At 36.6% G+C, this 57,671-nt stretch carries 56 protein-coding genes and 1 pseudogene (1 of these 57 running past the window's edge); 14 read left to right on the top strand and 43 right to left on the bottom strand.

The genetic code is table 11. From position 1 onward, the window contains the following. From ACQKN4_RS13550 to ACQKN4_RS13535, 4 genes are all read right to left on the bottom strand, one after another. On the bottom strand, positions 1-368 hold the 5' portion of the coding sequence (locus ACQKN4_RS13550) for an N-acetyltransferase family protein (RefSeq protein WP_427483974.1). The gene continues 178 nt to the left of window position 1, outside the view; 368 of the gene's 546 nt are visible here — the first part of the coding sequence; its start codon is at positions 366-368; the stop codon falls past the left edge of the window. 14 nt (positions 369-382) lie between these two features. Further along, entirely contained in the window at positions 383-916 is a 534-nt protein-coding gene (locus ACQKN4_RS13545) for a cysteine hydrolase family protein (RefSeq protein WP_427483918.1), read from the bottom strand. A gap of 233 nt (positions 917-1,149) precedes the next feature. Then, a complete protein-coding gene (locus tag ACQKN4_RS13540) occupies positions 1,150-2,082 on the bottom strand; it encodes a stalk domain-containing protein (protein WP_079560257.1) in 933 nt (310 codons plus the stop codon). Positions 2,083-2,860: 778 nt separating this feature from the next. Then, on the bottom strand, positions 2,861-4,633 hold the full coding sequence (locus ACQKN4_RS13535; protein ID WP_427483917.1) for a glycerophosphoryl diester phosphodiesterase membrane domain-containing protein: 1,773 nt from the start codon (positions 4,631-4,633) through the stop codon (positions 2,861-2,863). Positions 4,634-4,891: 258 nt separating this feature from the next. Between ACQKN4_RS13535 and ACQKN4_RS13530 the strand changes: the two genes are divergently transcribed. After that, on the top strand, positions 4,892-5,110 hold the full coding sequence (locus ACQKN4_RS13530; RefSeq protein WP_079560255.1) for a hypothetical protein: 219 nt from the start codon (positions 4,892-4,894) through the stop codon (positions 5,108-5,110). Positions 5,111-5,152: 42 nt separating this feature from the next. Here the strand turns inward: ACQKN4_RS13530 and ACQKN4_RS13525 are convergent, their stop codons facing one another. Both ACQKN4_RS13525 and ACQKN4_RS13520 read right to left on the bottom strand, forming a co-directional pair. After that, positions 5,153-6,727, bottom strand: coding sequence for an amidohydrolase (locus ACQKN4_RS13525; RefSeq protein WP_427483916.1), 1,575 nt, complete (start codon positions 6,725-6,727; stop codon positions 5,153-5,155). A gap of 150 nt (positions 6,728-6,877) precedes the next feature. Further along, positions 6,878-7,462, bottom strand: a complete 585-nt coding sequence (locus ACQKN4_RS13520; RefSeq protein WP_427483915.1) for a biotin transporter BioY — start codon at positions 7,460-7,462, stop codon at positions 6,878-6,880. Between the two features lie 504 nt (positions 7,463-7,966). Between ACQKN4_RS13520 and ACQKN4_RS13515 the strand changes: the two genes are divergently transcribed. Next, complete coding sequence (locus ACQKN4_RS13515; RefSeq protein ID WP_079560252.1) at positions 7,967-8,176, top strand: hypothetical protein; 210 nt, start codon at positions 7,967-7,969, stop codon at positions 8,174-8,176. Positions 8,177-8,205: 29 nt separating this feature from the next. Continuing rightward, positions 8,206-9,174 carry a DUF2167 domain-containing protein gene (locus ACQKN4_RS13510; RefSeq protein ID WP_427483914.1) on the top strand — a complete coding sequence of 323 codons (969 nt, stop codon included), beginning with the start codon at positions 8,206-8,208 and terminating at the stop codon, positions 9,172-9,174. Positions 9,175-9,412: 238 nt separating this feature from the next. Here ACQKN4_RS13510 and ACQKN4_RS13505 read toward each other — a convergent pair whose 3' ends face one another. The 5 genes from ACQKN4_RS13505 to ACQKN4_RS13485 all read right to left on the bottom strand — a co-directional run bounded on the left by ACQKN4_RS13505 (position 9,413) and on the right by ACQKN4_RS13485 (position 14,562). Continuing rightward, complete coding sequence (locus tag ACQKN4_RS13505) at positions 9,413-10,075, bottom strand: TIGR04104 family putative zinc finger protein (protein WP_079560251.1); 663 nt, start codon at positions 10,073-10,075, stop codon at positions 9,413-9,415. Next, positions 10,062-10,577 carry a sigma-70 family RNA polymerase sigma factor gene (locus ACQKN4_RS13500; RefSeq protein WP_079560250.1) on the bottom strand — a complete coding sequence of 172 codons (516 nt, stop codon included), beginning with the start codon at positions 10,575-10,577 and terminating at the stop codon, positions 10,062-10,064. The genes ACQKN4_RS13505 and ACQKN4_RS13500 overlap by 14 nt, the downstream gene beginning before the upstream one ends. 188 nt (positions 10,578-10,765) lie before the next feature. Beyond that, positions 10,766-12,214, bottom strand: coding sequence for a tetratricopeptide repeat-containing diguanylate cyclase (locus ACQKN4_RS13495; RefSeq protein ID WP_427483913.1), 1,449 nt, complete (start codon positions 12,212-12,214; stop codon positions 10,766-10,768). A gap of 664 nt (positions 12,215-12,878) precedes the next feature. Continuing rightward, positions 12,879-14,087, bottom strand: coding sequence for a hypothetical protein (locus ACQKN4_RS13490; RefSeq protein ID WP_427483912.1), 1,209 nt, complete (start codon positions 14,085-14,087; stop codon positions 12,879-12,881). Further along, complete coding sequence (locus tag ACQKN4_RS13485) at positions 14,080-14,562, bottom strand: sigma-70 family RNA polymerase sigma factor (protein WP_427483911.1); 483 nt, start codon at positions 14,560-14,562, stop codon at positions 14,080-14,082. Before ACQKN4_RS13485 ends, ACQKN4_RS13490 begins: the two co-directional genes overlap by 8 nt. A gap of 149 nt (positions 14,563-14,711) precedes the next feature. Between ACQKN4_RS13485 and ACQKN4_RS13480 the strand changes: the two genes are divergently transcribed. The 3 genes from ACQKN4_RS13480 to ACQKN4_RS13470 all read left to right on the top strand — a co-directional run bounded on the left by ACQKN4_RS13480 (position 14,712) and on the right by ACQKN4_RS13470 (position 15,908). Next, entirely contained in the window at positions 14,712-15,152 is a 441-nt protein-coding gene (locus ACQKN4_RS13480) for a MerR family transcriptional regulator (RefSeq protein ID WP_079560246.1), read from the top strand. Continuing rightward, positions 15,139-15,492, top strand: a complete 354-nt coding sequence (locus ACQKN4_RS13475; RefSeq protein WP_079560245.1) for a DUF4260 domain-containing protein — start codon at positions 15,139-15,141, stop codon at positions 15,490-15,492. Before ACQKN4_RS13480 ends, ACQKN4_RS13475 begins: the two co-directional genes overlap by 14 nt. An 86-nt stretch (positions 15,493-15,578) precedes the next feature. Next, complete coding sequence (locus ACQKN4_RS13470; protein ID WP_079560244.1) at positions 15,579-15,908, top strand: YrdB family protein; 330 nt, start codon at positions 15,579-15,581, stop codon at positions 15,906-15,908. A 28-nt stretch (positions 15,909-15,936) separates the two neighbouring features. On the opposite strand, the gene ACQKN4_RS13465 is transcribed toward ACQKN4_RS13470, so the two are convergent. From ACQKN4_RS13465 to ACQKN4_RS13435, 7 genes are all read right to left on the bottom strand, one after another. Continuing rightward, positions 15,937-16,884 (bottom strand): MBL fold metallo-hydrolase, encoded by a 948-nt coding sequence (locus tag ACQKN4_RS13465; protein WP_427483910.1) that lies wholly within the window; start codon positions 16,882-16,884, stop codon positions 15,937-15,939. 105 nt (positions 16,885-16,989) lie between these two features. Then, positions 16,990-17,211 (bottom strand): hypothetical protein, encoded by a 222-nt coding sequence (locus ACQKN4_RS13460; protein ID WP_079560242.1) that lies wholly within the window; start codon positions 17,209-17,211, stop codon positions 16,990-16,992. An 11-nt stretch (positions 17,212-17,222) separates the two neighbouring features. Continuing rightward, complete coding sequence (locus ACQKN4_RS13455) at positions 17,223-18,293, bottom strand: LolA family protein (RefSeq protein ID WP_427483909.1); 1,071 nt, start codon at positions 18,291-18,293, stop codon at positions 17,223-17,225. Next, positions 18,293-19,738: a HAMP domain-containing sensor histidine kinase gene (locus ACQKN4_RS13450; RefSeq protein ID WP_427483908.1), complete on the bottom strand. Its 1,446-nt coding sequence runs from the start codon at positions 19,736-19,738 to the stop codon at positions 18,293-18,295. The genes ACQKN4_RS13455 and ACQKN4_RS13450 overlap by 1 nt, the downstream gene beginning before the upstream one ends. After that, entirely contained in the window at positions 19,735-20,433 is a 699-nt protein-coding gene (locus tag ACQKN4_RS13445; protein WP_079560240.1) for a response regulator transcription factor, read from the bottom strand. Before ACQKN4_RS13445 ends, ACQKN4_RS13450 begins: the two co-directional genes overlap by 4 nt. Positions 20,434-20,694: 261 nt before the next feature. Further along, entirely contained in the window at positions 20,695-21,711 is a 1,017-nt protein-coding gene (locus ACQKN4_RS13440; RefSeq protein WP_427483907.1) for an inorganic phosphate transporter, read from the bottom strand. Positions 21,712-21,726: 15 nt separating this feature from the next. Next, positions 21,727-22,347: a DUF47 domain-containing protein gene (locus tag ACQKN4_RS13435; protein ID WP_079560238.1), complete on the bottom strand. Its 621-nt coding sequence runs from the start codon at positions 22,345-22,347 to the stop codon at positions 21,727-21,729. A gap of 411 nt (positions 22,348-22,758) precedes the next feature. On the opposite strand from ACQKN4_RS13435, the gene ACQKN4_RS13430 reads away from it, so the two are divergent. Together ACQKN4_RS13430 and nhaC are read left to right on the top strand one after the other, a co-directional pair. Next, entirely contained in the window at positions 22,759-23,526 is a 768-nt protein-coding gene (locus ACQKN4_RS13430; protein ID WP_427483906.1) for a sulfite exporter TauE/SafE family protein, read from the top strand. Between the two features lie 116 nt (positions 23,527-23,642). Further along, positions 23,643-25,025, top strand: coding sequence for a Na+/H+ antiporter NhaC (nhaC, locus tag ACQKN4_RS13425; protein WP_427483905.1), 1,383 nt, complete (start codon positions 23,643-23,645; stop codon positions 25,023-25,025). A gap of 203 nt (positions 25,026-25,228) precedes the next feature. On the opposite strand, the gene ACQKN4_RS13420 is transcribed toward nhaC, so the two are convergent. After that, positions 25,229-26,071, bottom strand: a complete 843-nt coding sequence (locus tag ACQKN4_RS13420) for an LCP family protein (protein ID WP_427483973.1) — start codon at positions 26,069-26,071, stop codon at positions 25,229-25,231. Between the two features lie 141 nt (positions 26,072-26,212). Next, entirely contained in the window at positions 26,213-26,857 is a 645-nt protein-coding gene (locus ACQKN4_RS13415; protein ID WP_427483904.1) for a helix-turn-helix domain-containing protein, read from the bottom strand. A gap of 742 nt (positions 26,858-27,599) precedes the next feature. Between ACQKN4_RS13415 and ACQKN4_RS13410 the strand changes: the two genes are divergently transcribed. Next, the gene (locus tag ACQKN4_RS13410; RefSeq protein WP_427483903.1) at positions 27,600-29,066 is read left to right on the top strand and encodes a copper amine oxidase N-terminal domain-containing protein; all 1,467 of its coding nucleotides are present in this window, start codon (positions 27,600-27,602) and stop codon (positions 29,064-29,066) included. A gap of 66 nt (positions 29,067-29,132) precedes the next feature. On the opposite strand, the gene ACQKN4_RS13405 is transcribed toward ACQKN4_RS13410, so the two are convergent. Continuing rightward, positions 29,133-29,483, bottom strand: coding sequence for a hypothetical protein (locus ACQKN4_RS13405; protein WP_079560232.1), 351 nt, complete (start codon positions 29,481-29,483; stop codon positions 29,133-29,135). A 383-nt stretch (positions 29,484-29,866) separates the two neighbouring features. After that, positions 29,867-30,817, bottom strand: a complete 951-nt coding sequence (locus ACQKN4_RS13400) for a sensor domain-containing diguanylate cyclase (RefSeq protein ID WP_427483902.1) — start codon at positions 30,815-30,817, stop codon at positions 29,867-29,869. 361 nt (positions 30,818-31,178) lie between these two features. On the opposite strand from ACQKN4_RS13400, the gene ACQKN4_RS13395 reads away from it, so the two are divergent. Beyond that, a complete protein-coding gene (locus ACQKN4_RS13395; protein WP_427483901.1) occupies positions 31,179-31,937 on the top strand; it encodes a class I SAM-dependent methyltransferase in 759 nt (252 codons plus the stop codon). A 92-nt stretch (positions 31,938-32,029) separates the two neighbouring features. Here the strand turns inward: ACQKN4_RS13395 and ACQKN4_RS13390 are convergent, their stop codons facing one another. The 17 genes from ACQKN4_RS13390 to ACQKN4_RS13310 all read right to left on the bottom strand — a co-directional run bounded on the left by ACQKN4_RS13390 (position 32,030) and on the right by ACQKN4_RS13310 (position 49,806). Then, complete coding sequence (locus ACQKN4_RS13390; protein WP_427483972.1) at positions 32,030-32,443, bottom strand: GNAT family N-acetyltransferase; 414 nt, start codon at positions 32,441-32,443, stop codon at positions 32,030-32,032. Between the two features lie 213 nt (positions 32,444-32,656). Next, complete coding sequence (locus tag ACQKN4_RS13385; protein ID WP_079560229.1) at positions 32,657-32,980, bottom strand: YnfA family protein; 324 nt, start codon at positions 32,978-32,980, stop codon at positions 32,657-32,659. Positions 32,981-33,201: 221 nt separating this feature from the next. Continuing rightward, positions 33,202-33,939: a sulfite exporter TauE/SafE family protein gene (locus ACQKN4_RS13380; RefSeq protein ID WP_427483900.1), complete on the bottom strand. Its 738-nt coding sequence runs from the start codon at positions 33,937-33,939 to the stop codon at positions 33,202-33,204. A 485-nt stretch (positions 33,940-34,424) separates the two neighbouring features. After that, positions 34,425-36,140 (bottom strand): phosphoenolpyruvate--protein phosphotransferase, encoded by a 1,716-nt coding sequence (gene ptsP / locus ACQKN4_RS13375; RefSeq protein WP_427483899.1) that lies wholly within the window; start codon positions 36,138-36,140, stop codon positions 34,425-34,427. Then, complete coding sequence (locus tag ACQKN4_RS13370) at positions 36,137-36,403, bottom strand: HPr family phosphocarrier protein (protein WP_079560226.1); 267 nt, start codon at positions 36,401-36,403, stop codon at positions 36,137-36,139. The genes ptsP and ACQKN4_RS13370 overlap by 4 nt, the downstream gene beginning before the upstream one ends. Then, positions 36,400-37,104 (bottom strand): glucosamine-6-phosphate deaminase, encoded by a 705-nt coding sequence (locus ACQKN4_RS13365; protein ID WP_427483898.1) that lies wholly within the window; start codon positions 37,102-37,104, stop codon positions 36,400-36,402. The genes ACQKN4_RS13370 and ACQKN4_RS13365 overlap by 4 nt, the downstream gene beginning before the upstream one ends. Before the next feature lie 45 nt (positions 37,105-37,149). Further along, entirely contained in the window at positions 37,150-38,295 is a 1,146-nt protein-coding gene (gene nagA, locus ACQKN4_RS13360) for an N-acetylglucosamine-6-phosphate deacetylase (RefSeq protein ID WP_427483897.1), read from the bottom strand. Positions 38,296-38,495: 200 nt separating this feature from the next. After that, positions 38,496-40,442 (bottom strand): N-acetylglucosamine-specific PTS transporter subunit IIBC, encoded by a 1,947-nt coding sequence (gene nagE, locus ACQKN4_RS13355; protein WP_079560224.1) that lies wholly within the window; start codon positions 40,440-40,442, stop codon positions 38,496-38,498. A gap of 240 nt (positions 40,443-40,682) precedes the next feature. Beyond that, the gene (locus ACQKN4_RS13350; RefSeq protein WP_240518207.1) at positions 40,683-41,636 is read right to left on the bottom strand and encodes an ABC transporter permease; all 954 of its coding nucleotides are present in this window, start codon (positions 41,634-41,636) and stop codon (positions 40,683-40,685) included. Then, entirely contained in the window at positions 41,605-42,528 is a 924-nt protein-coding gene (locus tag ACQKN4_RS13345; protein ID WP_079560222.1) for an ABC transporter ATP-binding protein, read from the bottom strand. The genes ACQKN4_RS13350 and ACQKN4_RS13345 overlap by 32 nt, the downstream gene beginning before the upstream one ends. A gap of 5 nt (positions 42,529-42,533) precedes the next feature. Further along, complete coding sequence (locus ACQKN4_RS13340) at positions 42,534-43,229, bottom strand: ATP-binding cassette domain-containing protein (RefSeq protein WP_427483896.1); 696 nt, start codon at positions 43,227-43,229, stop codon at positions 42,534-42,536. 10 nt (positions 43,230-43,239) lie between these two features. Continuing rightward, on the bottom strand, positions 43,240-43,596 hold the full coding sequence (locus ACQKN4_RS13335; protein WP_079560220.1) for a GntR family transcriptional regulator: 357 nt from the start codon (positions 43,594-43,596) through the stop codon (positions 43,240-43,242). Beyond that, positions 43,593-44,366 carry a hypothetical protein gene (locus ACQKN4_RS13330; RefSeq protein WP_240518206.1) on the bottom strand — a complete coding sequence of 258 codons (774 nt, stop codon included), beginning with the start codon at positions 44,364-44,366 and terminating at the stop codon, positions 43,593-43,595. Before ACQKN4_RS13330 ends, ACQKN4_RS13335 begins: the two co-directional genes overlap by 4 nt. Before the next feature lie 433 nt (positions 44,367-44,799). Beyond that, a complete protein-coding gene (locus ACQKN4_RS13325) occupies positions 44,800-45,558 on the bottom strand; it encodes an ABC transporter ATP-binding protein (RefSeq protein WP_079560218.1) in 759 nt (252 codons plus the stop codon). Positions 45,559-45,561: 3 nt separating this feature from the next. Beyond that, on the bottom strand, positions 45,562-47,880 hold the full coding sequence (locus tag ACQKN4_RS13320; protein ID WP_427483895.1) for an ABC transporter permease: 2,319 nt from the start codon (positions 47,878-47,880) through the stop codon (positions 45,562-45,564). Further along, positions 47,865-49,175 (bottom strand): MFS transporter, encoded by a 1,311-nt coding sequence (locus ACQKN4_RS13315; protein WP_427483894.1) that lies wholly within the window; start codon positions 49,173-49,175, stop codon positions 47,865-47,867. The genes ACQKN4_RS13320 and ACQKN4_RS13315 overlap by 16 nt, the downstream gene beginning before the upstream one ends. Beyond that, positions 49,156-49,806, bottom strand: a complete 651-nt coding sequence (locus ACQKN4_RS13310; protein WP_427483893.1) for a TetR/AcrR family transcriptional regulator — start codon at positions 49,804-49,806, stop codon at positions 49,156-49,158. Before ACQKN4_RS13310 ends, ACQKN4_RS13315 begins: the two co-directional genes overlap by 20 nt. Positions 49,807-50,068: 262 nt before the next feature. On the opposite strand from ACQKN4_RS13310, the gene ACQKN4_RS13305 reads away from it, so the two are divergent. Beyond that, positions 50,069-50,932 (top strand): pentapeptide repeat-containing protein, encoded by an 864-nt coding sequence (locus tag ACQKN4_RS13305; protein ID WP_427483892.1) that lies wholly within the window; start codon positions 50,069-50,071, stop codon positions 50,930-50,932. A 295-nt stretch (positions 50,933-51,227) separates the two neighbouring features. Here ACQKN4_RS13305 and ACQKN4_RS13300 read toward each other — a convergent pair whose 3' ends face one another. The 4 genes and pseudogenes from ACQKN4_RS13300 to ACQKN4_RS13285 all read right to left on the bottom strand — a co-directional run. Next, the gene (locus tag ACQKN4_RS13300) at positions 51,228-51,455 is read right to left on the bottom strand and encodes a GrpB family protein (RefSeq protein ID WP_427483971.1); all 228 of its coding nucleotides are present in this window, start codon (positions 51,453-51,455) and stop codon (positions 51,228-51,230) included. A gap of 248 nt (positions 51,456-51,703) precedes the next feature. Continuing rightward, positions 51,704-52,957 carry an MFS transporter gene (locus ACQKN4_RS13295; protein ID WP_427483891.1) on the bottom strand — a complete coding sequence of 418 codons (1,254 nt, stop codon included), beginning with the start codon at positions 52,955-52,957 and terminating at the stop codon, positions 51,704-51,706. A 389-nt stretch (positions 52,958-53,346) separates the two neighbouring features. Further along, positions 53,347-53,628 (bottom strand): hypothetical protein, encoded by a 282-nt coding sequence (locus ACQKN4_RS13290; RefSeq protein WP_427483890.1) that lies wholly within the window; start codon positions 53,626-53,628, stop codon positions 53,347-53,349. A gap of 41 nt (positions 53,629-53,669) precedes the next feature. Continuing rightward, a pseudogene (locus ACQKN4_RS13285) lies at positions 53,670-54,217 on the bottom strand (IS66 family transposase); the annotation flags it as partial. Between the two features lie 156 nt (positions 54,218-54,373). On the opposite strand from ACQKN4_RS13285, the gene ACQKN4_RS13280 reads away from it, so the two are divergent. From ACQKN4_RS13280 to ACQKN4_RS13270, 3 genes are all read left to right on the top strand, one after another. Beyond that, on the top strand, positions 54,374-55,270 hold the full coding sequence (locus tag ACQKN4_RS13280) for a DegV family protein (RefSeq protein WP_079560212.1): 897 nt from the start codon (positions 54,374-54,376) through the stop codon (positions 55,268-55,270). A 541-nt stretch (positions 55,271-55,811) separates the two neighbouring features. Beyond that, positions 55,812-56,345, top strand: coding sequence for a sigma-70 family RNA polymerase sigma factor (locus tag ACQKN4_RS13275; RefSeq protein ID WP_427483889.1), 534 nt, complete (start codon positions 55,812-55,814; stop codon positions 56,343-56,345). After that, on the top strand, positions 56,338-57,363 hold the full coding sequence (locus ACQKN4_RS13270) for a DUF4179 domain-containing protein (RefSeq protein WP_427483888.1): 1,026 nt from the start codon (positions 56,338-56,340) through the stop codon (positions 57,361-57,363). Before ACQKN4_RS13275 ends, ACQKN4_RS13270 begins: the two co-directional genes overlap by 8 nt. The last annotated feature ends 308 nt before the right edge of the window (positions 57,364-57,671 follow it).

Raw genomic sequence — 57,671 nt, 5'->3', positions numbered from 1 at the left:
TCTATCGAAGTATTTAAAAAATTTTTGCCTATTCCATAGCGCCAAAACTCCTTCAATACACCTACACCAAATTCTACTTTATGAGCAATTCTTTTTAATGGTGATCCCGCACATCTTGAAAATCCGACAATGCGATTATCGACTACTGCCACTAAACACAAATTTCTTGGACTTTCAGTGTCTTCCTTAATAATCGCTTCAAAACCTATCGTATCGATAAAGCCTTCCCCTTGTTCTCTATCGAAGTTTTCCGTTTCTCCATCAAGTTGTAGCCTTAAAGCTGATAATGCTTGGGCATCTTCGAGATTGGCAGATCTAATAATATAATGAAGTTCATTGACAATAAATTTTTGACTGTTTATGAGCATTATTGAAACCTCTTTTACGTAGTTTTTAAAAAAGTAATTGGCTGAATTTTCACGAATCGATTGTGCCATACGGACTCGTGGTGCTTAATAATTTGCTCTGCATTTAATACACGACTATGTAGTGTGGTATGTGCACCTTCAACTAAAATATTATGATGGTATCCATGGCTGTAAGCATTGCGAATGGTCGTATCAAGGCAAAATTCTGTTTGAGCACCAGCGAAAATAAGCTGCTCAATTTGTTGTTCTTGTAAGTATTGCGCTAATTCCGTTTGATAGAATGCATCCCAAGTTGTTTTTTGAATCACTTTATCTTCAGTTTGTCGCAGAAGTCCATGATATAGATCCCAGCCTGGCTTACCAAATGCAAATTCGTCATCCTTATTTGAATCCGTATGTTGGATGAAAATAATAGGAACTTCACTATTACGTCCCCAAGTTATTAACATATTAATATTATCTAACACTTTTTCATAATCAAATAAATAGTTTTCACTATCCAAAAAGAATGCTTCCTGCATATCCACGATAATTAATGCCTGCTTCATATAGTGCTCCTTTAGAATCTGACTTTAATTATCTAATTGTACATAAATTTATTTTCCATTTAAAGAGAATTATGAGGGATGAATAGCGCATCACCATAGCGTGTGGCTGATTTCCGTTCCGACTATATACTTTCTTGAGAGCGTCTGATGAGCCGCATCCTTTCTAAAGCATATACTAAGTTAAAATAAAACCCCCTCCACAGCACGATGCCATGAAGGGGTAATACAACATTTTATTCCATTAATTCTTCGACAAATTCAACTGGTACATATGTTTTCGCTGGTTCTAATAAAGCTGGTGCTACTTTAAAATAACGAAGTGCTTTATTATAGCCATATTCTTTTTGACCACGTGTAATTGTATAAGATACTGCGCCTTTAGAGATAATAGCGCCTTTTCCTGTTGATTCTACTTTAAAGCCTAACTCTTCGGCAATTAAACGTAATGGTACCATTTTAGTACCTTCAACCTCATAAAAGTCATTGTTAATAATTTCTTGTACAGCAGCTTTTGACGGATCTACTTCACCTTGTTCCTGTGCAATCGTATCTAAAACGACAACTTTTGAAGGTGGAGTTTGTGCTGGAATACTCATTGTTGTAATTGTGTAGAACACTAGTAAATGTTGCTCTGCTAAATCTTTAGCTTTTACTTTTTTACCAGATAGGCTAAGTAATTCTGTTTCTTTGCCAACATTTAGCTTTAACGTGTTATCAGTATTCACCAACTCTTTATTGAAATAATCTACTTCTACAATTCCCATTTCTTTTGTTTCAACAATAATTACTTCTGGGTTATATTGTGGAGGATAGATCATAAGCATTGGCTTATTTGCATACGTGTAAGCTGTTACTTGATCACCCTTTTGTAGTTTAACTTCTTTACCTATATTATCGAAAACTAGTGTCTCGTCATTTACGACAAAAACATTTGTATTTTCGTTCTCTTTCACAGTGTAATAGGTTGCATCCTCACGCTTTTCAACACTCTCAATTGTTCCAGCTATTTTAATAAAAGTTGGTTGAACTTCTGGATTTTGCTCCTTATTATCAGTAGCATTCGTCACAACTGCTTCTCCTTCGTTTGCTGATGCGGTTGGAGCTACTACAGCGCCCCCGATTAATAATGCTGACATGGCAAATGGTACGACTTTCTTCATTTTCATAAAAAAGCATCTCCTTCATTTCACGAATTCATAGAAGTAGTCGATTATAAAAGAAAAAGGTTACAGCCTTGCCAACTTTTTTAGAGGAATGCTAAAAAAGCCGAGATTCTTATACAACGAAGAATCTCGGCTTTTACTTATATTGTTTGTATTAATTTGCGGATATTTCCTTCCCTTCCGCGGGTTTTTGCTCTTCTTCCGCAGGTATTTCCCCCTCGCGCGGGTATTCGCCTTTCTTCCGCGGGTATTCACCTTCCTTCCGCGGGTATTTCCTTCCCTTCCGCGGATATTCGCTCCCCTTCCGCGGGTATTTGCCTTCCCCCGCGCGGGTATTCGCTTTCCTTCCGCGGGTATTCGCCTTCCTTCCGCGGATATTCTTCCCTCGCGCGGGTATTTGCCTTCCCTCGCGCGGGTATTCGCCTTCCTTCCGCGGGTATTCGCTTCCCTTCCGCGGGTATTCTTCCCTCGCGCGGGTATTCGCTCCCCTTCCGCGGGTATTCACCTTCCTTCCGCGGATATTCTTCCCTCGCGCGGGTATTCGCTTTCCTTCCGCGGGTATTTGCCTTCCCTCGCGCGGGTATTCGCTTTCCTTCCGCGGGTATTTCCCCTCGCGCGGGTATTCGCCTTCCTTCCGCGGGTATTCGCTTTCCTTCCGCGGGTATTTCCCCCACGCGCGGGTATTTGCCTTCCTTTCGCGGTATTCTTCCCCCGCGCGGGTATTCACCCTCCCTCCGCGGGTATTTCTTTTAATCTAGTATTACACGCATTCCATACAGATTTAATACATGAATTGAAGTAGGTTGAGTATTCGCTGTAAAAAGTATTCACGTTCATTTTGCTTTGTTCGTATATCCAAAGCCATATCGGGGAGATCGGTTATGACTCCATTGACATTTTTCCGAATAAAATCATGTAATGACCGATTATTATTCAATGTCCATACGAACAAGTCAATTTTTTGCTGCTTCATCTCTGAGATTAGCTGGTCTGTTACCCATGCTTCCTCTAGTGAAATGAAATCAACGGTTTCATCCATCGGCCCGATATTTAATGCATAGACAACTCCAACACGTAAGTTCGGTGCCAATTTTTTTATTTGTGACATCATTTGTGGATCTGAAGATTGCACATAATACTTATCAAGGACTTTGTAAGCTTTTAGTTTTTTTACTAACTTGGGCAATACGTCTTCTGTTTCTTTACCATGTACTTTTAGTTCAATTAGTAAGGATACATTTAGGGCTTTTGCTATTTCAATAAAATCATCCAATGAAGAAATTTTGTCGTTAAAGCCATTAGCATGAATTGTTAACGTCTTCAATTCACCGAGCGTCATATTGGCGATAACACCATTTTTACCTGTGAGTCTTCTTAATGTTTGATCATGAAATACTACGAATTGTCCATCAACGGTTTGTTGAATATCGATCTCGATTAAATCTGCACCCGAACTTGCTGCACTGACAAGTCCGCTGATTGTATTTTCCACATTTCCCTTCGTGTAGCCCCGATGTGCAATAATTTTTGTATCTTGTGCATAGACACTTTTCTCTAATGAAATACCATTCATCACACTTAATGCGATGAAAACAACCAAAATGATGAAAGTTAACGGTTTATAGTTTCTTTTTCTAAATTTCGGTGTAAATCGCGATCTGCCTAAAATAGGCGTTTTATAGGTAATCGCCACCATTACTTGTGAAATCATTGCTTGCAGTAAACTAAATAACATTCCAAACACCATTTCTAAAAAAGCAAGAGTAATCGCTGCTGTTACAAGTGCGGTGCTCGGAATCAAACGCTCCAACAAATATAATGGAAAAGTACTTATTATCGTAATGCCAAGCATCACAAGTAAATGAACTATAATAAGCGTGAATATTAATCCAAGGAGGCCCAACAAGCCGCGCTTTGAAAAGCGCCAGCTTTGTATGAATGATCGAAGTAATGATATTTTTGGCTGGATTGTAAAAATCGGCATTGTCAAAATGCTACGTATCCCTACTATAACTAAAAGTATTGTTATAGCCGCATAGAGTAAACGACCAGAACGACTGCTCATGATATCATCTGTCAAAATATGTGGAAGGGAAAAGGTTTGTGTGAATGTTAGCGGAAGTATCAATGAAGTTAATGGCAATAAAAGTGCAATATAAATAATTAAAAAAATGACTTGAATACTAAAAAAGGAAAGCATCTTACGATTGAGTTGCTGCCATATGTGTTGAAATCGATAGCGAGTACCTCTTTGTTGATGAAAGGCCATTATAAAAAGAAAGCCCATTTCATAATAAATAAATAGCAAAATGAGCATTATCAAAAGAATGATCATCAAGATGACAAAGGGATGCCCCACAAAACTTTGAATATTTTGCTCAGTTATTTGTGTGTACCCGGTAACTCGTAGCATTAGCTTAAATACGATAGCTGTTACTGGAACAATTAATAAAAACTGAAATAATTTAATCAGTGCGAAAACTTGTATATAATCAAAGCGATACTTATAAATATTGTAGACGGCTTGGCGCATCACTTGTCCTGTTTTGTGCATTTACTCACCCCAGTCATACCTATCGTATCCCCTATCTTAAGCATCTTTACGATTTTTATAAACTCTTCCTTACAGGATATGTAAAGCCATTTATGTTAAATTACTTGAGCTCTTAAAATACAATTTGTCCCATATAATATGCGAGTAAAAATGATAAGATTTCTGTATTTATAGTAGTGTCTAAAAATTTTTTTGAAACTTTTTTGTATGTCACTCAGTAAATAATAAAATCGATACAATTTAAGGGGGCTAATAATTATGATACATACGATTTTTAACTTTAGAGATCTTATTAGTACAACTGTACTTCTTGTATGTTTCCTCGCCATATTTTTCGTGATGATTAATATGATTAAAAAAATGAAATCGACAGCTCCTCTACCTCCTGAAGAAACTCTTCAACAAAAAGTAGACGATTTAACAACACGGGTGAAAGCGTTAGAGCATCGAGTGGAAAACTTATCAGAAAAACAATAGCGCTTAAAAAAATATTTGTTAAATGAAAAAACGCTGTAAAGTTTATCCTTTACAGCGTTTTTCATAAACGATACGGCCATCCACAACCGTATATGCCACTTTTACTTGTGGAATATTTTCAATAGCTATCGTAAAAAGATCCTCTTCTAATATAGTGAAATCTGCTGTATAGCCTTTTTCAATCTTACCTCGAATATCGTCTTGGGCTATTATTTGTGCAGCTCCTACAGTATAGAGTTGTACTGCCTCAAAACGTGATATTTTCTCCTCTGGTCCGTAGCCGTTATGAGATTCTCCAAAATTCCGTCTTGTGACTGCCGCGTATATTCCGTGTAAGGGGTTTGGTACTTCAATCGGGGCATCACTGCCACCTGCAACAACTAATCCGCTAGCAAGTAGTGATTTTAATGGGTGCAAGCCTTTTGTTCGTTCCTCCCCTAGCCTAGCTAGTTCTGCCGTATACTCGCCCTGCACAAATTGCGGCTGCATATCCACAGCGACTGGCAACGCAGCAAGTTTTTCTACTATCCCTTCGTCCACTAAGCTACAATGAATAACACGATCTAATTGACCTTCTTGGGGCGGATAGGTAGCAAATACGTTTAAAATTGTTTCGATGGCTAAATCCCCAATGGCATGCACGGCCACTGTTTGTCCATGCTGTCGTGCAAGTTGAACATATTGCTCTAATTGTTCTGTTGAATGGACAAGCATACCGTAATTGCCTGGCTCATCACAGTATGGTTCTCGTAAGGCTGCAGTACGTCCTCCAAAGGCACCATCGATAAAGATCTTCATTGCACCAAACTCTAAATACGGAGAAGATGTTTCTTCCATCTTAGTTACTTCCTTAAATACTGTGTGGTGCTGTAATAAATGAACTTTAAACGATTGCCTTGCCTCGACAATCTTTCGAAAAGCATTTATTGGTTGAATCGGTGGCCCGTAATAGCTTAAATCTTCAGAATGACCACCCACTAAGCCATATGATTGCAAGGATATTACCGCCTTCTCAAGCGCATCCTCGATATATTCGGGCGTAATATGAGGCATATGGTTAACAATCATATACAATGCTGCATCCTTTAAGACGCCTGTTAGCTGACCATCTACTTTTTCAATGACGCCACCTTCTGGTGATGGTGTATCGTTTGTTATTCCTGCAAATGCCATTGCCTTGGAATTTGCCAAAATTAAATGATGGCAACTACGCTTAATTATTAAATGTGCTTCCCCTAAAGCATCGAGTTCCGATAATGTTGGGAAAATAGGAACTTTAAACTGTGTCTCATTAAGTCCTATCGCAATTACCCATTGATCTGCGGGAACTTCCAGCATCCTTTCACGAATAATGGCCAGTAGCTCATCCTTACTTCTGACGTTCGATACATCAATATGCTTTAATTTTTCCCCGTATCCAATAATATGTAAATGACTATCGACAAAGCCTGGATACATCACATTCCCTTGTAAATGTTTAATAGAAGTAGCTTGTGGCGACAAGCTCTCTACTGAGCCTGTCGCCACAATTTTTCCTTCTTTAACTAGGACTGCTTCAACTGTTTCGCCAACTTGTGCCATCGTGTAAATTTTTCCACCTGTCCATAACGTTGCCAAAACAATTCCTCCTATGCAATCAGTTCTAATCAATTATGCTTCGGTATAATTGCGACCGAAGGCATTGGGCCAACGTGATGTTGGTCACTCAGTCGTGTGTCGCTGTCGCTTCGCTTTCACACAGATAAATTGCCACAGGACGTGGCGTTCTTAGACTGAGTTCCTCTGTTCAGCACGAGTTTGGACCACGTTAAAAGAAATTAAATGTGCTCGCTCTAGACGACTACGAACAATTACGCCAAACCATCCTGCCATAACGGCTTTCACAATACCTACTATAATAAACGGTGCCGCACCACCCATAAATGCAGCTGTCCAAGTTAAATCTCCAACGATTTTTAACCAAGTCGTTCCAAATGCCAATGTCACAACCATCCCAATGATGTTCGAAGTAATAGCATGGAAAATTGTAACTCCGAATTTATCTAAATATAAGCCCATAATGATTGCTGTGACAAGGAATCCGACAATATAGCCACCTGTAGGGCCAACTAAAATCGCAAATCCTCCTGACATACCACTAAATACTGGAATACCTGCCGCTCCAAGCAAAATATATATCAATACTGACAACGTTCCAAGTTTTGTCCCTAAAATCGTTACGACTAATCCTACTGCTAATGTTTGTCCTGTTATTGGAATAAGTGGTAACGGTATCGTTACTTGTGCAAGAACAGCAATAATCGCTGCACCAAATGCCGCTAACACATAATTATATGTACTACTCTTTTTCAAACTAAATTTCCTCCCCTTGTGCGTTAACTATAGATGAAAATAAGTTAACACAAACATAAAGCAAATGAAAACTGTTGTCAATCTATTTCGAAAAATTGCTATAAAAAAAGAAATTACTATAGTAAACTAGCAATTTCTTATCATATGTCTTCATGTAATTTAAATAAATCAGGAACTATTTGATAAGAATATCACACCAACTAAAATCAAAATCCAAAAATGCTTATTAAAAAATGTGTAAATATAATTAGTCACATATATTATTGAATGTACGATTCGTTAACATTCTACAATTAATATTGGTTTTTTGACTATAATTAGTCAATTCGGATAAAAATCATTCGGAAAAAGACCCGTATTTTGAAAATGAAGGATAGGTATCTCAGTCTCCAATCGTGTGCAAGCAAGTGCCAGCATACTTATAGTTGGAAGAATGCGCATTGTAACATTTTGGTTTATATGGTAACATACTTAAGTATTTTTCCATTATTAAGGAGGCAAGTTATGTTACGCACTGGAATCATTCTTTTAATTTTAGGTTTAGGGGCATTTATTCTGCCGCAATTCGGTCTACAATTCAAATTATTTACAGTTTTTAACGACATTTTTGGCGGAGGCGAAACCTATGTCGAAATTGCTCTTGCAGGTATAGGCGCCGTCCTAGTATGCATTCATTTATTTAAAGGAAAGAAGGACAAGTCGTCCGCAGCATAAGAACATGTGATTTTTGGGAGGAAGATATTTTGAAATCGTTAATTGCAAGACTATTAAAATCAGTAACTGCTATGACTTTAATTATGATGGTGTGTGCGGTTCCCGCATTCGCCGAAGAAGAGCTAAATTGGGTCGAAGGTGGACAGAAAGTTGACGTGGGGACAAATTTAGCGGAACTGGAGTTAGACAGTGATTTTATTTTTCTGAATGCCGAAGATACGAAAAAGTACCTAACGCAGGGCGGAATGGAGCCGAGCGGGTCAGAAATCGGCGTGGTTTTTCCAAAGGATGAAACTCAGACTTGGGCCGTTTATTTCGAATATGACGAATCTGGATATATAGAAGACGACGAAAAAGCGGAAATCGATGCTGATGCCTTGTTGGAAAGCTACAAAGAAGGTACTGAAGAAATGAATAAGGAGTTAAGCCCTGAAAATCAGTTATTCGTTGACAAATGGGATGTTGCTCCATTCTACGACAACCAATTACATAGTTTGTCGTGGTCTTTATTAGCCCATGATAATCAGAACAATGGTGTTATTAACTACAATGTGCGAATTCTATCCCGTGAAGGCTATATCTCGGCGATACTAGTCTCAGATCCGGCAAATTTGCAGGCAGATCGTATAGTGTTTAACAACAAGATCCTGTCGCAGTTTAACTTAAAGAAGGGTCAGCGCTATGAGGATTTTGACAAAAAAACCGATAAGGTAGCTGATTTCGGCTTAACAGGATTAATTCTTGGAGGTGCGGGTCTAGCAGTTGCCAAAAAAGCGGGCTTTTTTGCTGTACTCCTCCCTCTATTGAAGAAGTTCGGGATCATAATTGTGCTGGCTGTCGGTGCGATTTGGGGCTTTATTCGTAAAAGAATGGGATTGAAGAAAGAGCAACCGGAGCAACCTGAACATTCGGAAGAACTACCGACACAAGTAGAGCAATCGGAGCAACCTGCTCAGGACCAGGACAAGGACCAAGAGATTGACAAGCAGAAAGTTTAATTTGCATGAGAAATAACCGCTAAACGTTTCGCGAATGTGGTTAAAAATAGGAATAATTAAAGCCCCTCCTAATCACTCGTTAGCCGAGTGATATAGGAGGGGCTTTTCATATCGGTATTCATTTAAAGAAGTGCCTTATAGCCAAAACCGTAGCGAATATTGTATCCTCTCACCCGTTGTCAATCTAATCTAATAAAAAAGAAATTGCTATAGTGAACTAGCAATTTCTCTATACAAATTACCAAAGCGGATCGTTGATAGGATCATCTTCTTGTAAATCAAATACATATGGTGCTAGTAGTCGATAATAAATAAGAACACCCGCCATAAAGAAAATAGTCCCAATAGAAATATTATTAAAAATCATATGCATAAATACCATAAGTGGAATCGGGAACGTTAAAATACCACCCATTTTCATTGATTTTTTTGTGCGATATTGTTTTTTCCCACAATAAGGACATTCGATTTGTCCATTTTTCCGGTACATTTTTCGAGCTTGCTTCTCTGACCAAGTTTCCCCACACTCAATGCACACCGGTAGGCCATAGCCTTTCTTGATTAACACACCTTTCACAATCAAAGCAATCCCTATCAAGAAGCTAAAAAGCAATATACCTTTTACAAATTCGTTTTGTAAAATTGTCCATAGGCTCCATGTATCCGCTTCTTGCTGTACACTAGCTGCCTGATGACTACTTGAATGTTTATTCTGCGATAATAAATAACTAAAACCAATGGCCAACATCGTAAACGTCGCAAGCACCACACGATATTGCCACGGACTGCTTCTTCTTTGTTTCGTTTTACTACGTGCTTTCTGAGCAATAGCCTGTTTTTTTTCATCTGTAAGCTTTACTTCATGAAGCTCTTTTAGCATATCTTCTTTAAATTGATTCATGGCGTAACACCTCCCAATCATAATCACCGATTGCTGTTGCAAGTTGCTTTCTAGCACGCTGTAATCTTGTACGTATTGTTGCTTCTGGACAACATACGAGCTGTGCAATTTCAACTGTCGTCATATCCTCAAAATAATAGAGAATCAATACTTCCCTATAGGCCACAGATAATGTAAACAAAGCTTCTACTAGCTCTCGTTTTGTGGATTTAGCAAGATATTCTTTTTCAGGCGTGACTGCTGTCGTACGTCCTGTTATTTTTTCAAAGAGTGTCAATCGTTTACTTTTCCAGCTGCGCAAATAATCATGGCTTCGATTGACCGTCATTTTCACTAAATATGTACGTAATGATGCTTCTTGACGAAATTGCTCCTGCTTTTGATAAAAGGCGATAAACACGTCTTGCACAATGTCCTCAGCTGTTGCTTCATTTTTCACATATAAATAAGCAACCTTTAGTAAATAATCACCGTGCTCTGCAATAATATTTTCGATATCCATCGTTGTCCTCACCTTCTTTCTAAACTACTGACGGACGCCGCTTCATTTCCGATTCACTTTTTTTAAAAATTTTTTCAAAAGAAAAGAATCTGCGAAACTCCAACGACTATACGTTGGAATGAAGCAGATCCTTTTTGATTGATACTAAATATTTGCACTTACACGCCAGTACCCATCATCTAACTTGTTTAATTACGATTCCCCGCACCACTATATTGATTAAAAACAGTGCTTTGGTTACGACCATTGCGCTTTGACGTATATAGTGCTTTGTCCGCATTATGGATCAGCTCCTCAACAGTGGCAATCTGACCTTGTTTATTCGTACTGACGCCAATACTAAATTCCAACTGAACGGTCTCATCATTAATTGTTAAGGACATAGAGTTTAATGTTTGATAGAGATTTTCCGTTATCGTTTGAATAGATTCACCCTCCGGTAATTGACTAAGAACAATAAACTCATCTCCGCCAAAGCGAGCAACAATCGACTCAAATGATTGAAAATAATCCTTTAATGTAGTTGCAGTAATCGTTAAAGCATCATCACCAAATAAATGACCATTAGCATCATTAATTTCTTTAAAATGGTCTAAATCAATCATCATTAATGCTAATTGCTGATTTTCTACCGAAGCTTTCTCCAGCATTTTTTCTGCATTCTCATCAAAATAACGTCGATTATAAATATTCGTTAATGGATCAACGTAAGAAGTTTTTTCAAAACGTTTTTTCTGGTCATTATACTCCATCTCAAATAACAAATGAGTATAATTTTCCCTTTGCATTTCCAATAGAATGTTAATATATTCCTTTTGTATCGAGCACAATACAAGCTTATTACCTTGTTCTTCTATTAGCTTCACTAAAGAATTATAAATAGTTTGAAGCATAGACAAATCATTATTTTGTAAGGCATAGTGCTTCGACTTTTGATACAAATCAATGGCCTCGCCAATGCGCCCCTGTTTTTCACAGAGCAATGCATAGGCATTCATAACCTCCAATTGTAACTTGGAGTAAGGTGGTTTCTTAATCGTCACTAGCAATTCTTGCAATAATTCATCTGCTTCATCAAATTCCTCCAAGCAAATTTGTGCAACAGCTAAGTTTATTTTTGAATAAATAATCCCTGAATAAGGATTTTCATGCTTTGTTTCAAAATAATTGGCATAGTATAAGCTCTTTAATGCAAAATCCTTCGCTTTTTGAGAGTTCCCTAAAGAGTTTTCTAAGTCGCTTAAATTATTATAAATTTTCCCTATGCTATCTGTATGTTGAATACGTTCAGCAATCTCTAGTCCCTTGATCATAAACTCTTTCGATTTCTTTATATGGCCGAATGTCCCCCAATAAATGGATGCTAAAATATAATGATGGATTAAATCGATATCATCGCCATATTGGAAGGTTAATTCTCGATATTGCTCTAGCACACTAATGGATACTTGCAAATCACCTGTTTGAAAATAGCTTGCACAGCTATAGCGTAATAACAGGATTGCTTTTTTATACATACCAAGCTCAATAGCACTTTCAATTGCGGCACTACTTAATTCTATATATTCTATAAAGCGATTCGCTTCATACAATTCATTGAGCGTAATCCATAATTCTTCAAACTCCTGTGTGTTCATACCGCCCCTCCTTAAAGTAACCCTACTTCTTTAATACTATCTTTATGTGCCAAATATTACAATTCCTCAGACTCATTTATTTTCAAATTTATGAGTAAAATTAACCTCAAAATCCCATTCAGTGATTCATTTATCCTAAAAAGTTGTGATTCCTTTTGTAAAATGACTCTTTTTATAGGGGGAATATTAAAGATACCATAATTTTCCGTTAAATAAAAAAAACAGCCTCTTCTCGAAAGAGACTTGAAGAAGGTGTGGATGGCTAGATATGTGTGGATCATCATCATAATATGTGGTTGATTTCCATTCCGGCTAGCTACTTTCCTGGGAGCTTCGGGGCAACAGATGTTTTTTTGTGCGAAAGCGTAGCGGCAGCAACATGAGAGTTAGTCACCAAGCTGCAATCACAGGACTTGATATCTTTAGCCTTCGTTCCTCTCCCCGCTTCGCTTGCGCTCCAAATACTCATCTGTGACACTAATATTCCCACCGGGTCGCCCAGCCTCCAATCAAAATACTCAGGACGTAAACAAATGTTAAACTAATCGCAAAAATCAATTATTCTTCATCACAAAAAGATTTCAAAGAAATCAAACCTCGTCATAAAGAAAGCGCTCCCAAAAAGTCCAAATGGTAAGGTCCGCCGATTATATTATCATAACGTTTAATGTAAAGATTCTTCAATACTTAAAAGCTTCTTTAACTCTACTGACCTTTCATTATTTAGATGTACCATACCATAACCTACTTTATACAAATCAAGTGATTGACCGGAACTATCCCAGATATCTACACGAACTCCATCTAGTATAAATGAATAATCTGGAGGGTATCCAATATTTTCAACAGGCTGCCACTCTGTTTGTCGAAAGAATTGCATGACTTCCTGTTCGTTTTGAACGTTGAGCATAGTCGTTACTGTTGGTTCAACAATTTCCACATTGTTTAATACGCCGTAATTTGTGACTCTACCATATTCATCAATTGACTCACTCCTATTTGATTCTATACTGACATAATCTCCTTGCTTTACCGGGAAACCATCCAAAACCGGATACCAAGTTGCTTGTGGGTACTTTTTCATAATTTGCTCTTGCGATAATTTTTCTAAGTCCTCAGGAATAGCCTTTTCAACAAATAGAAAGGCATTGGATTCTACTTTTATGACTGTTCCCTCATACTTAATTCCATGTGAATTACTTGAATAATTCTTGATTCCTTTTTGCTCCTTTATCGCTTTTACCTGATCTGCAAAATGCTTATCAAAATAGCGGATAGCATCCTGAGCGGCTATTTCTTGTACTATACCGTTTGGGAGAGTAGGATACTTTCCTCGGTAAAAGGAATCCAGCTTTTTTTGAGCTGTATACATCGGTAACAAAGGCTCCACATATGTTTTAAAGTAGTTCTTGATTCCCTTCTCTTTTAAAAGCTTCGCATATTCAGGTGATTGTTGTAACATAAAAAGCTCGTCATAATGCTCCTTCCTTACCGCCTTTAGTTCTGCGTCAGAATATTGGAGACTAAGTGACTTCGCATAATAATAAGTGGCAACTACCTTCTTGTAGCGCTCTATTGCCTCTTTTGTATAAAATTCCTCGTCTTGTTTGCCCCAATTAATGCGCATTATATTTTCAAAATGGGTAAGCTGTGTATCGTTAAACATAATTGCAGATTGTTTCGTCTCCTTATTCAGTAGCTGCACCATAACAAATCCAACGAAGCAAAACGTGACAATCACTGTTAAAAGCGCGAAACGAATGGGCTTTTTAGCTTTGACATCTCGCTGCTGTAAGACACGATTTTTAACACGCTCTTTACTCTCTACCATATCCCCTGCCACTTTCACCAACTCTTTTTGCCATTCATTCATGTCCAAGCACCTCCCATTCCTCCAGCTTTAATTGAGACTTTAAAGCTTCTCTTGCCCTTTTTAACCTTGTTTTAACAGTGTTTTCTACAATACCTAGAACTTGTGCTATTTCGGCAATCTTCATCTCTTCGAAATAATAAAGGATGATTGGCTCTCTATATTTTAGTGGAAGCTTTAAAATAGCTGCCCCAATTTGGGTCCTTTCCTCCGCTTCAATCAGTGTGTCGCTCTGTATGTTAGCCCTCTCAGGGAATATTTTTTCTTGTAAAATTAATTTCTTAAAATGCCAGCTTTTTAAATAATCTTTGCTTTTATTAATCGTTAACCTTGATAAATAAGCACGTAGCTGTCCACGTTCCTCATAATCATGCTGAGAAAATTTTATAAAAACCTCCTGCACGATATCCTCTGCCGCGTGTCTATTTTTCACGTAAAAATAGGCGAGACGCAATAAATGCTCTGCATGATCATCCATAATTTGTTCAAGTATGCCGTCCACCTCCCCCTCTTACACTATAAACGACTGCCAAGAAATGACCGTTTCACTTAATTTTTAAAAATTTCAATTTTCGTATTGACCTTGGAGCACACTCCAATGTTAGGATAAATTTAGGAGGTGCTCACATGCATATTAAACAGTTTGCAGCAAAGTATAATTTATCTACGGATACCGTACGTTACTATGAAAAAGAAGGATTACTACATCCAAATAAACAGGACAATGGCTATCGCGTTTATGATGTCACGTGTGAACATACAATCAAATTTATTTTAGTCTTAAGGCAGCTTGGCTTCACATTACAAGAAATCAATCAACTCCTTACACTAGAGCAAAAGCCTACTTCAGATTCCTGCAATCAAAAGACCGTACAGCTTTTCTCTGCAAAGATTACTCACATTGAGCAGCAGTTATATTTTTATCAGCAGGCACTACAATCCTTACAGCTCACTCAAACATTAATGGCTGAAGGAAAATATGCAGAAAATAAGTTAGTCATCGGCTCACTTATCGAGGATATGTATAATAAATTACAAGAAGGAAGTGTTCATCATGAAACTACGTAAAATTATCTCATCGGAATATTTAATAGCACTTTTAGTAGCTGTATTTTTCTACTGGCATTTTGAATTTTCGTTCCTATATTTTGTACTACTTTTATTACTACCTGATATAACGATGTTAGGCTACATAGTAAACACTAAAGTTGGCGCGTTATTTTACAATATTGGCCACAGTTTAGTCCTGCCAGGTATTCTCTTAATTATAGGCTTTGTCACTGCATCATCACCGCTACTAATGGCTTCTATAATTTGGTTAGCTCATATATTTTTAGATCGTGCACTAGGCTATGGTTTAAAATATGAAGCAGCTTTCAATAAAACACATTTACAACAAATAGTTTAAGTTAGAAGTTGAGGCTCTATCAGTGAACGGTATTTTATCAGCGATTATGTTTACCCTTTTAAAAAACTATTTTTCGGAGGGATCATATGGTGTTGAATTTAGTTCTTCGCTTTCTATTAGAAATTTGCGTGTTAATGGCTTATGGATATTGGGGTATACAAACTGGGAAAGGCATATTCTTCAAGCTCTTACTTGGGGTTGGAGCACCCGCTTTGTTTGTAGTTCTATGGAGTATGTTTGGTTCTCCCAAAGCAACATTTCCATTGAGTGGGATTTCGCATTTTATGTTTGAATTTGTAATATTCTCGCTAGCCGTCATAGCACTATATGCAACAGGTCAAACAAAATTAGCTTATGTATTTGCTATACTAATCATCATTAATCAGATTTTATTGTCCGTATTTCATCAACGCTAAAAAAATCCACTTTTTCAAAAGTGGATTTTCAGCTTTTTTGAAGGTATGTGTATACCGTTGTAAGGTTAGCTTTAATACCGTTTACGCCCTTCCACTCCCTAAACGTTTTAGGTACATCAAATTCAGAAATAAAATCTTCCAGTGACAACTTTTGTTGAAGGGCCTCTTTTGCTTGTTGAGTCATATAAGATAAATAATCAATTAACGTATCGCATACAGTCAAATCTGCAACATTACCATGACCAGGAACAATTATATTGATATCGATTTGTTTAACTTGCTTTAATATGTTCAAAAATTCTTCTGGGTTATAGATCGGGACATGTAAATCTTCTGTCACTAAATCCCCCATAAAAGCTATTTTTTCTTTAGGTAAGTACATAAATGTATCACTCGGTGAATGTCCCCCACCTAAACAGTATAATTCCACAGTTTTATCGGAACCTGTGATAGTCAGTTTTTCTTCAAACAACATGGATGGTAACACAATTTGTAATTGAGATAAATCATCCAAAACCTTCGACATTTCTTGATATTGGTTGATTAAACTCTTTTTAATAATGATGTCCTCTGTTGAATCAATTTTACTTTTTAGCTGAAGCAGGTATTGATTCATATCCTGCTTTTCCTTCTCGTAGTCTTCAATCTTATTCTTTTCTTTGAACAATTTCTCCGTTACATATGTAGAAATAATTGTTGTATCCGAAAATACTTGATTCCCAAAAACGTGATCCCCGTGATAGTGACTGTTAATCAAATACTTTACTTTCTTACCGGTTAAACTTTCAGCTTGGCGTCTTAACTCTTCCCCCGCTGAAGGAGTACTTAGCGAATCAAAAACTAGAAGTTCGTCACCTAAATCAATGATTCCCGCATTACTCCAAGCACCTTGACCTGGTTTAGCAACCGCAGCATAAACACCGTCACATAAATGATGCAAAGTAAAATAGTTTGTTTCTATAATCTCCCGTCCCATTCATAGTTCCCCTTTGAAGTTTTTACATATTATAGCATTTATACTTGTAAATAAATCAAGATATAAAAGAAAATCCACTCTTTTTCAAAGTGGATTTTCCTCATATTAGATGAGGCGTTTAATTTTCGTTTCATATAGAGCAACTATTAGTAAGCCACCAAGTATAGGGATTAGAGAGCCAAAACTGAAATAAAAACCTTCATCATTGAATTGTCCTAAGAAATGAAATTGCAGCCACGGAACACCGTATGTTTCACCTACACCGTATAAAAAAACTGTGCTAAATAAAAACAACGCAAGACATTTAATAAATTCATTTCTTTTCATTTCAATTCACCTCATTTACCGATGATCATTTGTTCTGCATAGGCTTTAAGGTCTTCGATTGTTCGCTCAGGGTTTTCATTCATAATGCCATATTGATAACCATTTTCCTGCCAGCCAATATAACGGAATTTTTTCTCGTCCATGGCAGTCCCTTTTTGACCTCGGATGTCTATTTCTTTTTCACCTAAAGTAGGATCAACCTCAGGTGCATTACCACTTGCTTTAAAAACTGTTACTGAAATTTCTTTCTGACTGTTCTTTGTATAATTAAAAGTATATTCTGAACGTCCTTCTATCCCTTTATCTAATGAAATATCCTCCAAAATTAAACCATTTTCTTCTGGCACCATTAATAATTCACCAAGCTCTCCTTTCACTGTATCGATTGTTACCGACTCAGTTTCATGCCCGCTAATTTCCTCGACTTTTGCATCCTTTGGAATATCAATTGTAAATTGTGCATCATCAATTTTTGCACTGTCGTCTAGTTTCGTATACTCTGATGTTATTTTATTTCCAGCACTATTCGTTATAGTTTTTAACGTCACCCAAGTTTTTTTATCAATCCATACTTCAATATCACCTACTAAAGTATCGTCTTTTTTGGCTTTCGCTACAATTTTATACGTATCTCTTCCAGCAACCTTCTCCTCCCCTCCCATTTTCACATCATGTGTATCCTTTACTAAATTAAATAATGCTTCTGCCTGATCTCTTGGTGATTGAAATACAACCGGACCACCTTCATCTATATCCATTTTATGAACAGTGTTTTTTACAACATCATATAAAGTGACTTGTGAGCCATTATTGACTGTGATGACATGCTCACCATTTTCAGCTGTTATCTCAACACGTCGTTTACCATCTTTAGTCCACTCCTTAACTTGAGCTTTTCCACCAGCCTCATCCATATCCATCTTGTATTCTGCGTAATAAGTAAGTGGTTCTTTCGTTTCCTGTAATGCTTGGTCAATAATTTCCTGTGGTGAATATGCCCCCTCCGTATTACATCCTACTAAGCTAAATGTTAGCGCGGCAACTAAACCTGCTGCACGTAATGATTTTTTCCAATCCATCATCAATTCTCTCCTTTAAATGGTGGCAACCAGCAAAGTACAGCTGTTCCATAGTCTTCTTTTGATACCAGCTCGACTGTCCCACCATGCTTTTCTATAATTTGTTTTGCTATATTTAATCCTAGTCCAGTGCCGCGCTCCCCAGCCTTTGTTCGTGCTGAATCTGCTTGGTACATGGGCTCAAATAACTTCTCAATATCCTCTTTTTTTACACCTTGCCCCTTATTTTGCAAGATGATATACATACCGTCTTGCTTTCTTTGGGCTGCCCGTACAAAATCAAAGCACCATATTGGACACTCTCCAGCATTCACGGCTGCTAAGCCTATCGTTGTACCTACAGCTCCATAGCGCCAAGCATTGCTCATTAAATTGTCGATCACCCGTTGAAGTTGCTTCGGATGGACTGCATACATACCTTCTATGTCACAAGTGACTTCAAGCATAAATCCTCGATCCTTGCATAGCTGCTCATAATCAGACAATGCCATTTCAAAAAACTCGGCCCCATCTACTGCAACAAGTTCTAAATGATAGCTTGTGGATCGCAGTAAAGTGAACATTAGTAAATCCTCTAACATCTGCTTCATCGTTTCGGACTTTGTTAATATAATTTGTCGGTACTCATCTTGTTGTTCTTCTGATAGCGCCTTGCTTTGTAAAGACTCGGCATACGCTTGAATAGCTGTAAGAGGGGTTTTCAAATCATGGGAAATACTCGCAATCATTAGCTCCTTTTGCTGTTGTTCAACTTTTAAATGCGCTCGTGCGGCTTCAATTTCGTCCTGCATGGCCAGAAAGGTTTGAGCAAGTTCCCCGATTTCATCTTTTCTTGCTTCTAAATTCGATTCCACATGCTCCCCTTTTGCAAAAGCACGCATTTGCCTCATTAGTTCATGTAACGGTCGATTTAATTTACGATTAAGCAGCATCATAACTGCAAAATAAATAAGGAGGAATAATAGTATAGAGCTGGCTATTACAAGCCAAGAACGACTTTCTACACCCTTTACCCAATCCGTCCGAATTAATTGAATTTCATATACCCCAAGCAATTCCGCATCTTGATAAACAGGTTCTTTATACGTAAAGGCATTGTAATTTTGCTTTAGTTCATATAAACCTTTTAAAATAGTATCCCTAGATTCATAGTCCGATTTCAATGGATTTGAGGAATACAAAAGAATGCCTGATTTTGTGTAAAGTGTAATGGCGAGTTGATCATTCGATAATCCTTCAATCTCTTGTATATCCGCATTTTTTTTATAATGCGCAGGATCTTCAAGAATGGATTTCACCTGATTAAGCTCTGTCATTTTTTCGAAATACTCTGCAACGTTTTTATCTTGATAATAGGCATTAATCCACACATAAAGGCTATAAGCACCTGTTATCGGTAACACCATCACGATGAAAAAAGTGATGAGTAACCAAGTTTTTATTTTCATAGCGGTTCACCAATGAAGCGGTAGCCCTTGCCCCAAACTGTTTGTATATAATACGGGGTTTTGACTGGGTCCTTTAACTTTTCTCGTAGCGCCTTTATATGTACTGTGACTGTATGTGTTTCATCTACGCTCGCTTGTTGCCAAATATGCTGATATAATTCTTCTTTTGAAAAAGTTTGGTTTGGATTTTTCGCAAGTAGTTTTAACAGCGCAAATTCCTTCTGTGTTAAGGTAAGCTCTTTATCATGAAGGCGCACTGATTCCTTTTGCCAATCCATTTTTAAGCCTTGTGCAAAGGATGTAACATCTTCTGTTATTTCTTTTTTCGTATAACGTTTCCAACGACGTAAGTGTGAGGCGACACGTGCCTTTAACTCCTCTAAGCTAAACGGTTTCGCAATATAATCATCAGCGCCCTGCAAGCCCTCAACCTTATCTGCCTCTTCCTTACGCGCACTCATCATTAAAATAGGTACATCACTTTCCCAACGAATATTTTGACAAACAGTAAGACCGTCCATCTCCGGCAACATCCAATCGACTAACACTAAATCAAATGTATCAGCTTGAAAATCAGCTAGCCCTTCGAGTCCTGTTGTTGCCCAAGTAATTTGGTAACCTTCTTGCTCAAGCGTTTCCTTCACAATACGTCCAATCGCCGTATCATCCTCAATCACTAATAGCTTTTCTTTCATCTGACTTCCTCCTGCACTAACCTTACTATGTAAAAAGACATTTTTTCTGAACTTTATACTTTCTTTATAATTACCATAGATCTGGCTTTCCGTCACTTCTCGTTTTTTATCCGTCGCTCAGCTCGGTCTATCCGTCGCCTGTATTTCTTTCCCCCGCTCTAGTTGGAATCCGTCGCTTCACCTTTGAATCAATCCATCAATCCTATCCAATAAAACAAATAAAAAAAGGAATGCACAAATTGCGTGCATTCCCTCATTATGTTAGAAAAATAAACTTAAGATATAGTAAATAGTTGCAGCCATGACTGCGGAAATAGGCATCGTGATTACCCATGTTGTTATGATTTTTCGTGCCATGCCCCATTTAACACCTTTTACACGATGTGCTGTACCTACACCCATAATAGATGAAGAAATAACATGTGTTGTAGATACTGGCAAGTGAATTAATGTCGCACCGAAAATGATGGATGCAGAAGCAAGGTCTGCCGCAACACCGTTTACTGGACGGATTTTCATGATCTTACCACCGACTGTTTTGATGATTTTATAACCACCTACAGAAGTACCAAGACCCATCGCACATGCTGCTGCAAAACGTACCCAGAAAGGAATATCGTCTGTATGGTGCAAGCCTCCTGCAATTAAAGCTAGCGTAATAATCCCCATCGCTTTTTGCGCATCGTTTGTACCGTGAGTAAATGATTGTAAAGCAGCTGTACCAATTTGCAATGTCCGGAACCCTTTATTCGTTCGATATAAATTCATATCCTTAAATAATACTTTGAATAAAGACATCATTAAGAAACCACCTGCAAACGCAAGTAATGGTGAGAAAATAAGTGCCTGAAGGATTTTTATAAAGCCACTATAGTTCAATATATTGAAGCCTGCCGCTGCAATGGCAGCACCTGCCACAGAACCGATCAATGTATGCGATGAACTAGACGGAATTCCAAAGTACCACGTTACTAAGTTCCATGTAATCGCTGAAAATAATGCCGCTAAAATAACGACAGAACCTGTAGTATCCCCAATATAAGAATTTAAGCTGAACGGGTCAACAATATCCTTTGTTAATGCTTTCGCTACCCCAACGAATGTAATAGCTCCAATGAAGTTCATAACCGCAGCCATATATACTGCTGTACGTGGCTTCAATGCCCTTGTTGATACAGAAGTTGCGATCGCGTTGGCTGTATCATGGAAGCCGTTAATAAAGTCGAATACAAGTGCAAATATAACGACTAATATTGTTATCAGTAATATCGTATCCATTTAGTACTCTCCATCTTACGCGTTACGCATAATTATTGTTTCAATTGTATTTGCTACTGTTTGACAGCTGTCAGCTATATCTTCAAATTGTTCGTAAATACTTTTAAACACCATGATGCGCATTGGATCCTTTTCTTGAATAAATAATTGTTTCATCGAAGAACGGAAAATTTCATCACATTCACGCTCATAGTCCTTAATTTGAATAGCATGTTTACGCATTTCAACAAGCTTTTTACTATTTAATAGCTCCATTGCTTGGACCATTTCGTCTGTGCTTTTCGCAATATATGTTAAGAATTGACGCATCGGCTCTGTCACTTCTGTTAAATTATACATATCAAAATGAGCAATACAGCCTTCCATTCCATCAATAACATCATCTAATTTATTGGCAAGTGCTAAAATATCCTCACGCTCAATTGGTGTCATAAATGACTTATTTAACATCACAATAAGTTCGTGAATTAATTTATCTCCACTTGTTTCATAGTCCTTCATTGTGTCTGCGATTTCTTTTAGTGCATCTATATCTTGAATACGCGCATTGTGAGCATAATAAATACCTTCTTTGACATTTTTAGAAATATTTAATAATGCTTTAAAAAATGGATCTTGCTTGTTTGAGTTGAACATCATGTTCCTCCTGTTGAATGAATATTGTCGATTTCTGCAATCATCATAACAAAACTTTCACATACTTCTACATATTTTTAAACATAAACGAGTTGAATTTACAAAAATGTAATATAAAATTTGCCACAATTATTTCTAGGTACTTTTCCAAGTTGAAAACGTTGGAAACTCGATAACAAAAATGAACGTTTTTTCTTTAAATATACCCATTATTTCTTTTATTTTTATAAAAATACTTGAAAAACTTTTTTCCTTCCTATTTTTTTCATCTTTATTAATGTTAAGGAATTGTAAACGAAATTTACATTAGAAATGAAAAACTCCATTGCCATTTATTACAATTCGCAGTACTGTTATAAGAAAAGTGTAACTTACACAATATGCGTGAAAGAAGGTTGTGAGTATATACATATGGACATCGATTTACAATCACTTACAATACTTTTAGTACTCGGCTTTATCGCATCCTTTTTAAATGCGATTGTCGGTGGCGGAGGGTTAATTTCATTACCTGCGCTTATGGCGGTTGGTTTACCACCAAGTACAGCGATTGCCACAAACAAACTCGCCAATACAATTAGTAACGGGACTAGCATGTTAACTTTTTTACGAGCTGGCAAGGTCGATGTAAAAAAGAATCGAAAAATAATACCTTTTATTTTTATTGGTTCATTCATTGGTGCCTATACTGTGCATCTTGTATCACCTGCTATTTTAAAGCCTCTAATGCTTGTTATGCTCGTCCTTGTTACCTCTTATACGGTTTTTAAGAAAGATTGGGGACAACAACCTGAAGAGCGGATTTTAAGTACTAGGAAGAAAATCATCTTTGTCGGCGCTTTTGCTGCTGTTGGCTTTTATGATGGTTTCTTCGGACCTGGTACTGGTTCTTTTTTTATTTTCATTTTATTAATGATGGGCAATGATTTTTTGCAAGCTGCGGGTAATGCAAAAGCTTTTAACTTCACCTCAAACTTAGCAGCGCTTGCTATGTTTTTACTTTTAGGAAAAGTGAATTTTTTATATGGCCTACCGATGGGCTTTGTCATGATTTTCGGTGCCATACTAGGTTCAAAATTTGCGCTGAAACGCGGGACAAAAATGATGCGTACTATTTTTATCATCATGACCTGTATTTTAATTGTCAAAAATACTTGGGATTATTTCAGTAGCCATTAAAGTCGCTACTAAAAGGAAAAACACTACTGATATCATTGACAAAATGTTTCTGCATGCTATAATACTTTTGGGCTTCAACGCATTGAAGTGAAGAAGTAACTGTTAGGAGGATTAGCATGTTTCGAATTGAAGCAAAGAGTAACCCTCGATTTATCGAGGCAAGCTTTATTATACTTTTAATTATTGCCGTGATGGCATACAGTATTGGGTATTTAAAGGCGACACCCCATATACCTATTTTTCTTGTCATTTCACTTTTAATTGCATATGGATTACTAAAAAAAGTTCCGTTCCGTGAGCTTGAAACTGGTATGATTGCTGGTGCAAGTGCTGGACTTGGGGCAGTTTTTATTTTCTTCTTTATCGGTATTTTAATTTCTAGTTGGATTATGGGTGGTACAATTCCAACACTTATCTACTATGGCTTTTTAACTGTTTCACCAAGCTTTTTCTTTGCCATCGTATTTTTAATTTGTAGTATCGTCGGTGTTTCAGTTGGGAGTTCTTTAACGACTGTTGCGACAGTGGGCGTTGCTTTTATGGGGATTGCTGGTGCAATGGATATCTCTTTAGCTATAACGGCTGGTGCGATTGTTTCCGGAGCTTTCTTTGGGGATAAAATGTCTCCCCTATCGGATACAACAAATCTTGCATCTGGTACAGTTGGTGTAGATCTTTTCGAGCATATTAAAAATATGGGTTGGACAACGATTCCAGCTTTCTTGATCTCATTCATCCTTTATGCAATCATTTCGCCAACAGATGGAAATACTTCATTTGAAACAGTTGAGCTATTTAAAGAGGGCTTACTGTCAACTGGACTTATTCATTGGTATACATTATTACCAATTGTTGTTCTCGTTATTATGACTTTTTATAAAGCACCTGCGCTTATCACACTCGCAGTGGTCTCCATTCTTGGTGTCGGACTTGCCTACATACAAGAACCGATTGCCTTATCGAATGTCTTTAAAATCCTTTTTGAAGGCTATGTATCTACTACAGGATATAAAGATGTAGATGCACTACTGTCTCGTGGTGGTATGAACAGTATGCTATTTACAATTGCCTTAGTCTTATTAGCATTAACAATGGGCGGACTATTATTTACGCTCGGCATTATTCAAAGTATTTTAGCGAAGGTCGAGAGCTTCTTTAAGAGCGCTGGCTCTGTTATTACGGGTGCTGCCATTACTGGGATCGGTGTGAACACATTAATTGGTGAGCAATATTTATCTATCCTACTAACGGGTGAAGCTTTTAAAGCACAGTTTGCAAAAGTTGGACTTGCCCCTAAAAATCTTTCCCGAGTTATGGAGGACGCAGGGACAGTAGTCAATCCTCTTGTTCCGTGGAGTGTTTGTGGTATTTTTATTGCTAGTGTACTAGATATACCAACAACATCTTACTTGCCATTTACCTTCTTCTGTCTACTCGGACCAATTTTGACGATCCTATTTGGTTGGAGCGGTAAAACATTAACAAAGCTTGAAAAATAAGATTGGTAGCTGATGAATGAAATCGTCAGCTACCTTTTCTATAGCATGAAATGAAATAAATTCGCTAGTAGCAGATTGGAATATGTAGTAACTTATCTTGATAATGCAGTGATATCTAATTATAGAAACAAAAAGAGTATGCTTTGAAAACTGTTCAAAACATACTCTAATTTTATTGTGTTGCTAACTTGATACCTTTTCACTTAAGATGAAATTTCGTCTGTCTTAGCCATTTTTTCACTGTCCTTCGATGATAAAAACTCCTCTAACGCCTGTTTGTTCTTATCTAAGTTAATATCTAAAACATCTCCTACATTCGTACGTTTATCTTCATAAGAATTTGCAACTGGAATTCGTAAAGTGTCCATACTAGATTTTCCATTTACAATCCCTTTTCCAATGGTAAGGATTGTTTTATTATCAACATTTGTATCAAAATATGAATCTGCAACACCAAGTAATTTTGGCAAATTCATTAAGCTTGAAACACCGATTTGTTCTTTCACCTTTGTCAAAACCTCTTGCTGGCGTTCCACTCGTCCAAAATCACTTAAACGGTCGTGGCGGAATCGTACATAGCCTAATAACCCGTCACCATGTAAAGTTTGTTTTCCAGGATGTAAGGTCATACCAATTCCATAGGACATTTCATATGGAATATCAACTTCAATTCCATCCGGTGCTAAAAGGTCAATAATTTTAGGGAATCCTTTAAAATCCGCGATAGCGTAGTAATTAACATCAATATCAAAATTTTGCTTAATTGTTTTCCTTACAAGTTCAGGACCTCCAAAGGCAAAAGCAGCATTTATTTTATTCATTCCGTGCCCTGGGATGTCAACATACGTATCTCTCATGATAGAAATAAGTTTTACATCATTCGTCGTTTGGTCATAGTGTGCAATCATTAACGAATCCGATCTACCATCCTCGTCCCTAGCGTCACTTCCCAGTAATAGCACATTAATCTGACCAAATTGCACATCTGCACCTTCAAATGGGTCATACGCCTTTTCGTTATCTTTAATATGACTATCGTCTGCCATAGCCAATCCACTCTTGTATTGATAAACCGAATAAATAAGCCCTGCTACGATTACTAATGCGAATGCTAAGAACAAATTTCTTAGCCATTTACGGCTCTTTTTGCTTTTTTTCATCCATATCCACCTATCATTAACTCTAAATTATATTTTTAGTAATGCCTTTGAAGTAAGTTGTACAGCTATGGCATCGTCTAAATAACCAACAGCAAATAGATAATCAGGTATAACATCTACTGGAATAATAAAATATAATAATGTACTTCCAATTACAGTTAGTTCAAAAATTGTGCCCTTTCCTAATGAGAATTTCTCATATAACTCTTTTAATTTGCTTATAAACGGACCTATGCTACCTACACTCTTAATTTTTTCATCAAAATCCTTATGAATCGAACTTTTACCTTCTTCTGTTTGCGCATATAATCCATAGCTTTCTAGTTTCTGTTCAACATGTGCTACCGAAAATTCATCATCATAAACATTTGAAGATTTAAGTAGAGCCTGTATTGCGTCAACAGACGTATGCATATCTGAATCTGACTCTTCTTGTCTCTGTTCTATAGCGTATCCTGCTGCTTCAAAAAGATTGATTAACGGAACGCCAAGGCAGTCAGCAAATTTTTCTAAATGTTGTGGGGTCGCTTTTCTCTTTCCATTTATTATCCGTGAAATCGTAGCTGTATCGATTCCAGTGAGTTCACTAAACTTCCGCATAGATAATGAACGTTCTTTTAATAATTCTCTCAGCAATACACCAAGAGTAATACTGTTTCTCTGCTCAGCCATCTTTGATTCCTCCTTCTTACTGTGACTAACATACATTAAACAGTTGTATATAAAATTATCATTATCAAGAAGTTTATTATCACGTTGACATTTTGTCAACACTTAAGATAAATTCTACCCATTTGCGTCCAGTTTCGACCTTGTGATTGCACAAAGATCTCCTGCTGAAAGAAGTTAAAGGAACGCTATAAAAGCAATTATTAACAAAATTACTCCACTAATGCAACAGTTATTGAGATGACAAGCGCTAATTACCCAAGTCACTGAACCACATCCCTTATTTTTTTATCCAATAAACGTTGACAAAAAAACAACACATGAGGGTGAAATTTTTTTGTGAACAATTGTATTTGTTTAGCTGGGACTGGTACCACTCCAAAGCAAATAAATTTACGGTCACCAAAAAGACCTAACGACATATTCATTTATTCGCAAGGTCGGGTTAGATATAACCATTATTATTTGCATCTTGATTCGTTATATATTTAGGGTAAAAAGTCGCTAGTTGTCCATCTATAATTTAATATACTGCCCTGATACATAGTTCATTAATATTCATCAACAATTACCTTAAAATAATATTTATACCAATTTCATGAAGTTGAAATTTAATTTCCATCAGCTATTTAGTATTTTTTCTTTAAGATATAATCCTTTAAAACTAGGTTAATTTATCCTTTTGTTGATATTATAGTTATTTATTTGTATAATAATACAATATTATTTTAAAGGAGTGTCATTATTGAAAAAACATATTTTAAGTTTATTTCTTGTGATGTTTGCTATGGTTGGATTCGCTTCAACAAGTCATGCATCAGATACGATTTATTTAGAATCTGGCAACACACATTCAAACACACTAACATCTTCAGATGAATCACAGTGGTATCAAATTAATACTACGCAAGATAGTGATGTTCATATTTATTTAGCAAATACTACTGCGCCAATCAATTCCTCTCTATATGATAGTAATAAAAATTTTATTGGAATTATTGCTTGGAATGTCTCATCTACTTTCCAAACTTTAAAAGCAGGTACATACTATATCGAAGTTAAGCCTGACCATTGGGATGATAGATATTCTAGTGGTTCTTATGAAATTAAAGCGACGTATGGTAGTGGAAATGTAACTCATGATTCGACTACATTTGAACCTAATGATACGCGTGAATATGCTTTCCCTATACAGTCAGGAAAAAAGATTTCTTCTTTACTTTCAAATGTGTATGACTTAGATTTCTATAAGTTTAGTACGACTGTAGACAGTGGTGATGTTCATATTTATTTAGCAAATACTTCTGCACCAATTAAATTTGATCTATATGATAGTAATAAACAATTAATTGCTAGTAATAACTCTTCTCTTTCCCAACCTTTAAAAGCTGGTACATATTATATTAAAGTTTATGATTTCTATTGGGATAATAAATACTCTTCTGGTACGTATGACTTAATTGCGACTTATTCTACAAATTCCAAAGAGCACAATCCATCAACATTTGAACCTAATGATACGCTTGAAAATGCTTTCCCTATCAAGTCAAATGCTCCAATTAAATCTCAATTGTCAAATAGCGACGATATTGATTTTTATTCAATTACGTTAAATAAAGAAGGCAATGTTAACGTCTCGTTATCCGATACTTCAGCGCCAACACGTTTTAAAATTTATGATGCAAATAAAAAATTGTTGGATTATAGCTCTAGCTCACAGTCTTATTCAAAATATTTAGCAGCCGGCACATACTATATCGAAGTTTACGCTGACTATTGGGGTAATCAATATTCTTCTGGTACGTATACTTTAACTGCTGGTTATCCAAACGCAACAACAAAAAGTAACGAGATTTTATTATATTTAAACAGTAAAACAGCCTATATAAATGGTAAAAGCAAAACGCTTGCTGTTGCACCTTTCACTAAAAAAGAAACAACATTAGTTCCTTTACGCTTTGTAAGTGAAGAACTTGGTGCAAAAGTTGACTGGAATTCTAAAACCAATGATATTACAGTACAGTTAAACGGTTCAAAGATCGTATTAAATACTAATAGCTATCTTGTAACTGTTAACGGCAGTTACAAGACACTTCAAGTAAAACCTGAAGTCATAAATGGCACGACATTTGTTCCACTTCGCTTTGTAAGTGAAGCACTTGGTAAAACTGTACTTTGGAACGCTAAAAACAAGAGCATTTTAATAAAATAATTACAATAAAAATCTCTAGTAAACAAGGAGCTTACTTTGTTTACTAGAGATTTATTTGATACGGATTCAGGCAGTTTTTTTAACTTTATTTTTCTCTCGTTCTTGAGCGACTTTCTCTAATAGTTGAATAAATTTTTTCTGTTCTTTTTCGCTACTCTTTAGTAGATAAACACGAATAGAGCTTTCTAAATACTTTCTAACATGTATATTGATAAAGAAACTGCTATGATGCCGGTCATCTTCATATAAATCATTGAACCATAAAGATAACCTTAATTTCTTTATATTGCGCTCAATTTTTCGGGAGTCTAAGCCTGTGTCAGGCATAAAAACATTTGTTGAAGTTAATAGACTAATTGCTACACCTATTGAGTAAATAGCTGCTAATCCTAACCATTTTAGTAAGAACCTTTTCATTATGAATGAATCTCCATCTATTTTTATTACTAGGTTGCATTGCTTCGAACTATTGAATATGTACTGACGAACTAAAAGTCCGCTATGAAATTATAGCATAAAAATCTTACCTTTCTTTCCCCGCCCGGAACTTTTTTATAAAAATTTGATAGTTACTAAATTTACAGAAGTCCAGGTTCGGCCCCTAGTGAAACAATGATACACTTGAGAATACAAATTCAGGAACACCCCCTCAAAGCGTACCTAGAACTAAAAACAATTCCTTCAATAGCAAAAAGTCACCATTTTTACTTTCGAAAAATGATGACTTTTTATTATGTCCCAAGCTCTCTTTTCATAAGTGCACTTCCTTATAGTGCGGTTTACTGCGTCAACATAACAGGCTAAACCTTTTCCTTTAATAATTTTCTTTTCTTCTTATTTTTATACATCTTCGCATCTGCTTGGCTAAACAACTGCTCCATAACGCCGTAAGAGGAATTGCTATATTCATATCCGATAGATATTTTAATCGATGAGAACGGCAAATCTTTATAGTTTCTTTGCATTTTCATCTCAACATTTTTTAAATATTGCTCGACTTGTAAAACGCTTTTATTTGGAATAAGAATAGAGAATTCATCACCACCGATTCTTGCTATAAGCATGTCATTATCTGCATAAGCTTCCAAACAAGCTGCTGTTTCACAAACTAATTTATCTCCCATTTGATGACCATATTCGTCATTAACCCATTTCAGCTCATCTAAATCTGCTAGGACTACTGTAATCGGGTCGTTGCGTTCGTTAAAATGAGCCATCTTTACTTGAAAATAATCACGATTATACAAATTTGTTAAGGCGTCATGAGTAGATTTGTACTCTAATTGCTGTTGTAATACGATTTTATCATTAATATTTCTAAATAAACCTTGTATAGCTACAAACTTGCCGTCCTTATAAACAGGCGTAGCATATTCTTCAGACCAAATATATTCCCCTAGATGATTTCTTAAGCGTACCGTAATAGGCTGGTTAAAATTAAGTGTCCCTACTATTTTCTTTACTAAAATCTCATAATCATCTGGATGGATTATTTCGAAAATTTTATCAGGATCCTGTACATGATCTCTTAATGCATTTGGACCAAGGAGATTATTAACAGTAGGACTTAAATATAGATATTTCAACTTAGGAACCGTCTCACAGTAATATAAAATATCACGTATATTTTCAACCGATTCCACCAGTGGTTCTAATAACTCTACTTTTTGTTGAAGCTTAAATTTTTGATAATGTAGGCGTATACATATTAGTAAAAGTCCTATTATTATCCCCCCAAAAAAAATCCACATAAAAAAACCACCCTCATTTAAATTGTGAAAATTCATTTTCCCGAAAATTACAACCGAATCTATTTTCCAATTTTTTTCAACATAAAGTAAATTATACCTTCATTTTACCTATAACAAAATGCTTATATATTATTTATACAATTCTTCCATATAATATAATAAAAAAATGACTTAATTGAGTAGCTGCACAGGTAAATCAATACTTTAGGACTTTCATTTTTACCGCACTTACTTATGATACGGTCTACCGAAACTATTAAACCGGTCCCCCTATATTCCAATGTGGAATCAAAACTAATCATTTTACGCATTTCTGTACAATTAAACTCTCTGTTATGCTCAAACAAAGGAGATGAGGGAAATGACACCAAAATGGAATGCGAATTTATATGATCAAAAACATGACTTTGTTTCAAAATTTGGAGGAAGCTTAGTTGATTTGCTGGCTCCACAAATAAATGAAAGAGTTTTAGATGTCGGCTGTGGCACTGGTGACTTAGCCCATGAAATTGCTACTCATGGCGCCCATGTTCAAGGGATAGATGCCTCCCACGATATGATTATTGCTGCACAGCAAAAATATCCATCCATTACGTTTTTCACAATGGATGCTACAGCACTTCATATAACCAATCAATTCGATGCTGCCTTTTCAAACGCTGCATTACATTGGATGAAGCATCCGGATGCGGTCATCAAAAACATTCACAGTGCACTTAAACAAGGTGGTCGCTTCATCGCTGAAATGGGTGGACACGGTAATATTGCTTCTATTGTTTGGGCGCTTCAAAAAAGTATGGAAGAATATAACCTTCCTTATATTGAGGAATATTTCCCGTGGTATTTTCCAACTGTAGAAGAATATCAATCGAAGTTGGAAGGTGCTGGATTTACAGTTGACATGATTTCACTATATGAACGTCCAACACCGCTTCAGGGCGAGAATGGGCTACGAAATTGGTTAGTAATGTTCAGCACTAATATGCTCCAGCATTTATCGGAAACTGAAAAAGAACACATTTATGCAAAATGCGAACAATTATTAAAGCCAATGCTTTATCAGAATCATCAATGGGTTGCTGATTATTGCAGATTACGTTTTGTTGCTATAAAAAAATAACAATCATCTCACACATGAAATCGTAGAAAGCATTGACGAATAATTAAGCACGAAAAAACGCTTGGAATATATCCAAGCGTTTTTCTAACTATTTATTTGTTTGAAATTCCCGATTGCATTTCGTAATTCCTAACAAGCATACCGTTTGATTTGATCATGCCAAACTCTTCATAATAAGGAACTAAGTCATTGTCACAACACAAATCAACCATATAAATATGATCAAGTTCCTTTAACATTTGATTGACTAATTCCTTGCCAATACCTTTTCCTTTATAATCCGGCAAAACTTCAAGAAACGGAATATAAGCGGATAGAACCCCATCGCTAATCGCTGTAATAAATCCAACTACTTGGTTCGCATGATCGTCTAAAGCAATAACTACTTTACTACTATTTTTTAGCAACTTTAAGTGAGTTTGGGGATTTGGTGGATTCGGCCAATCCACAAAAAAGCCGTTCAACATCTCATCCGAAATTCCATCAATAGAATTTTTGTATTTCATCATATATCAACTCCTAAATTATTTTAAATTTTTTTAGGTAGATGATACACATCAATAATAAAGTAGCAAAATTGCAACCCCCATACTTTTTCGGCATTATTACAAATATTCGATTCAAATTCTAAAAATCCTCTAATTTGATTTTTACACTAAATTAATGAAAAATTGGCCTTTTTTAGCTTAATGTTCTACTTTAATCACTTTAACAATCTATCAAGAACGAGGTAATAAAATCACCATCACACCAATCAAACAAATACCAGCTCCAACCCAATCTAATATGTCTGGTTTTTCTCCGTCTATTCCCCAGCCCCACAAAATGGAAAGGACAATAAAGACACCTCCATAGGCAGCATAGACCCTCCCAAAGGTTGGAAAGGATTGAAAAGTAGCGACTACTCCATATAAAGCTAACGCAATTCCGCCTAAAACGCCCCAGTAAAATGGTTTACCTTCTCTTAACCAAAGCCATATTAAATAGCCGCCTCCAATTTCCCCAATACCTGCAAGGATAAATAATAATGTTGCACCTATCATTTTTTTCACTCTTTCTATTCATATTTATAAGAAAATTTGCATTGTCTGCTCTATTATACATAAAAGCACTTTCCAATTAACGAAATCAAAAAAATTCGCTTTTCTCCTGTGCAACCAAAAGCAAAAGGTTGTTTATTTTAACGGGAGAAATGCGAAATATTGTAAGTACATATCGCTATTTTATTTTTACTTTACTTCTCTTCTTTTTACTTTCTTCCACTTTAATACAACCCCCAGTAAATAATTGTATCCGTTAGGCCGATTAGAATAAGAATAATCCCCGCTACGACTTGAATCACTCTCCCCATTTTCATGCTTGTACGCATAATAGACCTTTTTGCGTCAAATAAATGGATTAGCCCCAGCATCACTAGAAGTGGCACAGAGGTTGCAATTCCAAAAACGGCCGGCAAAACTACCCCATATGAAGAGGTTACAACAGTAGGCATTAACCATACGAAAAATAGTACAAACATCGTAGGGCAAAATGCAATGGAAAAACTAGCCCCCATCAGAAAGGAGCCCAATTTTCCCTCTTTTAAAACAGCAGGAATATAAGTAGGGATTCGATTTAAAAATTTTAATTTTAAAACTCCAATTAGGACGAGCCCTGTTATTAGCATGATTGGACCAATAGCTTGACGAAAAATTGGAAAATACTTTGTCATCTCCGTTTCAAAGGACTGACCGAATAGCCAGGCGAATAAACCTATTAAACTAAAAACAACGACTTTCCCTAATATAAAGAAGACAATTTCCTGCCAATTGTTTTTCATTCGCAAAGATCGATTCCCATAGAAAGTGATAGCACTCATATTCCCCGTTAATTGACAAGGTGCTAAAGCTCCTACTAATCCGAGAAGAATTGCTATTATGAAGGGGGAATGTTCATAGGCGTTTAAAAATACTGTAATAGGTTCACTGATAGTTTGACTAATTTTCGATATTAAACTATACATACATACACCTTCTCTTTTATAACTTACCCGCATTAGCAAGTTTATCCCAATTTACCCCTTCATCTTTCGTTACTATTAAACTCAAAAAAAGTATTTTTTCTGCTTTCATTTTTCTTACTCCTCTAAACTAGTTATGAACGCCGATATTCCCCTAGTATAGAAGGTAAATATGAATAAATGATGCAGATTAACGTAAAAGTTCAATATTATTTGCTAATTGTTTGTAGATTGAATGACAAACCGCTAAAAACGCCTCTATATCCGCTGTTACATATTTCGTTTTCGAAACAATATGGGAACATTCCATTAACGAATAACTATGAAGCAATTGCTAATGAGAATCTGCCTTAGTACACTCTTTGATATCGAAATGTATTTACGTCCTAAATCCTTTCCTAAACAAATCATTAGCAAGAATGGTCCTAAATAAAAAAGCAGTTAAAGATCACCCTCTTTCATGATCTTCAACTACTTATTATTTTCAATTAATGAACAGCTTGCTTCACTCTAGCTAATATTTCATCAGATGTTGTTAATTGTAATGCTTCTGTTGCTAATACTCGCATATCCGCTACGGATAAATGTTTAATTAAGGTACGTGTTTTTAAAATGGATGTTGCACTCATTGAAAATTCATCTAGACCTAAACCAAGTAATAGTGGTACAGCATATTCATCCCCTGCCATTTCACCACACATACCAGCCCATTTATTTTCTTTGTGAGCAGCATCAATGACCATTTTAATCAAACGTAAAATAGCAGGATTGTACGGTTGATATAAATAAGATACTTTTTCATTCATACGATCCGCTGCCATCGTATATTGGATTAAATCATTTGTACCAATCGAGAAGAAGTCTACTTCTTTCGCAAAAATATCTGCCATCACTGCTGTTGATGGAATTTCAACCATAATGCCAATTTCAATCTCACTTACCGTTACGCCTTGTGCAAGTAGGTTTTCCTTTTCTTCTAAAAGAATCGCTTTCGCGTCACGGAATTCTTGCAATGTCGCAATCATAGGGAACATAATTTTTAAGTTACCGTAATTGGATGCCCGTAGTAATGCACGCAATTGTGTACGGAAAATGTCTTGATACTCTAAACATAGACGAATCGCGCGATGACCGAGAAACGGATTCATTTCTTCTTGAAGCGGTAAATATGGTAAATTTTTATCTCCACCAATATCGAGTGTTCGGATGACAACCGCTTTACCTTCCATTCCTTCTAATACCGTTTTATAGGCCATAAATTGTTCTTCCTCAGAAGGTAAATTGTCTCGTCCCATATATAAAAACTCTGTACGATATAAACCGATTCCTTCACCACCGTGACGTAGAACGCCTTCTAAATCATTTGGTGACCCAATGTTCGCAGCTAGTTCAACTTGAACACCGTCTTTGGAAATCGTTTTTTCGTTTAATAATGTCGCCCACTCTGCTTGTTGAGCAGTAAAGTCTTCTGCTTTTTTTCTATAGGAGGCAACTACATCTTCTGTTGGGTTCACAAGTACATCGCCTGTTAAACCATCCACGATTAATAAATCTCCATCTTGAATGGACTCAACTGCTGTACCTGTACCTGTCCCTACAACGGCAGGAATTTCTAGTGAACGTGCCATAATGGCAGAGTGTGAAGTACGACCACCAATATCCGTTGTAAAGCCAAGTACAAAATTACGGTCCAATTGTGCAGTCTCAGAAGGTGTTAAATCAGTTGCTACAACAATCACCTGTTCATTAATATTGCTTGGATTTGGAATATGTACACCGAGTAGATGCGCTAAAACGCGGTTTGACACGTCTTTAATATCTGCAGCACGCTCACTCATATATTCGTTATCCATACCTTCAAATAATGATACAAACATCGTCGAAACTTCATTCAATGCATATTCAGCATTGACAGCTTCTTCGGCAATTTTTTGTTTGATCGGTCCAATTAATTCTGGATCTTTTACGACAAGTAGATGTGCACCGAAAATGGCAGCTTCCTCCGCCCCTAACTTTTCTTGCGTTAGCTGTTGAATAGCGGCTAACTCTTCTGCTGATTTTTCAAGCGCGGCCACTAAGCGTTGCTGCTCTGCATCAATATCCTGAATAGTTGTTTTCGCAAACGATAAATCCGGTTGTACTAAACAATATGCTTTTGCAATGGCAATGCCGTCAGATGCGGCAATACCTTTGAGTCGGATCATTGTGCTAGCCCCGTTTCTGAAATTAATTTTGTTAATGCAGTAAACGCTTGTTCTTCATCCTCCCCCTCTACGTGTAATGTAAACATTGAACCTTGTTTTAGAGCTAATCCCATAACGCCTAAAATCGATTTTAAATTAGCTGTTCTTTGTTCTGTCTGTAACTCGATAGAAGAAGCAAAAGGTGTTGCAGCTGCTACTAATTGACTTGCTGGACGTGCGTGAATTCCTAGTGGGTCTACTACTGTAAATTGTTTTGTTTTCATTGTTCATTCTCCTCTATTTTTAAATCTGTTAATATAATGACATTAGGATGTTTTGTTAATACACTTGCCGGGACATCTTCTGTATATTCAGATGCAAGAACGCGTTCTAATACATCACGTTTTGCTTCTCCTACAGCGATTAACAAAATGCACTTAGCGCGCATGATTGATTGAATTCCCATCGTAAATGCATGGGTTGGAACGTCATCAATTGAATCAAAGAAACGTGCATTCGCTTGACGTGTTGATTCTTCAAGCGCTACAAGATGTGTCAGTGAATCAAATGATGTGCCTGGTTCATTAAAGCCGATATGACCGTTTTGTCCGATCCCAAGCAATTGAAAATCTAATGGATGCTGCTGTAATAATGATTCATAGCTTGCCATTTCCTCAGTAGGATTATTAGCTAAACCATTCGGTAGGTAAGATTCTTTAAATGGTTTGTTGTGAAATAAATGTTTGTACATATAATATGCGTAACTTTGTTTATGTTTAGCACTAAGTCCAACGTATTCATCCAGGTTGAAGCTGATACAATTCGTAAAATCGATATCAGTTTCACAAATTTTACTATACAACGGTTCCATTGTACCACCTGTAGCTAGACCAAACGTTGTAGCACCTTCGTTTTTAGTATTCACGATAATGTCTACTGCGCGAGCGTATAAATCTTCTTTTGAAGCAAAGCGTTCCAGTCTCAATTTCCTATTCCCCCTTATTTACTTATTAAACAGGCATACGAAATCTTACGCTTCGTAGATTACTTTTCCAGCCTTAATTGTTTGTTGCAACATTAACTGTTCATCCAGAATCACAACATCTGCATCAAATCCTTGTTCGATTTGTCCTTTGTTCGTCAGTTTTAGTTGTTTTGCTGCATTGTAGCTCGACATTTTAACAAGTTCTTCTAACGTGCAGTTCGTGATGAGTTGCATATTCCGTACAGCTTGGTCCATTTTTAATACACTCCCAGCAAGGGCTCCATTTGATAAATGCGCTCCATTTTCGGATACATGAACCATTTGACCACCTAAGTCATATTCTCCATATGGCATTCCTTTTGCTCGCATTGCATCGGTTATTAAAATAATACCATCTGCTCCTTTTAAACGATATGCCATATTCACGGCATCCTTGTGCATATGGATAAAATCAACAATGATTTCTGCCTTCATTTCCTCTAATAATAATACGCCACCGACAACACCTGGATCTCGATGATGGAATGGGCGCATTTGGTTGTATAAATGTGTGCCTTGTGTTGCACCATGACGAACCGCTTCTTTCATTTGTTCAAATGTTGCATCAGAATGACCAATTGAAACGACCACACCGCTATCTGCAATTGCTTGAACGACCTCAAATCCATTTGGTTCTTCTGGCGCCATTGTAATTTGTTTAATTTTATAGGCACTTACGTTTTGCCACTTTGTAAAAACAGCGAAATCAGGTGGTACAACATATTCAAGCGGCTGTGCACCTACACGCTTTTTTGATATAAAAGGACCTTCTACATGAATACCTAGAAGTTCTGCCTCGTCTGGATTTGAAGTAAACTCCGAAATATTTTCAAGAGCACGTTCAATATTTTGATAGCTTTGTGTCATCGTCGTTGCTAAAAAGCCTATTGTTCCTTCTTTTGCAAGTGATTTCGCCATCGTATGAAGACCTTCATTCGATGCATCCATCGTGTCCATTTGAGCAGAGCCATGAATATGCATATCGATATAACCAGGGAATAAAAATTTCCCTGTACCATCTATAATTTGCTCTTGATCTGCGTTAATTTGCTGCGCAATTTGTGCAATTTCCCCATCCTTCATGAAAACGTCGACACATTCCAGTCGTCCTGTTGCATTGACAACTGTGATGTTACGGATTAATAAATTCATTAAAAACATCTCCTAGGATTGATAGAAGATACTGGCCTAAGTGTTTGAAGCGATCCTATCAATGCTAATATTTTGATATAGTACTACGACCCGCATAGATTTCTGTGGGACTATGCTTTCCCACAGAAAATTAAGCGGATTTACGATTAGTGCATGTTCATTTTGTTAGATGGACCTTTTTAGACAGCATCCTTTGTTTGTTACTTCTTCATCGAAATAATGTTACGTGAACCTGATCGTTGGAAACCAGTTTTTTCAAGTGTAATTTCTTGCCCCATTAAACTTGTGAAAACAACTGGTGTAACGATAGACGGTACTTTGTCTTTAACACTCTCAAAATCAACTTTTAATAATGTATCGCCACGTTTAATTACTTGACCTTCTGTAACCATTGCTTCAAAACCTTCACCATTTAGAGTGACCGTATCTAAACCGACATGAATTAATATTTCAACACCTGTATTAGATTTTAAACCGATCGCATGCTTCGTTGGGAAAACCATTACTACTTGACCATCAAATGGCGCATGAACTGTACCATCCTTTGGATGAATACCAAAACCTGGCCCCATTATACCTGACGAGAAAGCTTCATCTGGCACGTCAGATAACGGTATTAAATCTCCTGTAATCGGCATTTCAAAATCATTGGAAGGATTTGTTCCTTCTGCTGTTGTTACTTCTTCAACAGACGCTTCTTTTTGTACATCTACATTTGAAGGCGCTGGATTCCCTTTTTTCAGGCGATCTTTCATAGCTTCTGCCAAAAACTCTACAGATGTACCGATAATTACTTGCACATTTGTCTTACTTATACGCATAACACCACGTGCGCCCGTTTGTTTTAATGTTTTTTCATCCATCTGATCCGCATCACCAACAGTCATACGAAGACGTGTTGTGCAGTAATCAACTTGCTTAATATTCTCTTGTCCACCTAATGCTTCGATTGTATGGAAAGCACGTACATCTAAATCATCAGAAACAGCTGAAGTAACATCTGCCCCTTCTTCATCTTCGTCTTCACGACCAGGTGTTTTTAAATCTAACTTCTTGATTAAGAAATAGAAAACGACAAAGTAAATTGCCCCGAAACCTAATCCTAAAGGAAGTAATAGCCATGGACTATCTGCTAATCCAAAGTTTAAAAGATAGTCAATTAAACCTGCGGAAAAAGCAAAACCGTCACGGAATCCAATAATATAGGCAACGGCAAGCGAAATACCTGTTAAAACTGCATGGATCCCATAAAGTACTGGTGATAAAAACATAAATGTAAATTCAATAGGCTCAGTTACACCTGTTAAAAATGCTGTCAACGCGATAGATACGAACATACCACCAACTACTGCACGATTTTTCTTTTTCGCTGCAAAGTACATCGCAAGACACGCTGCTGGTAATCCAAACATCATAATTGGGAAGAAACCTGCTTGGAAATGTCCTGCTGATGGGTCTCCTGCTAAAAATCGATGAATATCTCCTTTGACAAGTTCGCCTGCAGCATTAGTAAATTCACCAAAGTCAAACCATATGATCGTATTAATAACATGATGTAAACCGACTGGAATTAATAGACGATTTAAGAAGCCATATAACCCAACACCAAGTGATCCAGCACCGATTAACCAGTTCCCTACTGAATCAATACCACCTTGAATTGGTCCCCATATAACAGCTAAAATACCTGCTAAAACCGCCATCGTGATGGACGTTATAATTGGCACAAAACGCCGTCCTCCGAAGAATGACAGCCATTCTGGGAATTTTACATTATAGAATTTGTTATAAAGTAAGCCTGCTGTAATACCTGCAATAATGCCACCGAATACTCCCATATTCAGATCTTCATTTACAGATCCTAATACTGCGACTAACACTAGATGTGCAATGGCACCCGCTAATGCTGCACCACCACTATTATCATGTGCTAGACCCATCGCGATACCAATCGCAAATATTATAGGTAAATTACCTAAAATCGCATCACCAGATGCTGCCATAATACTTGCAATATGCTTAATAACATCATTTGACACTGCACCAAGCATGTCATCAGAGCCTAAGCGTAACAATATTGCGGCTGCTGGTAATGTAGCGATTGGAAACATTAACGACTTACCGATTTTTTGTAAGAAAGCTAACATTAAATATCCCCCTTTGGTATAGTTGTCTAGACCACTTAATAGAAAAAAGCGTTTTCATTAAGTTGCTATCATTATATTATCACTCATACAAAAAATAAACATTATTTTTGAAATGAAGGCAGGGATTCCAAAATTTTAAATCCTATTACACATAAGCTTGATTTATTTATAGGAAAAAAACATAGCCCAATTGGAAGTCTGGCTTAAACCAATTGGACTACATTTCATGAATTCTATTATTTACGCTGTGACGTCACGTTTCATAAAGGACATATAGCTGATCGCAAGGAAAAGAACAGCATAAATCGCAAGGATCGTGAGTGAGAATGGCATTGTAATGCCATCTAGTATTGAACTACCACGTTCATATTGTGTTAAATCTGAATGAGTTAACCAAATATATTTAACGATTTTAAATCTGCTTAAGAACATGACAATCATTCCGCCTGTAAAGGATAAGAACATCGTTAAACCAATTGCTAAAGAGCTTGAACGGAAAACAGAGCCCACTAGGAAAGCAAACAATATTGACATGACAAAGTCTCCGCCAGAAAGTAAATAGTGGTATGCTAAATCATTCCACACTGCTTTTTCAACAATCTGACCATTGACCATTTCTAACTCAACACCAGTTCCGCCACCAAATAGTATAAGTCCAACTAGAGCACTTACTATGAAAGTGACAACATATAAAAAGAGTCCAAATATGAAAGTTGTAAGTAATTTTGAAGTTAATATTTTTGCCCGTGAAACTGGACGCGTTAATAGCATTTTAATCGTACCAGTAGCAAATTCACTTGATACGATACTTGCTGCAATAATAACTGTAAATAATGTTACTAAATTCAGCATATTACCAGCAAATGACATAAAGCTTGCTACGCTTCCATCTTCTTGAGACGGCAGTTCATTTGCTAATCGATACTCAGAAATAGCCATTTCCTCTTCAAAGTGCTTTTTATCCTCTGCCGATATATTTTCATCTTCCATCATTTCTTTATTAAGATTAATGACTTGCTGTTCACTTTCCTGCCACGTTTCACTGTTATTGCTATTGTACTTTATTTCCTGGTATTTCATCATAATACCAGGACCAATAATAAAAAGGATTAGTAGCGCAACCATTGCCCAAGTTCCTTTTTTATGCCATAATTTCATCCACTCATTTTGAATTAGATTCAGCAATTTGGCCACCTCCTGTCATTTCTAAGAATTGATCCTCCAACGTTTTTTGATGCGGTTGTACGGCAAATAATTGAATTTCTTCGTTAACAAATTGAGGAATGAGTTTCGGTATATCCTCTTTCTTTATTTCCACTACATAACCGTTATTTTCCGCCACAAAGTTGTAATCGAGCTTTTGTAGAAGTGCTGCAGCCTGATCATTTGGTGTAGCTTCAATATAATAAAACGAAGATGTTTCAACGTTGATATCACGAATATCGATGAGTTTGCCATTTTGTATGACAGCTACTCGATCACACATTAATTCAATTTCGGATAATAAATGACTGGAAACAAATACAGATACGCCATCCTCAGCTGCAATTTTACGCAAGTACATACGAAACTCTCGGATACCTGCTGGGTCTAGACCATTAGTAGGTTCATCTAAAATTAAAAATTTTGGTCGATGAAGTAGTGCCTGAGCAAGTCCTAAACGCTGACGCATCCCTAGCGAATACGTCGAAACCTTTTCATGAATACGATTTTCAAGGCCGACCTGTCTCACTACCTCTTGAATACGCTCTTTTGTAACGTTTTTATGCATACGCGCAAAGTGCAATAGGTTTTTATAGCCCGTCATAAATTTATACATTTCCGGATTTTCTACAATTACACCGACTTTACTAATCGCTTCCTCATAATTGTCCTGTAAGGAAAGACCATCAATAATGACTTTCCCTTCTGATGGATTCATAAGACCTGTCATCATACGAATTGTCGTTGTTTTCCCTGCGCCATTCGGTCCTAAAAATCCAGTGATTTGCCCTGGATATAAATCGATATTCAATTGCTGAATCAATTGCTTGCCACCAATAGTTTTTGATAAATTTTGCAATTGAACAATTGGTTGTGTTGTCATAAATTTCACCCTTTCTTATAAAACGCCTTCATCCATTGCACAGCATCCTTATTCGAAACATCTCGAATCATCTCTACTTCCTCTTGTGCAATGATCGATCCATTTTGCAATAAAATGATTTGATCTAAAATAGGCTCTACCTCATATAACTCATGCGTTGATAATAATATTGTTTGGTGTTCAATGTCAGTAAATTGAATTAACCCTTTAATCAGCTGTTCACGAACGATTGGATCCAGACCAGAGAAAGGCTCATCCATTAAATAAAAAGGTACCTCTCGCCCAAGAGTTGCGGCCATTTTCATCCGGCCACGGTTCCCCTTGGATAATTGCCGTAGCTTCACATTTTTATCAACCTGTAAAAACTCTGCAACGATACAAGCTTTATCATACGAAAAATCTTCGAATTGAGAGGCATAGTGCTGAAAAAGCTGCTCACCTGTGTAAAAATCAAAAAACAAATCAATATCTGGTAAATAGGCAATTTCATCAGCACTTCTGCGTGTAACAGACGTTCCATTTAGCAATACCTCACCACTTGTCGGACGTAATAGGCCGGCCAATACTTTTAATAATGTCGACTTGCCACTACCATTTTCCCCAACAAGTCCAATGATTTGTCCAACAGGGATGGAAAAAGACACATCTTGTAAAATAGGCTTTTTCATATAACGAAAAGAAACATTTGATAGCTGTAGCATTTATTTCACCTCACGATTTATTTTGTAAAACAACGAGCATCTCATCCTTTGAAAACCCAAGCGCTTCAATAGAAGTTAAAAAATGATCTGCCAGTTGATTTTTCATATCTTCCCGTAATAGAGCAATTCGCCCATCATCGGTTGTAATAAATGTACCTTGCCCTCGTTTGGTTTCCGTTATATTCATTGCTTCTAACTCCTTATACACTCGTTGCACAGTATTCACATTGACACCAGTTTCCACTGCATATTCTCGAACCGAAGGAAGTCGATCTCCAAGCACTAGCTTCCCTTTCAAAATGTCCCCACATATCCGATCTACGAGCTGGCTATAGATGGGCTTATCACGCGAAAAGTCGATTGTCATCGTAAAACCACCTTTTCAAGCCACTTAGTCGCTATGATAAATAAGACCGCTACAAAAATAATCGTTGCTACTTCTTCGACGACATACATTGTGCCCATGGTAAACGGAAATGATTGTACCTGTGGGAAAAATTGATTCAGAAAAGTCAAACGAATTCCTATATGATGGAAAATATTATCATATAAATTACTCGCTGTAAATTTAAACCATAAATTCACACTCATGAAAAAGGCAACCATCGTGATCACAATGGAAAAACCACCAATAAAGTGTTTCATTTGGAGATTAAATGCTAAAAATAATAGCATGATCACAAACATCATCAATTGCAACATAACAATCACTGCTACATAAAATAAAAGCAATAAAAACATTTGCGCGAAGTTACCTATAAATTCCTCTTTGATTTTATAAATAGCTATACTCATAAAGATTAAATTAAAGATAGCGTATCCTATTAAGGAAAATACGATTTTCACACCTACAAGCTGTGCGATAGAACTAGTTGAATGCAGCCATATCTCTTTGGTCTTTAAGTCATGACGGATACTAGCTAGGAATTGTAATATCGAAAAAAATCCACCTAATATAAGTACTAGTATTGAGAAAGCAAATGACAGCTGATTTTCCATCGTAAATCCATCACTTAACCGCCTAATTAAATATGGAACTAATATTGACAGTGTGATCCCAATAAAAATTCCAACAAATAGCCATGCTCTATAGAGCACCCATTCCTTTTTTAAAAGCCCTGCGAATTTTTTCAACATAAACACCTCGCGTCATAGTGTACTAGTTAGATATTACACTATGACTTTTTAGTTTGCAAGTATTAATTCAAAAAAAGGAAGAACCTTTTAATAAAGGGCTCTTCCTTCATGAAATTCAGTTGAAAATGTATGCCCCTTCAGCACAGCGAGGGGGAATGACATCCAACTTTTAGTTTTATCGGAACACTTTCAGAAATTATCGCCCAACTTTTAATTTTTATCACCCAACTTCTGAGTTTTATCCACATCCTGCTTCCAAAGGCAAAAAAAGATTCACACACAAAACTATGCGTGAATCCTTTTACTTTAGGCCTAGTGAACCAATTCCCCTGCTTTTCTCTATGACCAATCATTTATTGCCAACTTGATACGTAACTACTCTAGAAATCTTTCATTTTCCATTGTGAGATTCAGTATTAGTTGTTACAGCAACTCATATTCCTATTTCCCACATTTTTTCTGTTACTTTCTCAACTCTGCCATCAATATCTGTACCGTCAAACTTTGGAAGCTTTAGCTCACTGACAATTTTTCCGTCGAGCATAAACATTATGCGTTCCGTACGGGCCGCAACCTTTGCATCGTGAGTGACAAGCATAATTGCAGTACCGCCCGCGTTAATTTCAGAAAAAATGTCCATGATTTCCTGGGCCGATTTTGAATTTAGTGCGCCTGTAGGCTCATCGCCGAAGATGATTTTCGGGCTGTTCAAAAGCGCTCGACATATTCCCGCTCGCTGAAGCTGACCTCCGGAAACTTGTGTAATATCCCGCATCTCAAGCTCCGCAATGCCTACCCTCTTCATAAGCCCTCTTGCTTTCTCTGAAATCTTTGCAACGTTTTTTCTATTATCACGAATTGATGGAAGAATAATATTATCGAGAATATTTAGATTTTTAAGCATAGTTGGCTGCTGAAAAACAAAGCCCATTTTAGTTCTACGTAAATCTGAAAGTTCAGCCTCACCGACGGACGATATATCATTTCCATCAAACGTAACCCTTCCGCCATCAATACTGTCCATGCCGCTCAATGCAAACATTAGCGTTGATTTTCCCGAGCCCGAGGGTCCCATGATCGCAACAAATTCCCCCTCGTTTATGTCAACGGACACTCCGTCGAGAACATTGTGTTTTTCATCGCCCTCACCGAAAGATTTTACAATATGTTCACCGATTATAAGATTCTTCATAAGCTACTCCTTTATATTTTCGGATATTTTTATTTTCCCAGCGCTCGATGTGCCAATGATTGTTGTAATAAGTACCGAGCAAATCATCAATAACGGACAAAGCACGTACGCCGAAAGTGGATTGATTGAAAAACTAAACGATGACGCCCCGAACGAGGAAATAACTGCACCTGCAAGTACCTCTCCAAGAGTGTTTGCCAGAATGGTGCCAACAATTATTCCGATTATTGATACAAATACTGCTCGCGAACCATACTGCACCGTAATATCCAACTTTGTAAAACCTAGTGCTTTCATTATCGCAATCGAATATCTATCCTTTGCGACAAGCATTTTCATAAACAACAGTGTAACTAGAATCGTTATTACAAGTGCTATTGCAATTGCGGCGAAGGATGCTTTTTCGACTGATTTTATAGTCGAGCCGAAAGTTTGTTTGACAAACTCATCAATATTGGAAATCTTAGCAAAAGTAAATCGGTCCGCATAGTTAGAGATTTTTTCATCGACAAGAGTTTTATCTGAAAGCTTTGCACAAATAACGCTCCACATTATATTTTCCGAATGATCGGTAAATACAGCCTTTGCCGTTTTACCACCGTTCGTAATGTCAGAATAAATGCCACTTACCGTGAGCTTATTCTCCTTCCCCTTTATGATGACCGTAATTGTATCGCCGACTTTTTTGTTCAATTCATTTGCGTTTAAAGCCGAAAGCGCAATTTCGTTTTCTACAGCGGGTACTCTGCCCTCGGTATATTCGATAGGGAATATCGAATGGTCGCCAAGTTCGATTTTTATATTTTCTTCCGAACCGTCTTCCATTTTTGTTTTGAATGTCTTTGTTGTAAGGACGGTATACTTTGAAATGGAACTGTCGCTGTTCATATATTCTAAAACTTCTTCAGCTTTTTTAGAGATTTGATCAGTTTGTTGAATATCAAGGCGAATATCGTAGTTTCCAATTCCCATATATTTAATGAAGCTTGTTGAGGAAATCGTGTTGTATAGGTTTTGTGGAACAATAATGATAAATGCTGAAATGACAAGTACTGCAAGCATTGTGGCATAAAGTCTTTTTCTTGCGAGAACGTCTTTGATCCCAAGGAAAAGATTCGTATTTAACAGCTTATTTTTGTTCAGGCAAACATGTTTTGCGCCTGTGCTTTTTTCCTTCGAAATGCCAAAGCGTATCGCTTCTGCCGCAGATATTTTCCGAAAGCGTCTCAGCACTCCGCTTACAAAGGCTATTATTGCAAGGTATACAAGTAGAATGCCGATGATCCCTAAAGACGTGGCAAAAGAAGAGTTTTCACTTTCCCCCATATAAAGCCGGATGTTTTCTAGCAACATGTTTTTGAACATCAACGAAAGTACATAACCGAGAATACTACCCACTGCCGCAATTGCTGCGTACTTCGCAAGATAAATTTTCTTAATGTCGGAAAGGCGTAGTCCTATTGCCTTCATTACACCAATTTCACGGTAATCGTCTTCGATTTTCGCAAGGAGTGTAAAGCGTATGCACATAAATGAGATAGCAACGACAAGAACGCTTATAAGAAGAATAACTGCTATCATAATCCCATCAGAAAATGCGTTTATTGTTTTGAAAAGTGGAAATGTAATCGTTGGTCCGTTCGCTTCAAGTCCCGCGGAAGCATAAGTAGTTTCGAATTCACCGAGTGCCGATAAATCCTTTAATCTAAACTCAATCAAATACTCCACACTTCCATGGCTTTTAATTGCAGCGTAATCATTCGCACTTACGAGAAATCTTTTTGAAGAAGACAGCATAGAATTCATCTGTGAATCCCGGAGGAATCCTGCTACAGTAAATTCCTTTCCATCTAATATAGCTTTATCACCGACCTTCGTAGTGGCGTCCTTCATATAGTTTATTGGTACATACAGCTCACCATCGGATACGTTAATAATGTTTCCATCAAGATCAAGAAGATAATCAAACTTTTCACTCTGTATGCTAAAACCATTATCTTGAACATTATTTGCAAGTGAACGATCACCTAAAATAATTTGACTGTTATCCAAGTTGAGAAACTCAAGTACTTGATATTCATCGACTTTGCTGTTTTGCTCCGCGAAGTTTGTAAGTCGGACAGTATCGATATCCCCAGAATGCATTTGCATAAAATGCGGCGTCTTCGCCTGATTCATAAGTGAATCGATAGCACCTGAAAGATTTACCATAAGTATTGCCGATAAGGAAACGAGCATAGCCGCAACAGCGACAAATAACGTTGTTGTCAGCGTTATCAATTTGCTTTTTAAAATGTCATTTCGAATTAATCTGTAATACATAAGTCACCTCTGTTTTCAAGCTTTTTCACCGATTTCAAGTTGAACAAAATGAATGAAGTAATACTTAATAAAATTCCAGCGATGATGATGAGGAAGCCCGTTCCCCTACCTTGACCTGTACCGGTAATTTTCCCTACACTGTCAGCAAGCAATCCACCGTCAACTAGTAAAGGAGTAAACACATAATCTGCAAGTATACCCGAAAGCGCATAGGCCACTACAAATCCAAGCTGTGAAATTACCCCTATAAGTGACCATGCTCTACCCTGAACAGCATTATCAATATTGGTACGAACAAGAAAATCCAATGTTGAGTTTGCAAATGGCATCATGGCAAAAAAGAAAAAGCCTGAAATACAGATCAGTATTATATTTTCCCGAAGCCCGAATATCGCCATAAATATCCCTTCAAAAAAAAGTGAAAATGCAAGAATTTTGACATATCCTTTTTTTATCGGAAGAAGTCCTATGATTACACTGGATACGAGCATCCCAGTAGCGACAATAGTTTCCACCATTCCGATTACAGAACTGTTCGTAAAAGTAAGCAACATCGGAATAGACAGTGTTTCAATAATGCCAAGATAAAATGTCAGCACCGATGTCATGATAACAAGAACGAGTACACCTCGATTTTGAGAAACTGCACGCCAACCATCTTTGAACTCATTGAAAAATGATTGTGTCTGTTCATATTTCTTTGAAGCAAGACCTCTTCGTACTGCAAGCGCTGAGATAACCGTTACAAAAAAAGTACAGATGTCGATAACAAGTAAAAGTTTTATATCCGAAACGGTGAGCAAAAACCCGGCAATGATGGGTGAAATCAAATATTTTGCAGAACCCGCCACCTGGACTAACCCGCTTGCCTTCGTGTACTGTTCCTCGGTCAGTAAATCCGTAACCGTAGCCTTGTATGCGGGATCAAGTAACGATGAAAACACCGAGCTTATTGTAACTCCCACACAAATCTGCCATAGCAATGCTTCTCCGCTAAGCATACATATAAGAATATACACAAGTCCTATCGCTGAAAGACTGTCCCCTAACACCATTAAGAGTCTTCGGTCATAACGGTCCGCAAGCACTCCTGCCACAGGGCTTAATAGTAGCGAAGGCATGAACGCAAGTAAGGTGACAAGTGCCATTGCCGATACCTTTCCTGTCTGCTGGAAAACATAAATCCCAAGCCCAAACGCTGTAAGCCCGCTTCCTATTGCTGAAATTAGCTGCCCTGACCAAAGCAGAAGAAATTTTTTAAAAAGACGCTTGGAATCAACCATCGTTGTTTCCATTTTCTTCACCCCCATTGCCAAACATCTTCATCATGTACATAAGGCTTCCACTTTCGACACCGAGCAGTCTTTCTACGTTGAAGACAAAAGCTGGTATACGTGAAGCACGCTCTTCATCGGTCATTTCAACCATATCATCATCAAAAACGGTATTCGTATAAGCCACGATCATTTCCATACATTCATATGGATACGGTGTACTGAATAATCCTTGCTCAATACCCTCACGGATTATTTCCGTCAGTATTGGAGGAAGACCGTTCATAATAACCTTTTGTATTTTCTGATGCATAAGCGCGTTCTGCGGCTTATGTATATGGTCAATAATTTCCTTACCGTTTCCGCTACTTATGTTTAATGCCATTACAACACGGATAATACGCTCGTTAACGGGGATGCTCTTATTTGCTGCAATTTCTTTTGCAGCACCTAGAATTTGTGCATTATACCGCTCAATTAACGCGTCCATAATATCCTCCTTCGACTTGAAGTGATAATACAGCGTTCCCCGTGCAATACCAACCTTTTCAAGAATATCGTTAGTACTTGTGCCATCAAAGCCCTTCTGACCGAAAAGCTCATCAGCTACATCAAGTATTTCGTTTCTACGCTCCATTGCTTCTTTTCTCATTTTTATGCCTCCCTCAATAGACCGACTGTCTGTCTATAAAAAATTATAACCTTTTACAATAAATTGTCAATAGGACATTCCGTTTTTGTAAAAATTATCAATCCATTTATCTAATCTATATAGAGCTAAACGATAAACATTTATAAGAAATGACAAAGCCTCCTCGATATGTAGAAACCTTCCACACAAAAATATCCTTTTAATCAAAATAAGTGATAGAATTAAATGTAAGAAATTTACGTGTTAAGAGAGGAAAACAGAAGTGTCTGAAGTAAAAAAAATGGATTATACAATTGGAAAAAAAATTCGTGAGAGCTTACAGGCTGATTGCCAAAGCTGTTTTGGTCTATGCTGCACGGCTTTAAATATTGCTGCTTCTTGTGACTTTGCCATTCATAAAGCGGCCGGAACACCTTGCCCTAATCTACAATCAGATTTTAGCTGCCAAATTCATCATAAACTTAGAGATCAAGGGTTTAAAGGATGTACAGTTTTTGATTGTTTAGGAGCTGGACAAAAGGTTTCACAAACAACTTTTCATGGACAAGACTGGCGACAATTCCCTGAAGTTTCCGAGATAATGTTTCGTGTCTTTCCGATTATGGAACAACTTTATGAAATGATTGCTTACGTAGCGGAGGCTTTATCGTATAAGGTTGATTCATCCCTATATAACAAACTACATTTACAATTAGAACAGCTACAGCGTGCAACAGAGCTGGAAGCTGATGCATTGCTAGCAATAGATATTCCTACATTCCGGCTGCCAGTGAATGTTTTACTATTAGAAACAAGTGAACAAATCCGCCAAAGTCTTATCGTAAAGATTAGAAAAAACGCTCGAAAGTATGACAATCGAGGGGTTGATTGGATGGGGAAAAATTTAAAAGGTAAAGATTTAAGAGCTACCGATCTTCGAGGATCTTATTTAATTGCTGCCAATCTAGAAAATGCAGATTTAAGAGAAATTGATTTTATTGGCGCAGATTTACGTGATGCCAATTTACGCGGCGCAGACCTTTCAACAAGTATGTTTTTAACCCAAATGCAAATTAATTCGGCACAAGGCAATCATGAAACAAAATTACCTTCCCACCTGAAACGTCCGTCTCATTGGGTTGTATAACTTGAAAAAAGGCAGATGAAAGTAATTTTTATTAAAAGTCAAGTTATTAGCTGAAACTATTTTAAATAGGTGAATTCTTATTTAATGTACACATTATATGTATAGAAATTAAAAGGATAGAAGAGCTTAATTAAATTCGCTCTATATATCCTCTTTTTTTTTACCACAGATGACCCTATTTACTACAACAATTAAATCAATCTAATGTTGCAGTAATTTAAATGGAGCTTATATCAATTATTTTGTACATTAAAGCCTATTTCTTAAACTTCTAAGTAATAAAAGATAAAGGTTGCTATTCAACTAACGAGGCAGCTTCAACAGTTTGATTAAATTGATATTCAGAAACACGAACCTGTATATCTAAATCTCCCTTAGTAAGACTATTTGGTATAGCAGTACTACTAACGTGTTGTATATATGCGCCCGGAATAAGTCTTTGGATAAAGTCTCCTTGAGAAGTGAAAGTTTTCTCTACATCACGTTCAAACCTTTTTTGATTATAAAAGCTTACTCGTTCTATCTAATCTCCCCCTTTTCCTCATTATATAAATGCATGGATAGCAAGCTCTTATTTTAGAAAGTTCCTTTGATTTTTGATAACGTTATTAAAATTCATTTGCAATAAGTATATAGTTTTGCTCAAAACATTATAGAAAAAGGAACGTGTTTGGGGTCTTTAAATACATACATTTCAACGTGGACTCCTCTTCTTAAACTTTAACGATAGAACAATGAAGTATAATTCCTTACCTTTATTAAATCCATCATTCAGCTACTTTTGGATGCAGCATAAATTGGACTGATTTTATCCATTGCTACTCCTTGTTTTTTATATTTAAAAATAAACAAGCCATTGACTAATAAAACCAATGATCCAAATGCCAAGGCTGCCATAGAGTTCCATTCAGAAATCAAACCAGATAGTATAGTCGCTAACATTGCTGCAATTCCACCTAAAACGTATATGGAACTTCGAACCCTGGCGATCAAATGGTCTGAAGTAATGCCCTGTTGAACAGTTATCTGAACAACAAATGCCATAGAAAGTGCCCCATCAAAGATTATCATTCCGAAACACATGACGATAAATGAATTTGATATCAATAATAAGATTCCAAATGAAGATATGATCATTAAAGTACTGAGAAAGTATAACCAGTTTGCATTTTTAAATTTGTTCATTATAAGTACGCCAACGACATTGCCTATACCAGCACAAGATAACAGTATTCCAATATACTCTTCTGAAAAATGGCGAGTATATTTAGAATGAATGATAACACTAAGCACAATAAAACTGGTTGAAAATCCGAGTACCAAAGCCGAAATCGTCGATACAATTTGAGCTCTATTAGCATAGAGGTACTTTACACCTTCTTGGGAATCCCGAATGAAACTCTTCAGTTTCTGTTTTCCCTTCAGGGGCTTATCATCCGTTTCCTCACTTATATTTCGGTATTTTATAAGTGAAATAAATAACATTGAAATAAGTAATAAACTACCACAAATAGTTAAGGTAATGTTCGGGCCATATTTCGCAAGTATAATTCCACCTAAGGCTGGACCAATTAAGGTTACAATCGCATCAGCTGCTTCTAATGAATTATTAGCACTTAATAAACGTTGCCTCCCAACAATTTTAGGTACCATAGCTGAAAGGGCAATATTTAACATCAATTCCACTAAACCCATGAAAAATAATATTGGCCCAATAACAAAAAGGCTCGTTATATCGATTGTTATTAAATATGCCAATAGAAACAATAATATAGCATATATTAAATTACAGATCGAAGAAATCAAAACAAGGTTCTTTTTCTCAATCCAAGTACCTATTGGAATAGAAAAAAATACGGAACTAATTCTCTGAAATAAAAGCACTAATGAAGTCATTAATGGCGATCCAGACAGACCCAATATGATAATAGGTATGATTAGTTCGCGAAAACGTTCACTTAGGATTTTAGATATATTATGAAACCATAGCTTCCCAAAATCAGCATTAATCATTAAATTATTCAATTTGAACACCTCTTTAAAATTTGATTTACCACCTTCCTCTTATTTAAAATCTGAGTAATCAATCTACTATACTCATAGCATATCCTCCTTACAAAACTTCATATATATATTATTACATAGAATATTCCTTAGAATCGACAATACTATATATTTGGATTTATATTTCCCACTCTTATTCAACAAAATGGCCCGATTGTTGAACATAAGTTAGATAACACTATTCAACTAAACTAAACCGTTAGTACAATAAGAAAAAAAGAGCTATCTAAAACAGCTCTTTGATTTTCAAGGAAAGCCACCCGTCCGTTAGTTAAAGATGAAAATTAATAAACATGCATACTTTACTACCTATGACCATTTTTCTTCATCATCAAACCATTGGAAATTTTTTAAATCAAAGGATTTATAATCATCGTGGAAAACGAAGAGTATGATGGTAAATTCAATAAACCTCCTCCCGCTTTCCCCCAACATTCACTAAACCAATCGGTAAATACTTTATGTTCTTGTGGAAGCAATACATCTTCATTTTGTTCGTAAAAGTCAAAAAAATCATCTAACTGACTTTCATTTATCTGATAATATTCAACTTCAGGAAGTACTTCCACACTACCTGCAAAAATCGTTGTATCATTTCTTTCGTAGAAAACTTCGTTCGCTTCTTTATCCATTGAAAACATCTTCGAATAGATGGCTATTTTGCACATGTGGCTTAGATATTTTTCGACCAAGGCATGTTTTTATTTAAAATTTTGGGTTGCTGATGGATCGGTAAATTCGGCAGCTCCATCATTAGTTTAACTAAATATTGATAGAAATCGATACCATTCGCTTTTGCTGTTTCAGCCAGACTCAAGCAGTGCATTCGCTTTAGCACTAGCTTCACTCACAGAAAAACGCCAGTTCTTTCGGCCAATCACATTAGGACGAATCGGATTTTCAGCTGGATTATTATCAATTCCAATTCGACCATCTAACAGAGAAACTTTTAACCCATGTACACGATTTAATGTGTTTTTAGAAACTTTATCCAAGGTGTTTTTTCCAGAAAGGCGATTTATCTACCCATTCCTGAAACTTTTCGACAATCGGTTTAGATTGCTTTTGCTGTGCTTTACGACGCTTTCCTGGTGAGAGATGCTTATATTGCCGTTCTAAGCGATACAGTTGATCACAGTAATCCAAGCCGATTTTCCCATTTTTGCTATCGGGTTTCAGCCAATAACGTCGTATATGCGCCCAACAATTAGCGAATGAAATAATTTTTATCGCAATTATTGTCGAAATAATGTCGAAGATTGTAAAAAAATAAATACAGTATTATAAATATCACTACTCATGATGATCTTATCTGTGTATAGTTGCATAAGATAAAATGAATAATATTCTACGATAGATGAAGGGGATTACTTTTAAATGGAAAAGAAAATTGCATGGGTTACAGATACAGCAGCATTGTTAGATGAAAAGTTCATACAGGACAATCAAATTCACGTATTACCACTTAATATAGTGTTCGAAGAAGGGGCTTTACGCGAAACTGTTGATATGACACATGATCAGTTTTACGAAAAGCTACGAAATGCTAAAAAAAATCCAAAGACATCACAACCTGCTATTGGTGAAGTTGTAGACTTATATAAATCATTAAAAGAACAAGGGTATACATGTGCAATTGCAATTCATACCTCTCAACATCTTTCGGGCACTTACCAAAGCACTTTCACAGCAGCTGGTCAAGCTGAATTTGAAGTATATCCAGTGGATTCAAAAATCGGGTCATTTCCGATGATGAAAATGATTAAACTCGGTCAGCAGTTAGAGCGTGAAGGTTTTGAACCTGGCTATATTGTTGAAAGAATCAATGAGATGGCAGATAACAGTGAACTTTCATTTATTCCGGCTAACTTATCACAATTACATAAAAGTGGTCGAGTTTCAGGGACTCAAGCATTTTTAAGTAACTTGTTGAATATTAAAGTTGTCATATCATTTGAAGATGGGAAGCCCGTTATGAAAGAAAAAGTACGCGCTACGACTAGAGCTAAAACATATGTACAAAATGTTTTAAATACAGATCTAGAAAAAAGTAATATCCCTGAAGTTGCAATTATTCACTGTAATGATGAAGAAGGCGCAACCGCTTGGAAAAAAGCTTTAGAGAACGAATATCCGCTCATAAACTTCTCCGTATTACCACTAAGTGCTTGTGTAGCGGTTCATGCAGGTGAAGGAACGCTTGGTTTAAGTTGGGTACGTCTACCAGAGCTTGCACCACTTAAGAAAAAGAAAGCTGAATTAGTTACTATATAAACATAATTGTAATCTAAATTATTGTAGGTACATGAAGTTGCGAATTCCTATAAACCAACTATTAAACAGTCAGAGAGCATTTTAGCTTAAGTAAACTGGCAGATGTAACGTTATTTTTTGAATGATAGCAGTGTTTTCATTCAGGTATGTGGGACTGGCTGTTAAATTTTGTTTGAATACGGATATTGTTATTATAGGTAATTTAGTCTTCGACGATTTGAATCATATGCGCATTTGTCGTGCGGTAGATTCCGTCGAGATAGAACGTTTCAATTGGGGAATTATCAGTGGGCGTGCCTTTGCGGGACATGCTTATGGTAATTCTTTTTTCTTTGACTGATTTTTGATACGCATATGATGTGTATACAGAGCTAAGGGGAATAGAAAAAGATAGTGTATAACAATTGAAAATTTTCCACTTGTGGCTTCTCATTATTCGAATCGTTTCCGTATTCCAAGTTACAATGTTGCTTAATTAATTATTTTGCAACCAATTTACTAGTTCATTCGACTTTATTGTGTAACGGAGAGGAGAACCAAAATGAATTTAGCAAAATTAGTAAAAAAAGCAAAAAAGGGTGATGATGAAGCATTTGAACAACTGATTGATTCTGTTCGACAAAAGTTGTACCGAACTGCATATGCATACGTTAGAAACGAACAAGATGCTTTAGATGTCTATCAAGAAACAATTTATACTGCCTATATTTCAATAAAAACATTAAAGAAGCCTGAAAGTTTTTCAAGTTGGATTACAAAAATTCTAGTTTTTAAATCGATTGATTTTATACGAAAAGAGTCCCGCCATTTTACTGCAGATAATGAGGAAATCTTTAATGAATTAATCGCTTCTGAAAATAGTGATTTTATCATGCATTCAATGGATTTGTCTGAAGCCTTTAAATTCTTAAATCCTACTGTAAAAACCATTATTTTGTTGAGGTACTACCACGATCTGTCCATTAAGGAAATTGCTGCGATCATGAATTACCCGGAAGGAACTGTTAAATCACACTTAAATAGAGCGAAAAAAGAGTTAAGACCCATTTTAAAGGAGGGTTATCTGTATGAATAAAGACAATTTCAATCGATCTATCGACAGCATAAATGTACCTGTTGAAAAGCTAAAGGCAAGGGAAAAAACGGCTATCTTTCAAGCCAAGAAAAAAAGAAAAGTAGGAAGAGCAACTAAACAGTCAATCTTGGTTGCATGTGGGCTATGTATATCTTTGCTTGGTTCTGGATTTGTTTCAACAGGCATGGCAGAAGCATTATCAAATATCCCCCTGATTGGTCCAATTTATAAGGACTTTAGAGATATTGCCTCAGATAAAATCGAACACGATCAACTTACGACAGTAATTGATAAACAAGATAGTAAAAATGGCTTAACAATGACTGTAAAAGAAGCAGCTTATGATGGCAGCCGTTTAATCGTAACAGTCGTTTACACAGGAGAAAAAGAACTTTCGATGGAAGAAGAAATTGTCGGCTTTAATTATTTAACAATTAATGGACAACCAATTAAACCAGCGATTGGTTCAACAGGGCAAGATGACATAAACTCGAAAACAATAATTGAACATCATCAATTAACCTTTTCTAATTATAATGAATATGGAGATGAAATTGAAATTGCCGTCCATGGAGAAGATTTATTTGGCTATAAGGGCAAGTTGAATGTATCTTTCCCACTTAATAAAATAAAAGGTGATGTATTTGAGTATTATCCAAAAGTTACAACTAGAACTGTTGATGAAGTTTATACATTAACAGCCGACAAAGTAACATTTTCACCTCTATCAACAAGAATAGACCTAACGATTGATTACCCTACTGAAATGGATGAAAACGATACTTGGCCATGGTTTGATTTCTCTGTAGTCGATGATAATGGTCATGTATATGATAAACTGAAACTACAAGCAGGCATGGCTGTTGGGAACTATGGTCATCATATGATACTGACTTTGCCTCCAATGGATACGATACCAAAATCATTTACACTCAAGCCAAGTCATACAAACAAAGAGGGCTTTAATGAAGAGATAAAGGAGTTGGAATTGGTCGTCCCTTTAAACAAAAGTAAATAATGACCTCGTTTGTTTCGTTTACTCATATCGTGGAAGTATCTAAATTGAACATCGAATTTTATTTAAAGCCACGTAAAAAGCCGAATTCCATAGACATTGAATTCGGCTTTTTTATATTAAATTTTCATAACGTTGAAAATCCGTATTTTCCTGTTGCTCCCCCTATTTGAAGTCATATTCCTTCTTCCACTAACCTGTCGCCGTAAGTTCAATAAAAACATACTAAGATTAGTAGTGCAGACCAAGGCATTGGTTCGTACTACTATTTTTTTATATAGTAGAGGTGAAGAATAGGTCGGGCAGCTCTT

The organism is Lysinibacillus sp. NPDC093692, assembly GCF_050280125.1.
Lineage (GTDB): Bacteria > Bacillota > Bacilli > Bacillales_A > Planococcaceae > Lysinibacillus.
The sequence above is the reverse complement of the archived record's forward strand: the minus strand, read 5'-3'. Positions and strand labels throughout refer to the sequence as shown.

Bases quoted from the DNA above. Each gene is read 5' to 3' on its own strand.
- ACQKN4_RS13545 (WP_427483918.1), bottom strand. From the start codon at position 916: ATGAAGCAGGCATTAATTATCGTGGATATGCAGGAAGCATTCTTTTTG.
- ACQKN4_RS13540 (WP_079560257.1), bottom strand. From the start codon at position 2,082: ATGAAAATGAAGAAAGTCGTACCATTTGCCATGTCAGCATTATTAATC.
- ACQKN4_RS13535 (WP_427483917.1), bottom strand. From the start codon at position 4,633: ATGCACAAAACAGGACAAGTGATGCGCCAAGCCGTCTACAATATTTAT.
- ACQKN4_RS13530 (WP_079560255.1), top strand. From the start codon at position 4,892: ATGATACATACGATTTTTAACTTTAGAGATCTTATTAGTACAACTGTA.
- ACQKN4_RS13515 (WP_079560252.1), top strand. From the start codon at position 7,967: ATGTTACGCACTGGAATCATTCTTTTAATTTTAGGTTTAGGGGCATTT.
- ACQKN4_RS13505 (WP_079560251.1), bottom strand. From the start codon at position 10,075: ATGAATCAATTTAAAGAAGATATGCTAAAAGAGCTTCATGAAGTAAAG.
- ACQKN4_RS13500 (WP_079560250.1), bottom strand. From the start codon at position 10,577: ATGGATATCGAAAATATTATTGCAGAGCACGGTGATTATTTACTAAAG.
- ACQKN4_RS13495 (WP_427483913.1), bottom strand. From the start codon at position 12,214: ATGAACACACAGGAGTTTGAAGAATTATGGATTACGCTCAATGAATTG.
- ACQKN4_RS13490 (WP_427483912.1), bottom strand. From the start codon at position 14,087: ATGAATGAATGGCAAAAAGAGTTGGTGAAAGTGGCAGGGGATATGGTA.
- ACQKN4_RS13485 (WP_427483911.1), bottom strand. From the start codon at position 14,562: ATGGATGATCATGCAGAGCATTTATTGCGTCTCGCCTATTTTTACGTG.
- ACQKN4_RS13480 (WP_079560246.1), top strand. From the start codon at position 14,712: ATGCATATTAAACAGTTTGCAGCAAAGTATAATTTATCTACGGATACC.
- ACQKN4_RS13475 (WP_079560245.1), top strand. From the start codon at position 15,139: ATGAAACTACGTAAAATTATCTCATCGGAATATTTAATAGCACTTTTA.
- ACQKN4_RS13470 (WP_079560244.1), top strand. From the start codon at position 15,579: ATGGTGTTGAATTTAGTTCTTCGCTTTCTATTAGAAATTTGCGTGTTA.
- ACQKN4_RS13465 (WP_427483910.1), bottom strand. From the start codon at position 16,884: ATGGGACGGGAGATTATAGAAACAAACTATTTTACTTTGCATCATTTA.
- ACQKN4_RS13460 (WP_079560242.1), bottom strand. From the start codon at position 17,211: ATGAAAAGAAATGAATTTATTAAATGTCTTGCGTTGTTTTTATTTAGC.
- ACQKN4_RS13455 (WP_427483909.1), bottom strand. From the start codon at position 18,293: ATGATGGATTGGAAAAAATCATTACGTGCAGCAGGTTTAGTTGCCGCG.
- ACQKN4_RS13450 (WP_427483908.1), bottom strand. From the start codon at position 19,738: ATGAAAATAAAAACTTGGTTACTCATCACTTTTTTCATCGTGATGGTG.
- ACQKN4_RS13445 (WP_079560240.1), bottom strand. From the start codon at position 20,433: ATGAAAGAAAAGCTATTAGTGATTGAGGATGATACGGCGATTGGACGT.
- ACQKN4_RS13440 (WP_427483907.1), bottom strand. From the start codon at position 21,711: ATGGATACGATATTACTGATAACAATATTAGTCGTTATATTTGCACTT.
- ACQKN4_RS13435 (WP_079560238.1), bottom strand. From the start codon at position 22,347: ATGTTCAACTCAAACAAGCAAGATCCATTTTTTAAAGCATTATTAAAT.
- ACQKN4_RS13430 (WP_427483906.1), top strand. From the start codon at position 22,759: ATGGACATCGATTTACAATCACTTACAATACTTTTAGTACTCGGCTTT.
- nhaC (WP_427483905.1), top strand. From the start codon at position 23,643: ATGTTTCGAATTGAAGCAAAGAGTAACCCTCGATTTATCGAGGCAAGC.
- ACQKN4_RS13420 (WP_427483973.1), bottom strand. From the start codon at position 26,071: ATGGCAGACGATAGTCATATTAAAGATAACGAAAAGGCGTATGACCCA.
- ACQKN4_RS13415 (WP_427483904.1), bottom strand. From the start codon at position 26,857: ATGGCTGAGCAGAGAAACAGTATTACTCTTGGTGTATTGCTGAGAGAA.
- ACQKN4_RS13405 (WP_079560232.1), bottom strand. From the start codon at position 29,483: ATGAAAAGGTTCTTACTAAAATGGTTAGGATTAGCAGCTATTTACTCA.
- ACQKN4_RS13400 (WP_427483902.1), bottom strand. From the start codon at position 30,817: ATGTGGATTTTTTTTGGGGGGATAATAATAGGACTTTTACTAATATGT.
- ACQKN4_RS13395 (WP_427483901.1), top strand. From the start codon at position 31,179: ATGACACCAAAATGGAATGCGAATTTATATGATCAAAAACATGACTTT.
- ACQKN4_RS13390 (WP_427483972.1), bottom strand. From the start codon at position 32,443: ATGAAATACAAAAATTCTATTGATGGAATTTCGGATGAGATGTTGAAC.
- ACQKN4_RS13385 (WP_079560229.1), bottom strand. From the start codon at position 32,980: ATGATAGGTGCAACATTATTATTTATCCTTGCAGGTATTGGGGAAATT.
- ACQKN4_RS13380 (WP_427483900.1), bottom strand. From the start codon at position 33,939: ATGTATAGTTTAATATCGAAAATTAGTCAAACTATCAGTGAACCTATT.
- ptsP (WP_427483899.1), bottom strand. From the start codon at position 36,140: ATGATCCGACTCAAAGGTATTGCCGCATCTGACGGCATTGCCATTGCA.
- ACQKN4_RS13370 (WP_079560226.1), bottom strand. From the start codon at position 36,403: ATGAAAACAAAACAATTTACAGTAGTAGACCCACTAGGAATTCACGCA.
- nagA (WP_427483897.1), bottom strand. From the start codon at position 38,295: ATGAATTTATTAATCCGTAACATCACAGTTGTCAATGCAACAGGACGA.
- nagE (WP_079560224.1), bottom strand. From the start codon at position 40,442: ATGTTAGCTTTCTTACAAAAAATCGGTAAGTCGTTAATGTTTCCAATC.
- ACQKN4_RS13345 (WP_079560222.1), bottom strand. From the start codon at position 42,528: ATGACAACACAACCAATTGTTCAATTGCAAAATTTATCAAAAACTATT.
- ACQKN4_RS13340 (WP_427483896.1), bottom strand. From the start codon at position 43,229: ATGCTACAGCTATCAAATGTTTCTTTTCGTTATATGAAAAAGCCTATT.
- ACQKN4_RS13335 (WP_079560220.1), bottom strand. From the start codon at position 43,596: ATGACAATCGACTTTTCGCGTGATAAGCCCATCTATAGCCAGCTCGTA.
- ACQKN4_RS13330 (WP_240518206.1), bottom strand. From the start codon at position 44,366: ATGTTGAAAAAATTCGCAGGGCTTTTAAAAAAGGAATGGGTGCTCTAT.
- ACQKN4_RS13325 (WP_079560218.1), bottom strand. From the start codon at position 45,558: ATGAAGAATCTTATAATCGGTGAACATATTGTAAAATCTTTCGGTGAG.
- ACQKN4_RS13320 (WP_427483895.1), bottom strand. From the start codon at position 47,880: ATGTATTACAGATTAATTCGAAATGACATTTTAAAAAGCAAATTGATA.
- ACQKN4_RS13315 (WP_427483894.1), bottom strand. From the start codon at position 49,175: ATGGAAACAACGATGGTTGATTCCAAGCGTCTTTTTAAAAAATTTCTT.
- ACQKN4_RS13310 (WP_427483893.1), bottom strand. From the start codon at position 49,806: ATGAGAAAAGAAGCAATGGAGCGTAGAAACGAAATACTTGATGTAGCT.
- ACQKN4_RS13290 (WP_427483890.1), bottom strand. From the start codon at position 53,628: ATGGATAAAGAAGCGAACGAAGTTTTCTACGAAAGAAATGATACAACG.
- ACQKN4_RS13280 (WP_079560212.1), top strand. From the start codon at position 54,374: ATGGAAAAGAAAATTGCATGGGTTACAGATACAGCAGCATTGTTAGAT.
- ACQKN4_RS13275 (WP_427483889.1), top strand. From the start codon at position 55,812: ATGAATTTAGCAAAATTAGTAAAAAAAGCAAAAAAGGGTGATGATGAA.
- ACQKN4_RS13270 (WP_427483888.1), top strand. From the start codon at position 56,338: ATGAATAAAGACAATTTCAATCGATCTATCGACAGCATAAATGTACCT.